The 57,671-nt window shown below is 39.1% G+C and carries 47 protein-coding genes and 1 tRNA gene (2 of these 48 cut by a window edge); 28 read left to right on the forward strand and 20 right to left on the reverse strand.

What is annotated here, in order from left to right; translation table 11 throughout:
* On the forward strand, positions 1–349 hold the 3' portion of the coding sequence (locus tag NZD88_RS16420) for a DUF1801 domain-containing protein (RefSeq protein ID WP_259830559.1). Its footprint begins 89 nt before the window's first position; only the last 349 of its 438 coding nucleotides appear in the window; its start codon lies beyond the left edge, outside the window; it ends in the stop codon at positions 347–349.
* A gap of 95 nt (positions 350–444) precedes the next feature.
* Here NZD88_RS16420 and NZD88_RS16425 read toward each other — a convergent pair whose 3' ends face one another.
* The 3 genes from NZD88_RS16425 to NZD88_RS16435 form a co-directional block, all read right to left on the reverse strand.
* Complete coding sequence (locus tag NZD88_RS16425; protein ID WP_259830560.1) at positions 445–1,518, reverse strand: hypothetical protein; 1,074 nt, start codon at positions 1,516–1,518, stop codon at positions 445–447.
* Positions 1,519–1,841: 323 nt separating this feature from the next.
* Positions 1,842–2,834, reverse strand: coding sequence for a UDP-3-O-(3-hydroxymyristoyl)glucosamine N-acyltransferase (gene lpxD, locus NZD88_RS16430; RefSeq protein WP_259830562.1), 993 nt, complete (start codon positions 2,832–2,834; stop codon positions 1,842–1,844).
* Between the two features lie 310 nt (positions 2,835–3,144).
* A tRNA-Ala gene (locus NZD88_RS16435) sits at positions 3,145–3,218 on the reverse strand.
* A gap of 467 nt (positions 3,219–3,685) precedes the next feature.
* Between NZD88_RS16435 and NZD88_RS16440 the strand changes: the two genes are divergently transcribed.
* Together NZD88_RS16440 and NZD88_RS16445 are read left to right on the forward strand one after the other, a co-directional pair.
* The gene (locus NZD88_RS16440) at positions 3,686–4,174 is read left to right on the forward strand and encodes a GNAT family N-acetyltransferase (protein ID WP_259830564.1); all 489 of its coding nucleotides are present in this window, start codon (positions 3,686–3,688) and stop codon (positions 4,172–4,174) included.
* Between the two features lie 32 nt (positions 4,175–4,206).
* Positions 4,207–4,731, forward strand: coding sequence for an NADPH-dependent FMN reductase (locus NZD88_RS16445; protein ID WP_259830565.1), 525 nt, complete (start codon positions 4,207–4,209; stop codon positions 4,729–4,731).
* A gap of 44 nt (positions 4,732–4,775) precedes the next feature.
* Here NZD88_RS16445 and NZD88_RS16450 read toward each other — a convergent pair whose 3' ends face one another.
* The 7 genes from NZD88_RS16450 to NZD88_RS16480 all read right to left on the reverse strand — a co-directional run bounded on the left by NZD88_RS16450 (position 4,776) and on the right by NZD88_RS16480 (position 10,371).
* Complete coding sequence (locus tag NZD88_RS16450; RefSeq protein WP_259830566.1) at positions 4,776–5,132, reverse strand: helix-turn-helix domain-containing protein; 357 nt, start codon at positions 5,130–5,132, stop codon at positions 4,776–4,778.
* Positions 5,105–5,539 carry a transposase gene (locus NZD88_RS16455; RefSeq protein WP_259830567.1) on the reverse strand — a complete coding sequence of 145 codons (435 nt, stop codon included), beginning with the start codon at positions 5,537–5,539 and terminating at the stop codon, positions 5,105–5,107. Before NZD88_RS16455 ends, NZD88_RS16450 begins: the two co-directional genes overlap by 28 nt.
* A 495-nt stretch (positions 5,540–6,034) precedes the next feature.
* Positions 6,035–6,382 carry a helix-turn-helix domain-containing protein gene (locus tag NZD88_RS16460; protein WP_259830568.1) on the reverse strand — a complete coding sequence of 116 codons (348 nt, stop codon included), beginning with the start codon at positions 6,380–6,382 and terminating at the stop codon, positions 6,035–6,037.
* A 37-nt stretch (positions 6,383–6,419) separates the two neighbouring features.
* Entirely contained in the window at positions 6,420–6,854 is a 435-nt protein-coding gene (locus NZD88_RS16465; RefSeq protein WP_259830569.1) for a transposase, read from the reverse strand.
* Positions 6,855–7,035: 181 nt separating this feature from the next.
* A complete protein-coding gene (locus NZD88_RS16470; RefSeq protein ID WP_259830570.1) occupies positions 7,036–7,839 on the reverse strand; it encodes a hypothetical protein in 804 nt (267 codons plus the stop codon).
* A 61-nt stretch (positions 7,840–7,900) separates the two neighbouring features.
* Positions 7,901–8,740 carry a hypothetical protein gene (locus NZD88_RS16475; RefSeq protein WP_259830571.1) on the reverse strand — a complete coding sequence of 280 codons (840 nt, stop codon included), beginning with the start codon at positions 8,738–8,740 and terminating at the stop codon, positions 7,901–7,903.
* A 137-nt stretch (positions 8,741–8,877) separates the two neighbouring features.
* On the reverse strand, positions 8,878–10,371 hold the full coding sequence (locus NZD88_RS16480; protein WP_259830572.1) for a tetratricopeptide repeat protein: 1,494 nt from the start codon (positions 10,369–10,371) through the stop codon (positions 8,878–8,880).
* A 69-nt stretch (positions 10,372–10,440) separates the two neighbouring features.
* Between NZD88_RS16480 and NZD88_RS16485 the strand changes: the two genes are divergently transcribed.
* The 7 genes from NZD88_RS16485 (at position 10,441) to NZD88_RS16515 (ending at position 19,224) form a co-directional block, all read left to right on the forward strand.
* Positions 10,441–10,632, forward strand: coding sequence for a hypothetical protein (locus NZD88_RS16485; RefSeq protein ID WP_259830574.1), 192 nt, complete (start codon positions 10,441–10,443; stop codon positions 10,630–10,632).
* Between the two features lie 110 nt (positions 10,633–10,742).
* The gene (locus tag NZD88_RS16490; protein ID WP_259830576.1) at positions 10,743–11,738 is read left to right on the forward strand and encodes an alpha/beta hydrolase; all 996 of its coding nucleotides are present in this window, start codon (positions 10,743–10,745) and stop codon (positions 11,736–11,738) included.
* Between the two features lie 116 nt (positions 11,739–11,854).
* Positions 11,855–12,730, forward strand: coding sequence for a helix-turn-helix transcriptional regulator (locus NZD88_RS16495; protein ID WP_259830578.1), 876 nt, complete (start codon positions 11,855–11,857; stop codon positions 12,728–12,730).
* A 227-nt stretch (positions 12,731–12,957) separates the two neighbouring features.
* On the forward strand, positions 12,958–14,490 hold the full coding sequence (locus tag NZD88_RS16500) for a long-chain-fatty-acid--CoA ligase (protein WP_259830580.1): 1,533 nt from the start codon (positions 12,958–12,960) through the stop codon (positions 14,488–14,490).
* Positions 14,487–15,365 (forward strand): alpha/beta hydrolase family protein, encoded by an 879-nt coding sequence (locus tag NZD88_RS16505; RefSeq protein ID WP_259830581.1) that lies wholly within the window; start codon positions 14,487–14,489, stop codon positions 15,363–15,365. The genes NZD88_RS16500 and NZD88_RS16505 overlap by 4 nt, the downstream gene beginning before the upstream one ends.
* Positions 15,366–15,377: 12 nt before the next feature.
* Entirely contained in the window at positions 15,378–18,038 is a 2,661-nt protein-coding gene (locus NZD88_RS16510; RefSeq protein WP_259830583.1) for a TonB-dependent receptor domain-containing protein, read from the forward strand.
* Positions 18,039–18,042: 4 nt separating this feature from the next.
* Positions 18,043–19,224, forward strand: a complete 1,182-nt coding sequence (locus NZD88_RS16515; protein ID WP_259830584.1) for an alpha/beta hydrolase — start codon at positions 18,043–18,045, stop codon at positions 19,222–19,224.
* Between the two features lie 255 nt (positions 19,225–19,479).
* Here the strand turns inward: NZD88_RS16515 and NZD88_RS16520 are convergent, their stop codons facing one another.
* The 6 genes from NZD88_RS16520 to NZD88_RS16545 all read right to left on the reverse strand — a co-directional run bounded on the left by NZD88_RS16520 (position 19,480) and on the right by NZD88_RS16545 (position 36,697).
* The gene (locus tag NZD88_RS16520; RefSeq protein ID WP_259830585.1) at positions 19,480–19,650 is read right to left on the reverse strand and encodes a hypothetical protein; all 171 of its coding nucleotides are present in this window, start codon (positions 19,648–19,650) and stop codon (positions 19,480–19,482) included.
* A 316-nt stretch (positions 19,651–19,966) separates the two neighbouring features.
* Entirely contained in the window at positions 19,967–30,865 is a 10,899-nt protein-coding gene (locus tag NZD88_RS16525) for a hypothetical protein (RefSeq protein WP_259830586.1), read from the reverse strand.
* Positions 30,866–30,883: 18 nt separating this feature from the next.
* Positions 30,884–32,251, reverse strand: a complete 1,368-nt coding sequence (locus NZD88_RS16530; RefSeq protein ID WP_259830587.1) for a hypothetical protein — start codon at positions 32,249–32,251, stop codon at positions 30,884–30,886.
* Positions 32,252–32,284: 33 nt separating this feature from the next.
* Positions 32,285–35,938 (reverse strand): hypothetical protein, encoded by a 3,654-nt coding sequence (locus NZD88_RS16535; protein ID WP_259830588.1) that lies wholly within the window; start codon positions 35,936–35,938, stop codon positions 32,285–32,287.
* Between the two features lie 26 nt (positions 35,939–35,964).
* The gene (locus NZD88_RS16540; protein WP_259830589.1) at positions 35,965–36,381 is read right to left on the reverse strand and encodes a hypothetical protein; all 417 of its coding nucleotides are present in this window, start codon (positions 36,379–36,381) and stop codon (positions 35,965–35,967) included.
* On the reverse strand, positions 36,347–36,697 hold the full coding sequence (locus NZD88_RS16545) for a hypothetical protein (protein WP_169233265.1): 351 nt from the start codon (positions 36,695–36,697) through the stop codon (positions 36,347–36,349). Before NZD88_RS16545 ends, NZD88_RS16540 begins: the two co-directional genes overlap by 35 nt.
* Before the next feature lie 666 nt (positions 36,698–37,363).
* On the opposite strand from NZD88_RS16545, the gene NZD88_RS16550 reads away from it, so the two are divergent.
* The 4 genes from NZD88_RS16550 to NZD88_RS16565 all read left to right on the forward strand — a co-directional run bounded on the left by NZD88_RS16550 (position 37,364) and on the right by NZD88_RS16565 (position 41,964).
* Positions 37,364–39,109: a CocE/NonD family hydrolase gene (locus NZD88_RS16550; protein ID WP_259830591.1), complete on the forward strand. Its 1,746-nt coding sequence runs from the start codon at positions 37,364–37,366 to the stop codon at positions 39,107–39,109.
* 189 nt (positions 39,110–39,298) lie between these two features.
* Positions 39,299–39,889: a bifunctional nicotinamidase/pyrazinamidase gene (gene pncA / locus NZD88_RS16555; protein ID WP_259830592.1), complete on the forward strand. Its 591-nt coding sequence runs from the start codon at positions 39,299–39,301 to the stop codon at positions 39,887–39,889.
* Positions 39,890–40,076: 187 nt separating this feature from the next.
* The gene (locus NZD88_RS16560; protein ID WP_169233261.1) at positions 40,077–41,102 is read left to right on the forward strand and encodes a rod shape-determining protein; all 1,026 of its coding nucleotides are present in this window, start codon (positions 40,077–40,079) and stop codon (positions 41,100–41,102) included.
* 670 nt (positions 41,103–41,772) lie between these two features.
* A complete protein-coding gene (locus tag NZD88_RS16565) occupies positions 41,773–41,964 on the forward strand; it encodes a cold-shock protein (RefSeq protein WP_259830593.1) in 192 nt (63 codons plus the stop codon).
* A gap of 92 nt (positions 41,965–42,056) precedes the next feature.
* Here NZD88_RS16565 and NZD88_RS16570 read toward each other — a convergent pair whose 3' ends face one another.
* Positions 42,057–42,740, reverse strand: a complete 684-nt coding sequence (locus tag NZD88_RS16570) for a hypothetical protein (RefSeq protein WP_259830594.1) — start codon at positions 42,738–42,740, stop codon at positions 42,057–42,059.
* A gap of 428 nt (positions 42,741–43,168) precedes the next feature.
* Here NZD88_RS16570 and NZD88_RS16575 point away from each other — a divergent pair, with 428 nt between their 5' ends.
* A complete protein-coding gene (locus NZD88_RS16575; RefSeq protein WP_169233258.1) occupies positions 43,169–43,537 on the forward strand; it encodes a hypothetical protein in 369 nt (122 codons plus the stop codon).
* Positions 43,538–43,575: 38 nt separating this feature from the next.
* Here the strand turns inward: NZD88_RS16575 and NZD88_RS16580 are convergent, their stop codons facing one another.
* Positions 43,576–44,223 carry a hypothetical protein gene (locus tag NZD88_RS16580; protein ID WP_259830595.1) on the reverse strand — a complete coding sequence of 216 codons (648 nt, stop codon included), beginning with the start codon at positions 44,221–44,223 and terminating at the stop codon, positions 43,576–43,578.
* Between the two features lie 152 nt (positions 44,224–44,375).
* Between NZD88_RS16580 and NZD88_RS16585 the strand changes: the two genes are divergently transcribed.
* From NZD88_RS16585 to hisIE, 13 genes are all read left to right on the forward strand, one after another.
* Positions 44,376–44,948: a C40 family peptidase gene (locus NZD88_RS16585; protein WP_259830596.1), complete on the forward strand. Its 573-nt coding sequence runs from the start codon at positions 44,376–44,378 to the stop codon at positions 44,946–44,948.
* A gap of 24 nt (positions 44,949–44,972) precedes the next feature.
* Positions 44,973–45,299, forward strand: a complete 327-nt coding sequence (locus NZD88_RS16590) for a LytR/AlgR family response regulator transcription factor (protein WP_259830598.1) — start codon at positions 44,973–44,975, stop codon at positions 45,297–45,299.
* Between the two features lie 191 nt (positions 45,300–45,490).
* Positions 45,491–45,862 carry a DUF2255 family protein gene (locus tag NZD88_RS16595; RefSeq protein ID WP_259830599.1) on the forward strand — a complete coding sequence of 124 codons (372 nt, stop codon included), beginning with the start codon at positions 45,491–45,493 and terminating at the stop codon, positions 45,860–45,862.
* Between the two features lie 139 nt (positions 45,863–46,001).
* Entirely contained in the window at positions 46,002–46,814 is an 813-nt protein-coding gene (locus tag NZD88_RS16600; RefSeq protein ID WP_259830600.1) for a 2,3,4,5-tetrahydropyridine-2,6-dicarboxylate N-succinyltransferase, read from the forward strand.
* A 125-nt stretch (positions 46,815–46,939) separates the two neighbouring features.
* A complete protein-coding gene (locus NZD88_RS16605) occupies positions 46,940–48,037 on the forward strand; it encodes a glycosyltransferase family 4 protein (RefSeq protein WP_259830601.1) in 1,098 nt (365 codons plus the stop codon).
* A 250-nt stretch (positions 48,038–48,287) separates the two neighbouring features.
* Positions 48,288–49,145 (forward strand): ATP phosphoribosyltransferase, encoded by an 858-nt coding sequence (hisG, locus tag NZD88_RS16610; RefSeq protein WP_259830602.1) that lies wholly within the window; start codon positions 48,288–48,290, stop codon positions 49,143–49,145.
* Positions 49,146–49,147: 2 nt separating this feature from the next.
* Positions 49,148–50,422, forward strand: coding sequence for a histidinol dehydrogenase (gene hisD / locus NZD88_RS16615; RefSeq protein ID WP_259830603.1), 1,275 nt, complete (start codon positions 49,148–49,150; stop codon positions 50,420–50,422).
* A gap of 4 nt (positions 50,423–50,426) precedes the next feature.
* Positions 50,427–51,458, forward strand: coding sequence for a histidinol-phosphate transaminase (hisC, locus tag NZD88_RS16620; protein ID WP_259830604.1), 1,032 nt, complete (start codon positions 50,427–50,429; stop codon positions 51,456–51,458).
* The gene (gene hisB, locus NZD88_RS16625) at positions 51,455–52,549 is read left to right on the forward strand and encodes a bifunctional histidinol-phosphatase/imidazoleglycerol-phosphate dehydratase HisB (RefSeq protein WP_259830605.1); all 1,095 of its coding nucleotides are present in this window, start codon (positions 51,455–51,457) and stop codon (positions 52,547–52,549) included. The genes hisC and hisB overlap by 4 nt, the downstream gene beginning before the upstream one ends.
* Before the next feature lies 1 nt (position 52,550).
* The gene (gene hisH, locus NZD88_RS16630) at positions 52,551–53,129 is read left to right on the forward strand and encodes an imidazole glycerol phosphate synthase subunit HisH (RefSeq protein WP_259830606.1); all 579 of its coding nucleotides are present in this window, start codon (positions 52,551–52,553) and stop codon (positions 53,127–53,129) included.
* Between the two features lie 3 nt (positions 53,130–53,132).
* Positions 53,133–53,855 carry a 1-(5-phosphoribosyl)-5-[(5-phosphoribosylamino)methylideneamino]imidazole-4-carboxamide isomerase gene (gene hisA / locus NZD88_RS16635; protein ID WP_259830691.1) on the forward strand — a complete coding sequence of 241 codons (723 nt, stop codon included), beginning with the start codon at positions 53,133–53,135 and terminating at the stop codon, positions 53,853–53,855.
* Positions 53,848–54,600: an imidazole glycerol phosphate synthase subunit HisF gene (hisF, locus tag NZD88_RS16640; RefSeq protein ID WP_259830608.1), complete on the forward strand. Its 753-nt coding sequence runs from the start codon at positions 53,848–53,850 to the stop codon at positions 54,598–54,600. The genes hisA and hisF overlap by 8 nt, the downstream gene beginning before the upstream one ends.
* On the forward strand, positions 54,597–55,184 hold the full coding sequence (gene hisIE / locus NZD88_RS16645) for a bifunctional phosphoribosyl-AMP cyclohydrolase/phosphoribosyl-ATP diphosphatase HisIE (RefSeq protein ID WP_259830610.1): 588 nt from the start codon (positions 54,597–54,599) through the stop codon (positions 55,182–55,184). The genes hisF and hisIE overlap by 4 nt, the downstream gene beginning before the upstream one ends.
* Positions 55,185–55,273: 89 nt before the next feature.
* On the opposite strand, the gene NZD88_RS16650 is transcribed toward hisIE, so the two are convergent.
* Together NZD88_RS16650 and NZD88_RS16655 are read right to left on the reverse strand one after the other, a co-directional pair.
* Positions 55,274–56,461 (reverse strand): M28 family peptidase, encoded by a 1,188-nt coding sequence (locus NZD88_RS16650; protein ID WP_259830612.1) that lies wholly within the window; start codon positions 56,459–56,461, stop codon positions 55,274–55,276.
* Positions 56,462–56,549: 88 nt separating this feature from the next.
* A protein-coding gene (locus NZD88_RS16655) for a M28 family peptidase (protein ID WP_259830614.1) crosses the window boundary here: on the reverse strand, positions 56,550–57,671 show its 3' portion. It continues 63 nt past the right edge of the window; the window shows 1,122 of its 1,185 coding nt (coding positions 64–1,185); the start codon falls outside the window, past its right edge; it ends in the stop codon at positions 56,550–56,552.

A 57,671-nucleotide genomic window follows, 5' to 3' on the forward strand; every position in this document is an offset into this window, starting at 1 on the left:
TTTCCGGCTTATAGAGCTTATACAGGAATGGTCCGGCTTTGAACCGAAAATGTGGGGACCAACGATTATTGGGTTCGGTAATTATCATTACAAATATGCAAGCGGGCATGAAGGTGATGCTCCCATTCTTGGATTTTCGCCAAGAAAAGCGGCATTCTCACTCTATGTTTATTCCGGGACCGAAAAAAGCGAAAAATTATTAGCCAATCTGGGAAAATTCAAAATGGGCAAAGCTTGTATCTATATAAAAAAGCTTTCCGATATCGATACATCTGTATTACAGGAACTCTGCCTGGAATCGATCGTATATCTCAACGAGCATTACGAATGCGCATGTAGAAAAAATTGAACTCCTAGAAGCGAGATCTTATGCAGGCAAGGATATAGCGGAAAATTTAAGTCTGTTTAGGTAGAAGATGAAACACAACAGGAAGCAGTTCAGATCTAGTAAAAGGTATAGGTTAACCACAGTGTGCGGTCTTGAAAATACTGAACCATATCCATTGTATCGGATTTCCGTTGTATGGAAGTTAGAAACCCTTTTTTATCATAAATCATCTCCAGCTCGCTTACTTTTTGCCCGTTCCATAGATCCTCCATCAGGACCAGATTCTTGTTTTTGTCATAAGTATACCTTTCGGTTTTGGGCTCAAGGCTGGCAGGAGCATCGGTTATTTCCGACAAAAGACCGTCTTTGAATCGATATTGTTCGGAAGGTATTTTCTTGGCGGCACAGCCATTGTGGAGAAATAAACCTACCGGAAGGCCGCTCAGATAATAATACGTTTTCTTTTGATGACAGGGATCCGGATTGTCATTATTCTTCTTAAAATTGAAATATTCGGTGCGCTCTTCTGCCTCAAATTTCTGGTCTGTATAATAGCGATATTGCCAGGAAGAAAACTGATTTTCGGAGGTCATTTTCTTCAAAAGGCTTTCATCCGGTAAAGAGCCCCGGAGAATAATTTTGTCTGCACCGGGAACAGGCTCTCCAAGCCAATCGCTGCTTTGTAATCTATTTGGCATTTGAGAATTTAATGAAAAGATGCGAATCCTATCAATCCTGTTGTTCTTATCATATTGATAGCTGCTGATTTTTACGATACCATCCCGATAATCGATTCTTGCTTTTTTATCAATTAATCCCTGTGCATTGTAATAATACCTGGTATAAAAAGCAGTGTCTGTTTCTTCTTTATGGTAGCGTATGGTGGTCATACTTTCCATGGAGCCGTTGGGATTAAAATTATACAGATACTTCGTCCCGGTTTTTTCATTATTCTCAAGCGCAATACTTTTTACTTTAGTCTTCTTTATAAAAGCAGGGTTGAAGGGGAAAACCGTTTTTGTAAAATAATCTTCTTCCTCAAATGGATACACGGTGTAGAATGATATTTCCTGTGCTTTGACAGCAATCATCATAGAGCAGATCAAAATGCAGGTTAAAAAAGAAATAAGTTTATGCTTTGAATGCATCATACATTTTGCCATATTAATATCTTGTTCTTTCTGGATCATTTCACAAAATTATTTTATGTAAGATAAGATATTTTGTGTCTAAATTTATACATCATCAGGATTTAACAGCCAGTTAACTTTCAATAGAGTTTTTAGGCAAATCGAAGGAGTAATCCCAACAGAATATATTTATAATATCCAAAAAAATATAAATTAGGCGTTCTCAAGGCCTTATTAAATGGAAGATTTATTCAAAAAATATAAACATTATTTTAAAGTAAATTAGATATACTTAAGATCGAAAATTTTGTGTTTTCGATCTTTTTATAGAATATAAATAAAATTTAGTCATTGAATTTAAATCTGGAAATCCAAATTTACAATTAACCGTTTGCCGCAAGCTTTTTAAGGGCAGCCCATTGTTTTAGAGTAGTACGGGCTTCAGCTGCAGGGTAGCCCAGATAGGTTTTACCTGCGGGTACATCGCCAGCAACACCAGATCCTGCACCTATAATCGCACCATCGCCAATAGTAGTATGATCTTTAATAGAAGCACTTCCGCCAATAATAACACCATTACCCAGGGTAACACTACCTGCAAGGCCACTATTGCCTGCCATAATACAATATTTGCCCAATACGCTATTGTGGCCTATTTGTACAAGGTTATCAATCTTACAGCCATCACCAATAATAGTAGAACTAAATTTACCACGGTCTACACAAGAACCTGCACCAATTTCTACCCAGTCTCCAATGATGACATTCCCAATTTGCGGAATTTTTGCCAATCCTCTTTCAGGACAAGGCCTAAATCCAAAACCATCGGCGCCGATAATCGCATTGGGATGCAATATCGTATTTTTTCCAATGTGGCAGTTTTCTCTAATCACAACACCGCTCCATACCGTACTGCTTTTACCTACCGTACTATTGTCTAAAATGGTCGCATTGGGGTAGATGATTACGTTGTCACCTAGCTGTACATTAGGACCAATGTAGGTGCCTGCGCCAATACGAACACCTTCGCCAACAATCGCGGTAGGATGTACCGATGCAGAAGGATGGATATCGGTATCAAATTGGGGATGAAGGGGGGCAAATAATTCCAGTATTTGAGACATGGCAAGATCGGCATTATTAACTTTAATAAATGCTCTGTTTTCGCCAGGATGAATAGAGATGTCATGATTTACCACAGCTACGGATGCTTTGCTGCAAGCCCATAGTTTCTCGTATTTTTTATTGCCTATAAAGGTAATTTGATGATTACCTGCAAGTTCTATTTGCTCCGGAGAGGAAATAAAATGTGAAGTACTGCCTACTATATAACCCTTTAGTAATGTATTGATTTCTAATACTGAAAATAATTTCATAAGTAATTGTTTTTTTTAATCCGTGCAGTAATCAAGTTTTTATGCAGGAAATTACCGTAAGGGAAACAGAAAAGTGATTGAGATTTTAATTATTGGTCAAGATGGGGAAAATATGTTAATAAAACGCTGAAACAACAATAATATTTCAATAATAATCATTTTAATTGTTTTTTTTTTAAAAGATAATAACTGCTATGAAATTGGGGGTATTATATGTATTAAAAAAAAAAGGATGCTTCCTTATAAAAATAAAAAATCCTGTATTTCCGAAGAATTACAGGATTAATAGGCTTTTCAAACATTTTTGATGTGGAGAATACGGGATTCGAACCCGTGACCTTTTGACTGCCAGTCAAACGCGCTAGCCAACTGCGCCAATCCCCCTTATTTAAAGGTTTGTCCGATAAAAAGTACTTTCTAAAAGACTTTGGCAAAGATAGAAAATATCTCCATACCTGAAAATTTTATTTGCGGAAAATCGATGTTTTTTAGAATTATTTCTTTGTTTCTATCTTCAGCAGCTCTGTATCAAACATTTCAGTCAGTTTTTATGCTCCAGATTACTGAACAAAAAGGTTTTAGTCTATTAATCCAATAATTATTTTCAGATTACGTTGTAGCAACAACAGGCAACCTGATTATAATAGAAACAATATGGGTTTTAATACGGTTGGTTATTACATTCATCATCTCAATTTATAGACAATAACTATTTAGTTTTATAAATTTTAGAAAATGATTTAACTAAATTTAGGGCATGGTTAATGATTTTAGCTAAAAATAGGAAGCAGTCGTTTTAGCAAGCAACATGACTATTTAAAAATTCCCGAATAATAAAATACAATAATTTAATGATTAGGAAAGCTACTCAAAGAGATATAATTCAAGCATCAGAAGTATTAGAGGAAGTAAAAATGCATATGCTGAGTGAAGGTATTGATCAGTGGGATCAGGAATATCCAAATAAAATTGTTTTAATGCAAGATGTTGAGAAAGAAGAAGCATTTATTTATGAAGAGCAAAATGAACTATTGGCTTATATGGCGCTAAATGAAAAATGCGACGAAGAATACAATGATTTAAACTGGAAAACAGCTGTTCCATTTGTAGTGATTCATCGTTTATATGTAAAACCTACTGCGCAAGGAAAAGGAATTTCAAGCAAAATGATTAGATACGCGGAAAAATATGCTCTTGACTCTCAATATCGATCTATCCGGTTTGACGCTTTCTCATTAAATGAAACCGCCAATATGGTTTATCTGAAAAAAGGATACGAACTTGTAGGAACTGTCAGTTTTCGAAAAGGAGTTTTCAACTGTTATGAAAAAGCAATATAAAATACAATAAGAGGAGTGATTAAATATAATGTATGAAGGATATTTTTGTAATAAACGGGAGTGCAAGCAGCCATTCGTCAAATCAAAAACTCATCGATATATTCGCTGACCTGACAAAGGATATTTTTAACTTGAGCGTTTTTAACGAGCTTAAATTACTACCTCATTTTGATCCTGAACTTTCTGTTACCGAACCTCCAAAAGCAATTGTAGACTTTAGACAATCAATAGAAGATGCAGATGGTATTTTAATCTGTACCCCTGAATATGTTTTCAGTATTCCCAGTGGACTTAAAAATGCAATTGAGTGGTGTGTTTCCACAACCGTATTTTCAGAAAAACCCTTAGGAATTATTACAGCGTCAGCGAATGGGGAAAAAGGACATTTGGAATTACAGTTGATCATGGAAACATTAATGGCCCATTTCACTGCTGATACAAAGCTTTTAATTCCAGGGATAAAAGGAAAAATCAATGATGAGGGTATTTTAATGGATACCCAATCAAAAAAAGCATTAATCAATTTTATACATGCATATGAAAAACTGGTTTTATAGTGAAAATCTGCTTCCACTGCTTCTCTCATAGTTTTATAATCTAATCATTCACCTTTCAAATATTTTAAACCGTAAATTTTTTTCCATTTTGTAACCGTATTTCTGCTGAGTTTAAAATGTTTAGCTACCTGGTTGTTACTTAGTTTGTTGTTCTTTTGATAATCCAGGATCTTTTGTACAGTTTCATCATCATACGAACGGTGTCTCTGGTTGAGGGAAATATTTTCCGTATTATTCCCGAAAATAATAGCATTAATTCTAATAATGTCGATGCTGGATAACTGTTCTTTAGATAATATTTTTTTGCATTTTTCCTTCTTTTCAGGATGCTTTAATTCTATTAGATCTGAGTATATTCTTTTATAATCCGGTTTTAGTCTTTCCTGTACTTTTCTATCCATCTATATAATGTGGTTTTAGGAATTTTGTACTCATTTATTACTTGATATTTACTTTTTTTCCCGGTTTCAACGAGTTCCAGAATGAAGTCAATAATTTCTTTAGTGTAAATATTTTTCCGAAATTCAGGCAGTAATGATTTCTCTTTACCAGATTCATTACTATACTTCACTGCTGAAGACTGAGAAGAGTATAACATTAAATGATGAGAGTAGATTCTAAAGAAATCGTAGTCTAATAATTTGCACCATTTTAATACGACATCCGTTGAAAGATTTTCCTGTATCAACATTTCTTCAATATCGGCTTCAGTACATTTAAAAAAGTTACAGATACGAAGCATTTCTATCTTACATTCTGCGATGCGCTGACTGATAAGAGTTCCTATATGTATTTCCTTGAAGTTCATGGCTTATTTTTAATACCATAATAGACTTGATTATTTAGCATTTTAATCATCATTTATGTTTGTTATACAAAATTTGTGTTTTTACTTATATATTTATTAACGTATTATATGGCAAATCAGCATTTCTATTCAAGACCCTAAAGGTCTCTAAAAACGAGCCGGAGAATTATTTCCAATACCTAAAATTGTTTAGTATATACAAGATTACAAAGGTATCTTTTCTTCTAGAAAAAAAATAGAGCAGCAAACGTAATCATGCATAATCGGTTGATAAGCAATGGGTAAACGGATGTCGAAATTCGGAATTTTATTAATTTCAATTATAAAAAAGCAATGGGATCAGTGTTGTAATAGTTTTTAATTCTACTCAACTGAACATCACATTGTATACCGTGACGAGTGACTGGTATTTGATCTCAAAATGCTTAATTACAAAGGCTATTAATATTCAGAATGGTTGGTTGGCACTTGATCTGAATATTCAAAATACAGAATTTAAGTCCGGGCTACGGAATCATGTTCTGAAAACTTTTTCCATTTAGCGATTGTATTTCTGCTGATTTTAAAGTGAGTGGCCAGTTGAGAATTGTTTAGCTTGTTCCTCTTCTGATACTTTAAAATATCTATTATTGTAGATTCATCATAAGCTCTATATTTCTGGTTATTTATCGATGTTGTTTTATCACCGGTTCCAAAAACGAGGTCATTAAGTTTAATCACGTCTAAAACGGAAATCACATCCTTTTTCAGTATCGTTCTGCAGCTTAGCTCTTTTGCTGGATGTTTTTTTAAAATGATATCGGTGAAGATCAATTTGTAATCGGGGAGCATGTTTTTTTTCATTACCTCTATTGTTTATTGATTGGCAATATGGTTGTGATTATTCTTCAGTTTCAGGATCATTGTTCTCATGACTATATTTAGCAATCCATTTGTATAATGTTGTTTTGGGAATTCTGTAATATTCACTGATTTGTGCTTTGGTCCTCGCACCGTCATTGATTTCAGATAAAATAAAATCAATAATATCTTTGGTATAAATACTTTTACGGAATTTTGGCAGGGATGTATCTATTTTGATTTTGCTTTTATGTTGGGGAGAATAGAGGATCAGATGTTGAGAATACAAACGGAAGAAATCATAGTCCAATAGTTTACACCACTTAAGAATATCATGAGAATTCATATTTTCAAGCCGAAACATCTCATATATTTCTTCTTCACATAGTTTAAAGAATCTGCAGGTCCTTTCTATCGGGATATTCAATTCTCTCCATCTTGTTTCGATAAGTTTTCCTATGTGTATATTTTTCAAAACAGTTTTATTTTAAATATTTATCCATAGATCCTAAGCAGTCTCAACAAGGATTTGTTACTCAGGTAGTTTTAATATAATCATTATACTTCCGTTTACATAATATCAGCTGGAGAATAAGCACTTACAGATAGCTTAGCTGCCCCAATGAGTTTTTTCATTTTGTAGATATTATTTTTTGTTACTGTAGAGGTGTTGCTATTACATCTAATCTGTCATAAGCAGAGCCTCCAAAGGTTGCTCTGATGCCCTGAACATTATCATAGGCATAAACATATCCTTTCAGTTCAATAGAATAAGTACCTGGTGACAGAGTAACAGAGACACTTCCTCTAGGATAAAAAAATTGTTTTGTGTAATTGACTGATGAATTCATAAATGATATGGCATCGGTATATAGTACATCGTTTACTGTAAATGGGGTTGAGGAAGGTAAGCTTTTCCAGGTTAAACGAGCTCCTATCTGTTTTGATGTCCCATCAGTTAAATTACTTCCGGATGCATTAACAATATTTCCTACCCCTAACTGATAAGATAAAACAACCAGTGAAGTTTGAGAAATAGTAAAAGTTCTGACAAGCAATCCATTGGTGTAGCTTGCATTTCCATTGATAGAAGATAAAGTCTGGCTTACAGATATGGCATCTGCACCATTTGTTCCTGCAAGAACCTGCGGTAATAAGAGTGTAGTGGACCGGGTTGTTATACTTCCGGAGGTGTCAGTTGTTAATGCTTTAGAATTAATAGTGTTTATTCCCAGGCCGGTCATACGTACACTTCCCGAAGTATGCATCTGTGAGGTCGGATTTGAAACGTTGATGCCGGTATTGCCATTATCGAGTACGGTAAGGATCTCTTTGGTATTTGAGTTACTGACTTTTAATGCTTTGGTGGTACCCGTATTTCCTAAGCTCACAATATCCACCATTGCGGAAGGATTTGTTGTGTTTATTCCTATTTGAGAATAAAATAAACTGCTGTTCATCAGGCAAATGATGAATAATCTCCGGTTAAAATTGACCATAGTTGTAATTATAAATATTAGATTATTGTACGGCTGTTGCTGTAATATCGAATCTGTCGTAGATGTTGCTTCCAAAAGTGGCGCGGATTCCCTGTGTATTATCAACGGCATTTACAAAGCCTTGTAGTTCAATAGAATAAGTTCCGGGGATTAAGGTTATTGGGCAGCTGTTTGATGGATAAAAAGTACCGCTTACATAATAGTCACCGGTATTTGAAAAGGGTAGAGCACTGGTACATATTAATCCATTTGTTGAGAAAGGGCTTCCTGCAGGTACGGTCTTCCATACTATATTGGCACCTATCTGTTTAGAGGCTCCATCATTAAAGACAGGACTTCCCGATGCGGTTAGCAGATTCAAAACACCTATACTGTACGAAAAAGTAACGACAGAAGTTTGTGAAATTGTAAAACTTTTAACGAAAAGTCCATTGGTGTACCCTGGTACATTATTGATGGAAGATATAGTCTGGGCTGTAAGAACCGCATCCTGACCGTTCGCCCCTGAAAGGATTTGAGGCAGTAGAGTACTGGTTGCCCTTGTTGTAATATTTCCTGCCGCATCTGCGGTCATTACTTTTATATTATTAACATTAGTTCCCAATCCTTCCATCCGTACAGTACCTGTGGTATGTAATTGGGCAGATGGATTTGCAATGCCAATACCCACATTGCCATTATCCACGACTGTAAGCATTTCTAATGCACTGGAATTATTTACTTCTAATGCTTTTGTAGCGTAAGAGCTCCCTTTACTTACAATGTCTAAAGCTGCAGATGGGTTGTCGGTATGAATACCTATTTGTGAAAACATAAAAGTGCTGCTGATCACGAAAATAAAGACTGCTGTTTTTTTTCTCATAATAAAGTGTTTTTCTTTGGGAGACAAAACTATTGTATTGGAATACAGAACGGGTAAAAAGCAGACTTACATTTTATTACAAGATATTACATGATTACTTTATATTATGTAAATAATTGATTTTCAGCGTTTTATTTTTATTGTAGTTTTATTAGCCAGGTGTAGATACTTTCGGAATTACTAAGATTAAGTTTTTTTCTTATTCTGGATTTCCTTGTTTCTACAGAGCCCACTGAAGCTCTTTTGAATGTAGCTATCTGTTTGGTGTCAAAATTCAATTTCATTAAGGCACAATATTCTAAATCCGAAGGGGTAAGCTGTGGATGTATTTCTAGAAGTTTTTGATTAAAAGTTGGGAACAGCTCTGAAAATTTCAGATAAAAAGTGTGGTTGTTATTTTTAGCCAATTCTATAACATAATTTAAATCCTCTGAATTTGCTTTTGTATTTTGGATTATTTCAAGAGAATTAATTGCTGTATCCGGATTATTGACTTTTTGAGATTCGCTTTGCTGAGGGGAGATCGTTTGGTCTACTGTGTTTTTTCTTCTTCTAATCAAAATAAATAATAATGCCGTTATAATAACAAGACCGATTATAAATGGAGCTGTAAGATGAGCATTATTTTCTTCCTTTTTTTCTGATTGGCCAACATTTTCTACAATTCTGCTTTCCATAGCAGATAGACTGTCACTTATTCTTTTTGCCTTATCTAAATTATCAGCCTGATTTTTATAATCCTGCAGGCCCTTGTAAGATTCTGCAATTCCAGAATAGCTTGCCATTAATTCTGCCGGCAGTAGCTTGTATTCTTGTGACAAGTGTATGGATTGACTAAAATATTCAATAGCGCTTTTGTAGTTTCTTTTTTTATTTTCAATATGTCCTTTCAGAACATAATAAGAAATATATTCAGGATTTTTTGTTTCATTTTTTGTTAATTCTGCATACCAATTCAGATATTTTTCTGCTTCGGGAATTTTATTCTGATCATAGAATACTGAAGCTAAGTTTTTAATGTTTTTCGCGATAATGATATCCCGTTTGGGGAATTTGGTGCTCACCTTTTTAGATTCTTCATAGGCTTTATTAAAATAAATCTGAATAGAATCATATTTGTTTTTTAATATATTTTCGCGATCTATATTCTCAGCTATTTTTCGGTAAGCATTTGATTTTGCAAGATATCTTCTGTCATCTTCTTCGATTTTATCTGCAACATATAATGCTTTACGGCTGTTTTTATCCGCTTTATTGTAATATCCTAATTCAGTATAGATGGTACTCTGTAATCTAAGAAGATCTGCCCAGATGACATAATTTTTGTTTTTTCCGGCCAATACAAGACCTTCAGAAATTTTATTCAGACCTTCCCCATAATTTTGTTCATTGATGTAGATCTCAGACATTTTTACAAGAGCTCTTAATTCTCCTTTTTCGTAATTGATCTTTTGAGATTGATAGTATATTTCTGTACATAAACGAAGCATTTCTTTCGATCCTTTATTAACATAGGCATCTTTACTGGTCGTTATTGTCCATAAGCTATCAATTGAGTGCTGATCTGGTTTTTGTCCGTTTATAATATTAAAAAAAAGTAAGGCGAAAAAATAAAAAGTTTTATTCATCATTATAATGCTCTTAGGGCAAAAGTACATTTTTATATAAAAAAATTAAAATGTATTAATATATTTAATATAATGAGCATAGTAATCAGAACTTTAATCAATCGTCTGATAAATAGAGTTGAAGCCTCTGCTAATGATATCCGGAAGCTTAGCTGGCGAAAATACATGGCCGATAAATTATTCCTTAAAGCAGACAGTGCAAAAAGAAAAAGTGAGGCTATTCTATTCAAATTATTTCCAATGCCTGTACATCACTCTATTTAATATTTACTATAAAAATTTCCTTTTTCGTATCATAAAATTTCTTTTTCGTATCATCCGGTGATAAGCATAGTATTACTTTTGAAAGAATACAATTTTATACCCCTGTTATTATGAAAAAATATATTTTATGCTTAATAATTTTCCTGATCTCTGGTTGGTCAGCTGCACAGCAATATCATCCGCTTACCCTTCAGGAAGTAGAAAAGAGATTACTGCCCCAGTTTGGTCCTATGGTTAATACTCCGATTCAGGATATTACACTGGAAGAAATCAAAAAACAGCGTAAAATTGATTCAGAAATGCCCTGGCCTGAACTGAAAAACAAAGATAGCATTGAGGTGGTTCATTCTAAAATTCCTGGATTTACTACAAAAGATCCTGAAATTCCCGTAACAATTTACAAACCTAAAAACGCGAAAAATCTCCCCATATTTCTATGGTTCCATGGGGGCGGTTTTATCTATGGAACACCAAAATGGGATCATCAGAAATGTGCAGACTATGCACAGAAAGGAAATATTGTTGTTATTAATGTTGATTACCGTTTTGCTCCGGAAAACCCTTTTCCGGCAGCACTTCACGATGCCTATGCTTCTTTATTGTGGGCGAATAAAAATGCAGAAAATATTGGGGGTAATCCAAAACTGCTTGCCGTTGGAGGAGCGAGTGCAGGAGCTGGTATATCAGGAGGTTTGGCACAATATGCAAGAGATCAGAAAGGCCCTAAAATCAGTTTGCAGGTTCTGGAAATTCCTCCGGGTGATTTCGAAATGAAATATCCATCTGTCATTGAATTAAAAAGAATTCCCGGTCTCAAAAGTGATGATTTCCCCATTATAAAAAAGTTTTACATAGGGAAAAACGGAAATTCAAAAGAAAAATACATCCTGCCAGGAAATATTGAAGATGTTTCAAATCTTCCGCCAACAGTGATTTTTGTAGCCGGAGCAGATCCTTTGCGGGATAGCGGGCTGGCTTACGCAGACCGGCTGATAAAGGCAGGTAATTTTACCGAACTTCATTTTTTTGCAGGATATGCCCATGGAATGCCGCTTCCCGGCAGCACGGAAATCACATTGAGAGCAATGAAGCAATTTCTTAAATAAATAATTTACCACCTGTAAGAGACTTTAGATCAGTTTACACTTCATACTCTTGTAAAAACATGATATTTGTCATGTATTTAATTTTTATTAACTTGCCTTACAAATAAATACCCCTTATGGAATTAATTCTTCCTTATCTTGAAGCAGACGGTTTTAAACAAGGTCTGGTTCAGGATTACAGATTTGGTGAGAAAAATTTCTTGAATTCTACTATTCTGGAAATGCCATCAGATTTGGGAAGTGGGAAGCTGATTCTTTTCAATAATAAAAATTTTCATTTTTTCCGTGGAAAATGGAACTTCCATGAGGAAACCATTTTTCATTCCCCGCATAAAGTTGGAGATAACGGAATGATGGATTTCCGAATCAATAAAGAAGGAAAGATCAGCAGTAATTTTATATATGATGAAAAAGAATTCGAACACAATACCACTGATATTGATGGAATAAGGATTTTTGTGCCGGAAAGCATTTTCCCAAAAGATAATGGGCTGTTGAAAGAGAAGCTGGAAAATGCCCAGCGTAATTATCTGAGCCAGGAAAAACTCAAAACTATTTTTGATACTCCTTTTGATGATGCTTCATGCAGTATCATTCTTGAAAGCAAAATTCTTGAATTTCTAAGTTACTGGATACATTATCTGCTTTCAGAAGAAAAAACGTTCGAACACAAAAAAGCATTGGAAGATAAAATAAAACTGGCCAAAGATTTTGTTGATACTAATGCATTCCAGAGCCTGGCTATCAAGGAAATCAGCCGTTATTGCGGGCTCAACAGCTGTGATCTGAAAAAAGGATTTAAAGATTATACACAGCTACCTATACATCAATACATCATTAAAGCAAGAATGGAAATGGCCAGATCTATGCTTTTGAAAACTGAAAAATCAGTTGGCGAGATCAGCGACTTTATTGGGTATAATAACCGAGGTCATTTTTCACAACTCTATCTCCGCTATTTCGGGAAACTTCCTTCTGAAGAACGTCTATAAAATTAAACACTTTTATATATTGCCTTATAAATGATAGATATACTGTCATTTATGGGCGATTTTGTTTTTATACACGTTGAAAAAATTCCCTTTTCGTATCACGGAATTCCTTTTTCGTGTCAGCACCTATTCAGCATATCATTAATTTGGAGTTAAGATTAGTTGATGTGAAAACTACCTTGGTTAAAGGGATTTCATATCAATATTAACTTAATATGAACGAAACTATGCTGAATTTATCAATTTTAGTAGAACAAATTGCAAAAAGAAATCCTGAAAAACCTGCCTTAAGTCTTGGTGAAGTTACTTTAAGTTATAAAACTCTCCATGAGAAAATTTGTCAGACCGCCAATGCCCTTACAAAGAAAGGCATCGGTTATGGTAACAATGTCGCTTTGCTTTGTCCTAATAATCTTCAATTTCCGATTATTTTTTTCGGGATATTAAAAACCGGAGCAGCTGTTGTTCCGCTGAGTATTTTTCTTAAACCTGAAGAAGTGGCTTATCACCTTTCTGATTCCGACAGTACCCTGTTTTTATGTTTCGAAGGGACTCCGGAACTGCCGACAGGAAAATTTGGAAAAGAAGGATTTGATAAAACCGAATCATGCAAAGATTTTATCAGCATCGGCAATATAGCAGAAGATATTCAGAATTTTGATGATTTAATAAAAGATGAAGAAACAGATTTTGAATCTTACACAACTTCATCAGAAGATACAGCCGTTATCATTTATACTTCCGGAACTACTGGAAAACCTAAAGGTGCAGAGCTTTCACACATTAATCTTTTTACCAATGCAGAAGCCAGCACAGCAATCGTGGCGTCTTCTGAATTTGAAGGGCAACTTGTTGTTTTACCATTATTTCACATTTTTGGGCTAACGGTCATGATGCTTGCCGGAATCCGAAAATCACTTCACCTTATTTTGCTGCCAAAATTTGAGGCAAAAACAGTTTACCGGATTATTGACCATTTTGAGGTCAAAATTTTTGCTGGTGTTCCATCCATGTACTGGGCCCTTCTCAATGAGGAAGATACTGAAGAAAGCAGAAATAGTATTAAAAAATTAAGGATATGCCTTTCCGGTGGAGCTTCTCTTCCTGTAAAAATAATTAATGAATTCGAAGACCGTTTCGGAGTTCCGATTTTCGAAGGGTATGGAATGTCTGAAGGCTCTCCTGTGGTAACGTTCAATCAGTTGGAAGTTGGTAGAAAACCAGGTTCTATAGGAACTCCCATTTGGGGAGTTGATGTAAAGATTGTAGATAATCACTGCAATGAACTCCCCGTTGGCGAAAAAGGGGAACTCATCTATCGCGGTCCCAATGTAATGAAAGCCTATTACAAAAAACATACAGAAACACAAGAAGTTCTGAAAAATGGCTGGCTGTTTTCCGGAGATATTGCTGTAAAAGATGAAGACGGTTTTTTCTTCATTGTAGACCGGAAAAAAGAAATGATTATCCGAGGCGGAATGAATGTTTATCCGCGCGAAGTAGAAGAAGTGATGATGAGAAATCCTCATATTTCTATGGTTGCCATTATTGGCATCGATGATGAAAAACTAGGGGAAGAAATTAAAGCATTTGTGGTGAGGAAAAAAGAAAGCAAGGCGTCCGAAGAAGATATCAGGCTATGGACAAAAGAAAGAATTGCCCAGTACAAATATCCGAGAATCATAGAATTTATAGATGAGATGCCCTTAAGCGCCACAGGAAAAATACTTAAAAAGAATTTAAAAAAACAACTGAAATGAATTATTGTAAAATCGCAGTGCTGTCCATTGGATTATTGACAGTTAGCTGCTCAACACAACATGTTGAAAGCGCCAAAACGGTTTCTCTAAGCCAAAAGGCAGAAAAGCTTACCGACATAAAATACGGTTCACACGAAAGGAACGTGATGGATATTTATCTTCCTGCTGACAGAAGTCCTAAAACGGCATTTCTTATTAATATCCATGGAGGAGCCTGGGTACAGGGTGATAAAAAAGACGATGGAAAACTTTCCGAATACCTTCTTTCAAAGGGGATTGCTGTTGCCAATCTCGATTACCGTTATGCCAATCTTACAGATACACATCTTCCGGAGCTTCTGGATGATATTGACCATGTTGCAAAATATCTTTCTTCACATGCCCGGGAATGGAATACCAGGAAAAACGGTTTTTCAATTTCCGGAGGAAGTTCCGGTGCCCATGTTTCGCTGATGTATGCCTACACGAAAAATCCTCAGATCAAAACCATCATAGAAATGTGTGGTCCTGTAGATTTTACAGATGTTCAGACATTACAATATGTGAAAGCAGCTAACCTTTTGGATGTCCTGAATAAAATGTCAGGAAACAAAGTCGTCTGGAATCCCGGTGATGCTATCCCCGAAGCTTATGTTAAAACCAGTCCTGCCAAATTTGTGAATCAGATTCCCACGATGATTATTCATGGTGATCAAGATGAGGTGGTTCCCATCCAGCAGGCTTATATTCTGGAAAAAGCCCTTAAGGCAAAAGGAGTTCAGTATAAATTGGTCATAGTTCCCGGAGCCGGGCATCTTATTACAAAACTACCGGAAAATGAACAGACGGTATTCACCAACGTGGTAGAATGGCTTAAAAAATATGGCACAAATTAACGATTAAAGGATATGAATACTAAATTTTTAAATACAAAAATAACTATAGCAATACTTTTCCTGACAGCATCTGCAAGTGTACTGGCTCAGAAAAAAGAAGCTGATACGACGAAAACAAAAGATATCGATGAAGTGATCATGACCGGGGTATTTGATAAAAGGACAAGAATGAATGCACCCATTGCTATTTCTGTCCTGAAAAGCGATGTCATTGAGAAGCAGGTTCCAATTAGTGCTGCAGATCTGCTGAAAAATGTTCCCGGGGTGTATGTCAATTCTTCACTGGGAGAGATCAGGAATAATGTCAGCTCAAGAGGGATCAGTGCAGGTTCTTCAGATGGTACGTTTGCTTACGAATATATATCTATGCAGGAAGATGGTTTGCCGGTAACCAATACCACCTATTATAATTATGGCCCTGACTTTTTTCTACGAGCAGACGCCACAATTTCTCAGATTGATGCTGTGAGAGGAGGCCCTGCTTCTATTACTGCGGCTAATGCGCCAGGTGGAATTTTCAATTATATTTCCAAAACGGGCGGAAATAAATTCGGAGGAGAAATCCGGGCCAAATATGGTGTCCAGGGAGCAAATAATTCCGGGTATCACAGACTTGATGCTAATTTTGGAGGACCTTTGGGAAACAACTGGTTTTTTAATGTTGGAGGATTTTACAGGTATGATTTAGGAGCCAGATATGCCGGATATCCGTTTAATAATGGGGGACAGGTAAAAGCAAACATCGTAAAAAAATACAATAAAGGAAGTCTGAAAGTATTTCTAAAGTATCTTGACGACAAAAATGGCTATGCACAATTGGTTCCTACAAGAAATTATACAAGTCCTGAGCCGGCAGAAGGGTTCAGCAGCAGTTCATCTTTACTGATTCCGAAATTACAGTATAATTCTCCGGATTTTATTCATGGAGGAGATATAGATTATAATTCAGGTCGTCTGGTGAGTAACAAATACCGGTCTGTAGGATTAAACTGGGAGCACAACCTGGGAAATGACTGGAAGTTGTTTTTTGCAAGTAAGTATTCTGATAATGACGTAGTACAGAACAGCGTAGGAAATTCTTTTCTTACATCCCTGGATGATATGACCTCTTATTTTTTGGTCGGCGGGCTGGGAGTGGGGACCTATTCCTTTAAGGATGCCCTCACAGGACAGGAGCTTGCAAGCGTGAATGCTGCCCTGGGAGCCGGAGGATTACCGGTTTACCAGATCACCAAGAATCAATTGCCGGGTCAGTCTATTCAGAATAATTCATTTTTAATGTCAGCGCTTAATTTTTATGAAAATAAGGTAAAGGAATCAATGAACCAGCTGACCATCAATAAAAAATGGAACAAGATGAATTTCTCATTTGGCGGTTATTATGGCTATTCGGATGTATGGCGTTTTTCCGGAATCAATGGAATAGGGCTTACGACTTTAGAGAACCGGCCAAGAATGATGACTTTAAGTTTAACGGGAGTTACCACTTTAGATTTTACAAAACCCGGTGTTTATCAATTAACAAACGGTGATGGGTTTGCCCAGGCGGCCGGCAGCACGGGAGATTTAATGGAATTCAAAGCTAAACAACAGCAGGGAGCTGTATTTTTCGGGCATACCTGGGATATTACGGACCACCTGACGCTGGATTGGGGAATACGGTATGAAAAAGTATGGATCAAAGGAGATAATACGCGAACCTATCTGTTTTCTGATAAAAACGGAGGTACAGATGGCAGCATTTATACCTTGTACAATAACAACGCCCTGATAAAATTGACGAACGTTGCCTACAACAGACAGCTGGAAAATTTTTCCTATTCAGCAGCGCTGAACTATAAATTTAATAATAATGTTGCCGTATATGCCAGATACTCTAAAGGCAGCAAGTCTCCGGACCTTGATATGTTCTTTGCAGCCAACCGACCGGAAACGATAGATTTACTGGATCCGCAATCGAGAAAAACGCAACAGGTGGAAATGGGGTTTAAGACGAAGACAACCTATTTTGATGCTTTTATAACTCCATTTTACAGCTTGCTGAGCAATGTACCTTACAGCTTTATGGCAGATGACGGAAAAGGCGGGTTCTACACAACTCCTTCATTATATAATAAAAATGAAACATTTGGAATTGAATTGGAAACCAATATCAGACCGACCGATAATTTCAATATCAGAGCTGTGCTTACATTGCAGAATCCGAAAGTGAAGGAAGGTTACTTATGGAACTTGGGAAGTGCACCCGGTCCCGCAGATGATACCGTATTTTCATATTCAGGAACTACTATTGCCTATACGCCAAAAATTATGGCTAATGTAACTCCTAATTTGAAAATTGGTAAAGCATTTGGATTTGTAACCTGGAATTATATGGGAAAAAGAGAGGGGAGCAATACCAATGTCTATAAATTGCCGGGATTTTCACAGTTTGATTTGGGAATAGGGTATAATTTAAATGAGAATCTCAGCATGCTCATCAATGTGAACAATGTATTTAATAAATATGGAGTGATGAGCTATCAAAGACCGGGAACCCTCCAGCAACAGCTTGCCGGTTTCGAAAACTTTACCCAGGCCGAATATGCTTCTGCAGTTGCTAACAATACTCCTTATTTCACGATTGCGATTCCACCAACTTCCGGATATCTTACGGTAACCTATAAATTTTAATCCAATGAAAAAGTTTTTAAATATATTTTTTGCAGTTTTGCTCTTCATTATCCTGGTGTTGTTAGTTATTCCCATGGCTTCAGTGTATCTGAAAGCACCCATGCTTCTGAGCGGATACAGCAGCTCGTTTACCATGCAGTTCAATTCCCAGTTTGTTCTTTTGAGTCTGGTATCACTATTGATTTGTTTTCTTTTTTATAGATATGGAAAATACTGGCGTAAATTATTGAAAGCTAATCTAATCCTTTCGGTTTTGTTTTTTCTTGCCCAGATGTATTTCACTATAGTTATGTTTTCTACGGCTAAAAAATACAATACCCAAGTTTCATTTTCTCAGGGATTAAAAACTTCTGAAGAACCTATAAAACCTACAGAGACCTATTCTTATCTTACAATTTACAACGAAGAACAGCATATAGATGTTTTCCGGCCGGAAACAAAATCTTCAGTACCTGCAATTCCTGTTATTCTTGTGCACGGCGGTGCTTTTATTGAGGGGAACAGAACTCAGGTCGGTAATGCTGCCAATTGGTTCAAAGATCATGGATACACCGTTTTCTCTATCGATTATCCTTTAGGAAGGGAAGACCGGCACAATTGGGAATCTGCTGTTAATGCAGTAGTGACTTCGATGGGGTTTATTGTGAAAAATTCAAAAAAATTCAACATTGATCCGAATAAAATAGTTTTGGTAGGTGGCTCTGCTGGAGCCGCTTTGGTGATGCAGGCAGATTTAGGATTAAGGAAAGGTTTTGCAAAATCTTACGATTCCCCGCAGCCTCCGGTTCCTGCCGGCGTTATTGCTATTTATCCGCCCGTCAGCTTATCCGAACTCTGGCAGAAAATAGATGAGAAAAAAAATATCGATTTGAAATATGCAGCCAGAAGATATCTTGGGGGATCACCCACCGAAGTTCCACAGCGCTATGCACAGCTGAATTTAATAGATCAGCTTTCCGAAGGAATTTCCCCAACGTTAATTGTTGCCGGTGAAATAGATCACGTTGTAAATATAGAAGCGACAAGAAAATTTGTGAAAAAAGCGGAAAATCTGAAACTTCCTGTTTCTTATGTTGAAATTCCTTATGGAGAACATGTTTTTGATGCTAATCCCAATGCTATTGCGGGACAGATTGAATGGAATAAAATAGGGGAGTTTTTAAAGGCTAATCACCTGGAAAACTGATGGACTTCAGCTGTTTTATGATAAACAAATTTAAAGCCACTGCTTTTGCAGTGGCTTATTTTTATTAATGCAAAATTACAGATTTCGCTTAGCGATGAAGTTGAAAGGAGATCAAGATCTATTTTAATATATTAAAAAAATGTTACTTGAAATAATGTTTAGACTCGCAAGCTGAAAAATGAAATGTCATCACAGATATATAAATTTTTTTATAAAATAAAACCTAGCCTTAATTAGAAAGCTATAAATACGGTGTTATTTTTTATAATGACCTGGTGCGTATTGTTTTGCTGATTTTGCACCGGTTACTTTTTTCACTTGCCCTGGCGGAAGACCATGGTTTCCGTTAGATTTTAATATGGGAGCACAGGAAAATACAAATGATCCCATAAGAAGAATTGCTCCAATAATTTTTAATGTATTCATTATGTTTTTTAGATCTACTAAGGAAATAATCATGCCAAGTCAATTTAAAAATAAAATTTTGTAAATACTCAAAATTTGAAAGTTTATTCAAAACAATACCTAAGATCTTTATGGAATATAAATTTCTTTGAAAGGGAGTTATAATTGTTTTTTTCTTTTTATTAAAAAAGGGAATGAATAGCTGTAAAAAGTTTTTGATGATTATTGCCATATAGTTTTTCCAGTTCTTACAAAAATTTTTATAAGAACTGAATTTACTTGACTCGTACACTTTACAAGATTCAATAACCATAATTTCTGTCTGTTATATATATTGTCACGCATTTATATCTGTAATATTCTTATAATATAGTACGATATTTTTAAGCTCTATCAACGGCAGTTTGCTTTCGCTGAGAGATGAGAAGACCGCTATATCAATCTGGAACCAGGCCTCGTTGTTGACAGGCTTGTGCTGGCTGTACCATGTTTTAAGCGTATTGGCCAGACGGCAAACAAACGGGTCGGAGTCGCTGAAGGATGGTTGGCATCCTCCCGCAGGAATCTCATAATCTGTCGGTATTTCAAAAGTGAATGGTGCTGCAAGCAGTACGGGTAATTCTATAGCAGGCAATAGGTCTCCTGAAGCTGCCAGTAAAGGATAATTCCATGATATGCTGAGCTTCACCAATTGCTCTGCCAATTCATCATACGTAAAGAATGTGCTGAAGAAGTTGGCTAATTGCTGGGCAAGCGGAAGGTTCAGTCCCGTATCATTATTAATTCGGGCAATGTCAAAGGTATCATCATTGCTGAGTAATGGGATCAGTTTATTAGAAAACCTTACTAACGGTGTGCGGTATATAAAGTCGCTCACTGTCGGATTATAAGGAACGAGGTCTTCATTACGTATAATAGACAAGCCTGCCCACGCATATTGGAACTGTAGCACATTCAGTGAATCTACGTTGACATTGCGGGATGGAATGTTGAAGGATTCTTCCCATGACAGATAGGTTTTATCTTCCGCCTGATACCAATACGCATTAGGAATAGGCACGCCTTTCTTATCGGTGGCATTCACTTTCGTATAATGATCAATCGTCACGTAAGGGGTTTGTGGCACATCTGCTTCCAACACAGCTTTAGTACCACGGTACAGCAACAGATCATCAGAAGACATATCAACCGCAGGCACGATAGTTACCAGTAAGCGGTTGCCGAAATCAGTATCATCAGTCTGGCGGATGATGAAATCGTAGGCTCGGGCAGTACCATTGCTGTTAGGGTTCCCGAAAAGCAGACTGTTGAATTCGCTCCAGGCAATAGCAAGGTTATTGGACAAAGTGACCATTGTTTGTAATGCATAATAAGCATTGGCCAGATTAGTATCACTGCTGTCTGATTGAGCATTAATCAATTTCAGATAACGGTTGAAATCGTCCAATACCTGCGGCCATACGGTTACAAACTGAGCCAGGTCACTGAAGAGGTCGCGGGAAGGTGCTCCGAACATTTTTACGGAAGGATTCGGAATCATATTGAACTCAATATCAGAAAATATCTTATCCTGCGCAGCCTGATCTTCGGTATACGAATACGAAAAGTCCCATTCGGATGCTTTGGCCAGACGCGTTTTGGTGGTATCGCCTTCCACAGACACGCCTTTGCCTGTTTGTGTGGTCAATGTAGGTGGTGTAGGGTAGTTGCGCAGCACTACAGGTATATCTACGTTACCTAAGCTTTGCTGCAGAGATGAGGCAACAGAGGCTGCCTTAAGCGTGCTGCCGGTATTACTGCTTACATCAGCAGGTATAATAAAGGTAAGCCAGTTAGAACCCTTGTAACCGTTGATGCCTGCTACTTCACTGATGTCGCATTCCACATGGGTGACTACATAAGTGATATCCAGGTCTACGCTGGTAAATTCCTTCGCATTTTTAGTGGTAAAGCTGAAAGTAAGGAAGGAATCCTTATCGATGGCATCTTTTTCATTCAACTGTATCTTGGAGGTGGAGATGCTGTATTCTTTTGCTTCGCCATCTGTTTTGTTACCGATCACCGGCGTACCATACAGGCGCGGCGGTGTTTGATAGTTGCCGGATGCCACAAAGTCTGATTCGGCCGTTACTTCAAATTGTACCAGAGCATTGACGGTGTAGGCATTACCAAGCTGGTTGAGCAGTTGCTGCTCGAATTTATCTTTCGCATTGTCAAGACTGGTATTGTCACCCGGGACGGATGAAACATAAGGTGCTGTAAGTATTGGTTCCACTTCCGAAGAAATGGCTCCGGCTAGTTTAGTCTTAGCATTGGTGATGGCCTGCAGGTAAGTAGTGGCATCTATGCCCTGTGTTTCCAGCCAGGCTTTTTCCTCATCCGATTTCAACTGATCCACAAGGAAAGCAGGTATAGCGTAGTCTGCACTCAGGAATACATCGATGGCATTCAGGGACTGTGCGCCCCAATTATCCATATCTATGCTGGTAAAAGTCTGTACTTCGCCTTTGCTGCAATCCAGACCCTGGCCTGTTAGATAATCACATATGGGTACACCACCTTTAGAAACAAGGCTTGTGGCCAATGGCTTAGGTGCATAGAATACAGCATTCAGTAAGCTGTACGTATAGATGTTGATGCGGTACTGATTAAACTGTTCAGCTGTCAGTTGTTGCTGCAAAGCAGTGTCAAACAGATCTCTACTGTCATACAGGGTGCCTACCAAAGTATGGATGGCACTGGTAACATCGGCTGGTACGCCATCTGTTGTCAGCTGTGCAATAGAGTCAGCCGTCAACTGATAAGTACCCGCCTGGTTGACATGCCAGTAAATACCCTGGCCGGATTTTAAGCCCATGCGGACTACAAACACAGCCTGGTTATTGACACCGCCTGCTGTTGCTGCATTCGTACCTATGGCGATCTTCAGTTCGTAATTGTCAACACTTAAGAAGGTAGCTTCAAACAAGGCAGCAAACTCATTCAGGCTGTACTGCGGATCAGTGCCGTCCTGTGCTGTTGTGGACATCGTTTTCGGCTTCACCTGCGTAAGAGCGCAGGTGACCAAATTGCTGTCTTTAAAGTCCGTGTTCACATACTGCAGGTCTCGGTAAAAATCAAGATTGACAGTGAGCTGCAAAATGGAATGGGTATCAATATCAGCTACATTAACCGGACTGGTGAGCGGGTTCATGACCGGAGCCGTACCCTGATTTCCCTGGCTGCGAGCCGATAAATAAGTGTAAATATCTTTTACAAACTGCAGTAACTGGTTGAATTGGTCTCCGGAAAGATCGGTGGCCTTGCCAGGTGTAAGCGAAGTACTGAGTGTAACAGTTAATGTATTCTTACCATCTACCGGATTTAACTGGGTCAGTTGATAATATACATTGGTGTAGGTCAGTAAATCATTGGCGGCATTCTGTTTCCAGTCCTGTTGCTGATCTGCCAGTACATCCGGCAATTCGTTATAGCGTTGTGTATTGAAGTTGAATCCCAGCTTCAGTTCCGGTTGATTATCGGTACCGAGGTCAAATAAATAACTCAGTTCCACACTTGGCCATTTACCTAATCCTTTCAATTCATCCACATAACCTGTCTGGATAGGAGGATTATTAACCGGTGTAGCAGGATCCAGCTGCGGATCACTGAATGGGGTCACTGTTACGTTGCCATAATAATCTACCCAATCAAAATGTACCTGCACCGGATGACCGATACCACGGTAAGGGTTATCATCTTCCTGCGGATAGCCGGCCGGATAGCTCATAAAAGCATTAGGTTTAGCGAACTTGGCAATAGGTACCACCTGGTTGTAATACCATATCAGATCGTCGTCACCGTTGCTGTCGTCTGTTTTACCCAGCACATCGTCCTGTGTCTGTGGCTTGGCAGGTCCTGCAGGTAAACCTACAATACTTTCTGTAAACCAGCTGTTCTCTACTACCTGATAGCTGAGCAGATTGTACATATTGTTGAGGTATACTTCGGCATAATCCGGATCCGTTACTTTAGGTTGTTTATCCGGATCAGGGTTAGGATTCGTACGGTTCAGATCGAAACCGGCAGTACCTTGCTGTACAGCGGTTACCTTATGCAGGATCTGATCGTTGATGCTAAGCGTGGTAGGATTCACAAAGATGTTCACGACATCCCTTGCAGCCCAGGCCATAGCAGCCATGTCTATAAAGTAATAGGCAGCAATGGTTTCGAAGGTTGCACCTGCCTTACCGCCGATGGTATATTGTACTTGAGGTAATAGGATGAGCTGCCAAAGCGGAAGGTTGTTCCAATCGCTGATACCAGGGTTAAGTTGCTGTATGGCTGTTGCATCCACTTCATAGTAGGCTGAAATAGAGTTCAATGAATTACCGGGACCGTTGGTTCCAACTTCACATATCAATCCGTTAAAGGTGATAACAGGTACAGGATATTGTGCAGGATTTGTTACATCTACTTTAGTGTTGAGGGTTACTTTTTTATTCAGCTCTACCAGTTCGGCAGGCAGTATATTGAAGCGGGCCGTAATGCTATCAATGGTATCATCAGGAGTGTTAACATGGTATGACAATCCTTCCTGCATTTCGCTTTGTGCATAGACCACGCAGGAGTTCGCATCGATCTTATCACCTGTTACGGCGCAGGTCATATAATCGGTTGGCTTGTTGTTGTACTGGCTGCTGTAAGTTACCAGCAGACGGACATTGGCTGTATCCCCCTTACCGAATACACTGGAAGGGAAACCTGTATTGCCTTCAGTTTCGTTGTACATCAGGTAATAACCTCCTGAACGGGTAATGCTGCATTCCCATAGCAGGCGGATGAAATCGTAGATACTGTTCAGTACACCTGTGGTCGGTGCTACTTCAGCTTCCTCTCTTGCCGCCATTTTCAGGGAGGTATCAGGATTGGTTTCAGTAGACAAGTTGGCTTGTACGATAAATGTTTTCATATGCTCCATGCCAACGGACAATAATCCGTCTGAGCCTTCATACAGCCATTGTATATCAACGATTTTATCGGTGTTATTGTTGACTGATTTTGGATCTAATGCCAGCAACAGTCTTTGTAGAATAGTTGCATCAGCCTCGCTGGCCCCCAGAAGTTCATAGCTGTAAGCATTTACAGAAGCTGTAGAATCGGTATTAAGAAGTTTAAGCTCTATATCTACCATCGTACTCCATCCGTAGTAAGAGGATGGCCAGTAATCCATCACACCTTTGGCGGCATCGTACTGTCCTATCTGAACACTGAACGCTGAGCCTTGCTCTTTAGGCAGGGCCAGTTGGTTGAGCAGACCGGAAGGGAACTGCCAGATCAGAGGCGATATATTACTTTGGTCTCCCGGAGATCCGTAAGGTAAATTCAACGTTCCTGATGTCTGCCATTTTGTAGTAGTCTGGAAGGTATATTGTACCGCCTGCAGATTGAAAGGCTGCATAGGAGCCAGTTCCAGTACATCCGGTTGTATACCTGTTTCCTGTGCATAGGTAAGCAGGGTACTGATCTGGTTAAGATCTTCAGATGTTAATGTTATATCGAGTGTATTGCCATCTTCTTCCTTCATTGTTTTTCCGTTGAACTGCAGCCAGCTTAAAGAATTGTTGATGAGCTGTATCGAGAAGTCGGCAGGTATTGTAGCAGGCAGGGCAAATTCCTGACCGGTCAGTGCATACAGGGCGCAATTGGAACCGGTACAAGGTGAACCTTCAGAAAGCGTAAGCCCCGGAAGGGTAGTAGGCAGACGCATACCATGTAATTGATACCGCGATACCATACCTGACAGTTGTCCATAAGAATTATTATCAGTAAAGTATTCCAGAATACTGCCTACAGTAAGGTATTGCAGACCCGGAATATTGGCATTGGTATATCCTTCGCCGTCATAGAAGAATTTGTCTTGCTGCTGGTTGGCATAATTGGTAGCCAGCAGGGCTGCTGTGGTATTATATTGCTGTGCTAATGTATCTAGCGTGTCGGCTTCAGCTGCATCGGTGAAGGTAACGGTAGTATGGATAAACGGTTGCACCAATACCTGACCCAGCGGTTGGACTTGCAGGGCTTGTACCTGTAAGTTACCCGCGAGATCCTGAGGGGTAACCGTAGCATTTGCTGATATTGAAATAGCGGCTGCCATGCTGGTAAGCGTATCGCCCGGTACAATGGTATATAGGGTAGTGTTGTATTCAAAGCCGTTACCTGCAATGAATAATCCTGGTGTTATCTGGTTTTGCATCAACAAGGCACTTACGTCGAGGTTTTTGTATACGTCCGTGCAGATACCTTTAAAGGTGTCTTCGTTCTTAGCAGTATAGATAGCAGCTCCAATGATCAGCCAGCTGCCCATCATGAGTACTGTCGTATTCTGGAAGTTGGTATCAGCGGCAAGATCGCTTACCGTTGTTTTTAATCCAGTAGCTACTGAATTGATGGTATCGGTAGCCTGTACATTATAGGAATTGCCTTTATAGGTAAGCGTTTGAGGAACCAATAATCCTGGTACAGCTGCGTTCTCCGTGATCAGCATGGTTGCTGTAATGGCATAAATGGCAGCCACAGACGTGAAGGTATCGCCATCTGCAATATCATACATGATACCTGTTATTACTACCGGATTATTGCCGGTAAGCGGATGAGTCTGATTAGCCGTAGCAATGTCCTGTACATTGACCTGATTGCTTGTTCCGTCTACACTAATACCATTAGCCCAGTTCACCATAGCAGATAAGCTGTTGCCATTGCTGAGGCGATAGGTAAAGTTATCCATCGCATCAGATGCATAGCCTGCCAGCTGCTTGCCTAACAGTACGAAATAATCTTCGAAAACAAAAGTAGACATACTCCATTGCTGCGGATCGGATACTGCAAATCGAGCAGTGGTCGCTGTTTCTTCCTGTACTTTTACAGCCAGCTCATTGAACCATTCTTTCACTACGGAAAGATATTCCTGCGTAGCCATATTATAATTATTAAACTGGATATCCAATGAGATATCAGGCACCTTTAGTTCAAGATCAAAGAACATAGGGAAGATGGCTGCTGCGGTCAGATTGTCTTCCAGCAGTTGAACGTTTACTGCCTGGAAGCTGTTTTGCAGGAAGCTGAGCAGATCATTGGTTGGTATAGGGAAAGGATTGCTTTCGCTGGACAGGAAGGCGATCAAAGCATCCAGATCCGCTTTTGAAATACCTTCCGTATCTACTTCTGCACGGGCAGATTGTGATGGGGTATGATCAATATAGTTCAGTACCAACCAACGGAAGAAGTCAGCGCATAAATATTCAAAAGAAGTCGTAGTTCCACTGCCGTCACCTGATGGATCAGGTGCATCGGTGAACAGGGTCGCTACATATTGTGCGGTCTGGTCTTTCAGGTTACCATTTTCAGGTCCTGATATAGTTAAATGAGGCACAAAATACAGATTCAATGTAGGCAGGCTGTCCGCAGAAGTTGCTGTCAATACAGAACTGTAGTTGATAGGCATATGCGGAGAACGGCGTATCACCATTTGATCAGGCCAGATTTCCTCTGTTGCTTCAAATGCATCAATGGTTGCAAATTCAACGGGCAAAGCACCATCAATCGGTGTTGCCTTGCGGACAGGTGCAATACGTACAGTAGCCGCAGGTGCAGATAATCGGGCAGCAGCATGTGGCGCTCCAAGATTGTTGTTCCAAGGTGCTTTGGCGGTCTGGTCTGTACCAATGGTAAGGTCAAAGCGGATTTTGGCGGTAAAGGTAAAGTGAATGGTAATGGAAAAAATACCAAGATTCAGCTTAGCAGAAACCCTGACATCCACTGAAGCTACAATAGCCAGTGGTATTTTGTTATAGGCTTCAAAAGTAGCCTGTGCATACACCATAACCGTAATATTGACACTGGCCGATATGATCCCGAAGTCTATGGAACCGTATAATTTACCAATAATTCCGATGGTGCCCTGCAGATAATAATAATAGGAGGTTTCTACCTGTTCTTTATTGCTTTCCTGTAGAGCTCCGCTGTAAGGATAGTAAGCGGCTATCACCCCTTCAATGATACCAAACATGGTGATGCTGAAACCGGCATTGAGTATACCGTAATTTACGCTATAGCCCACACCTACCTGCAAACCGATCCCAAATACGATCACCGGATTAAAGTTTCCGTAATTGGTTTTAGGAACTTTATTGGTCGTGGCGCTGCTGAGTTTGCCGAAATATAGACCTCCTGATCCCATAGCAGGGATACCCGGTGGCACAATGGCCTGCAGGGTGAACGAGCGGGAGAAGTCCATATTATGAGGGAATCCGATATCCACCATGAAATCACCATTGGTGTAAATTTCAATACCGATGGAAGGCAGCGTGATATTAACCGCACCAAACTGCAGATAACGCAAGGCATTAGGCAGCGTCAGATCTATTTGATAGACCCCGATAGAGTCTGAGATCTTTTTATACATGATCTCAAAATCGAGACCTTCGAATATCTTGGCTTTTCCGCCTGCCATTGCGATGCGTAGTCCGTACAGGTTAGGATCATTAAACACGACCTGCATATCCAGCGTCCATACTGGTTTATCCTTGGTGCCTGCATTCAGTATACCAAAATTGGTGGCGATCAGCCAGTTGCTGTCCTCATTGAACTGCAGCAGGGTGTTGCCTGAACCCGGTCCTATAGGCACAGTGCCCGGTTTAGGCTCGGTAAAGGCTTCCTGCATGGCCTTGGTTACATCTTTTATTGAATTGTATTGGGCTGGATTGACCAATTCTACGTGCTGACCCATGGCCAGTAGACGCAGATCGAAATACTGGTTGCCTTGTCCCGGTACTTCCGGCATTTTCTGAATGTCCTGTCCGCCGGTGGAAGGTTTGAACAGGTTACTGTCGTTGATAGAAGGCACCACGGAACTACCGTCGAAGGTAATGAATACCCCTTTCTCGGTTTTGGTAAGGTTGATGCCGTTAATATTGATGAATACAAGGTTAAGCGTTTTAGGCAGTTTGTAGGTAACCTTAATATCTTTGGTGTCGAGATTGTAAGTCACCGAGAATCCGTCCAGACTTATTTTGTTCAGTATATCCCATGGAGCATCGAGTTCAAATGTCGGGTTGAACAGCATCTTCATGAAAGAAGTGATCAATCCACCCAAAGTCCAGTTTTTAATCGAGAAAACAATGGTTCGGCTTTGTCCGCTTATATCATACATGGCGGTAAAACCTTCCCAGGTAATCGCGAGTTGCTGGTTGTTCTCGGAGAAATTATAGCTGATGCCAACGGTGGCATTGAAGTAGTCCAGAGTGACACTGCCCAATACACCGCCGGAGTATTTTCCGGTGGCAGAATCATTGCTTGCCGCTTCATATTTCAGCCAGAGATTGGCGATGATATTGATTTTCTGATCGATAATCGGGAAATTAAAGATCCATTGCAGACCTCCTTTTACTTCATAGCTGCTTTTTCCTGTTCCGCTTGGAATGGTGGCATTCAGCGAGAATTGTGTAATATTTAAGCTGTCGGGAAGGAAGCTGGTAGGCAGACTGATGGTCTGGAATAATTGCTTAATGAGTTCACCCAGATTTAAATTACTGCCTTCAGGCATAGCCAGACTTAAGTCCCATCCGTCAGATGAATTGTAATTCACATCCGTATTGAGCTGCAGGCTGCCAATGGCAAATAATCCTGATACGTGGGCTGTAAATATACTTGGACCGGTGCCGCTTGCGGGTGAGGAAGAAGTCAGTCTTAGGGTGCCATCAGTTACCGAAACATTCGTGATGAAATTAATGTCAATATTGGCATTGGCATAAAACTCGTAATACTTGCTGTTGATATCCATATTGATACCGAAAGCGGTAAATTCAACCAGCAATAAATTTTCAGGAATGTTAATAGTTCCTCCCGTAATGGCCGATAATAAATTGTTAAATGTAACCGATCCCGTAAAGGCAGCAGAAAGCGTCAGATCTGAAGTAATTTCTACATCGAAACCTCCCACAAATATAGTAGGGAAGAAGTTGACTCTGGCGCTGAAATATAAACTTTGTGCATTAGTCGTGCCCGGACCGATGATGACCCAGTTCACATCGAATTGCTCAATAACAAAATTGTCGAAAAGCGTCCATGCGCCGTTCGATCCTATATAGGCTGATACGCTGGTTATACTCAGTCCATTGCTGAAATCCAGAGAGGTATTAAATCCTTTGAAAGCAATACTGTTGAGGTACTGTTGTAAAGTAGGTGGTATGGTCTGAAACCAGTTCTGCCCGGCCATCAGTCCAAATAAACTGAGCGGGGTAAGTGGTTTGTCCGGTTCGGAAGCTACATTGAGCATAAACGAGGATGATCCCGATTCAACAGCCGCACTGAAATTCAATACAATAGCATCGCCAGCCGCCAGTAATAAGCGGAAGTAGAGTATAGGCGTCTGTACTTTTTCCGTCTCACCTGCTGCTGGCATCAACCCATCATCCGTTTCGTATTCAAGACGCAATGCATTTCCTTCATCTTCCGGTTCTGTGGGAATTATTTCTTCTTCGGTTTTAATCTGAAACCCAATGCCAGGGTTGCTTACTTTCAGAAATCCCAATGATATTAGAGTGGCATCTACATTGACAAAAAGATCCAGATCAGGATAAACGATATCTTCGTTGTTGACCTGCGACGGATCTATACTTCCCACAAGAGCCAGTTGTGTGGATGAGGTCCAGGAAGTAAAGAAATTCACGACAGGCTGCAGCCATTTGGTCAGTGTAATAAGCGCTGCAAAGTTCTGTCCTTCTGTTAAAGAAATATTTTTTTGTAGCCATTTGAAAGCAGGTAATTCCTGCGTACTGAAAACAAAGGAAGGCGAGGTGTAGGGAAGATTGTCAAATACACCTCCTGTCATATATTCCCAGCTTGTGGCAAATACCCAGTTGGAGAGATTGATCTGTATGGTAAACTGAACTTCATCCGCATCATTCGTTGTAACGGTCAGGGTGACGGAAGTATTAGTCTTTTCTACATTAAGTATGGCCGCCGTTGCGTTGCTAATCGTCAGTGTGTTTCCCACAGGCTCAGGTATAGAAGTACCGGAGGTGTCGATTAACAGAAACGAATCAGCAGGCAGCTTGTAGCTTTTGGACAAAAGATCGTCCAGCCCAGCCTGAGGGATCAGGTCCGAATCGGTAAAAGATGCTGCATTAATAGTAATGTTGTTATTATTGGCAGCGGCCTGGCTCCTGAAGGTAGCAGCTAATTTGGATAAGCTCATAATAAAAATAATATTCGGTTAAACGTCTACAATTAATCCCATATGGTCACTTGTACTTCTGACCCTTCGGTAATTGTTCCAGCCAACAAAAGTGGTCATAGCCCCTATATTGCCTCTAACATAACCGCCATGTCCTCCGGGACCTGCCGGTGGAAGTGCTAAAGCGGAAGGTAATCCTGCTGCAGGCATTCCTGCATTCAAAGCCATAGCAGAATTGTATACCAGGCTTCCCGGTGGTGCGCCCACTATCGGCGGTGCATCCCGGTTATACGTCGTGCCAGTCACCCGGTTCACAATGGTGATATTCGTAGCGGGTCCAACAGCTGTTCCTCCGCCATATCGGGTCAGTATATTATCCACACTCGAGAAAGTATCCTGGATCACATACTCATAACCGGGATATCCGTTGGTCTGCCACGGTCTTGCACTGTTGTGTGATCTGATCATGGTGCATACATAGCCTTTGTCCGGCCATACATTGGGTGTGGGGTTGATCTGGCGCGTATAGCCGACACCTCCAGGAAGGTTATTAAGTAACCGATCATAAGCAATAGGCTCGAAATGGGTGTTAAAAATATCCACATTAAAGTCCCCGACGATCACGCCCACTTCATTGACAGCAAGGTTGGTCGTCATTTCCTGGATATAGGAAAGCTGGGTGGTACCGTCTGCCGACTGTTGTTTTTTGGGAGAGGCATGAAAGGAAAGCAATTTGATTGTCCTTCCTCCATTTGCAGGTTCCCAGAATGTCGTTAAAAAAGGAGTTCTGTTAAAAGCATTGGGAAAATCCAGTACCGGTGCTACACCGCCTACCACAGGTCCGCGGAACTGCCATTGGCCCGCCAGATGGCGATAGGGTATTCCAGGATTAATCAGGTTTCCTCCGCCGGGTGCATTACCCAAAGGAAGAGCACCTGCCCAGTTAATTCCGTAATTAACAAGATTTCCCGCTCCGATATTAGCCACTGAATCAGAGGGATTAGCTCCGCCCTGCCAGCCCCATGGACCTGTGAACTGTACATTGGCATGGTTATAAAATACGGAAATACCTTCCTGTACATTGCCTTGTCCTAACCTGAGTGGAGGAACAAGTCGCCAGTCATTCGGTGCGGGAAACCAGATCCTTAACTGTTGTAGCAAAAACAGGCTGCCTGTTTCTCCGCCTGCTGTGATCAGCGTGCCAGGAGTGCCTGTGCCCGTAGATGTTTCTACCACCACAAAAATATCGGGTGTATTCTGGATAAGTGTTGTACGAATCACCTCTCTCCTGTAACCGGCTTGCGGCGGCGGAATCGTAAGAGTTCCGTCCCGTTTCCGCTTGGCTCTGGGTTCATTTATTTTGTTGATTCCGAACTTTTCAATGTTCCAATATAAGATACGGGCCATAAGACATAGGTTTTTAGGTTTATAACAACAGGTTTATACATTTTTGTTATAGGCGGCATACCAGCCCAGACTTTTGGCTGTAGCTCCGGGATTAGGATTACCAAACAACAGAAAGTCGGTATTTCCGCCCGGTGGTAGTTTCAGGATACCCAGCAATTTCAAAGCAATATTGGACAGGGTGAGCAGGTAAGATTGCTGGTCAACAACATATTGCAGGCTCAGCTTATCGATAGCCAGCTTCAATACACCTTGTATGCTCAGCAGCTTGGCGTTGCTTGCAGTACCAGGCAGCTTGATCCCCACAAAGGCGTTATAGCCGGGAGAAGCACTTTTGGAGCCGGGACTCCATGCTATGAGCAAGCTGGCATTAAAACCTACACTGCTGGCTAACTCACCCGGTGATCCCATATTAAGGGTCATCTGCAAGCCATACCAATCACCTGTAATTCCTGTGGCATTGATGCCGGGTAAGGAGAGCTTTAAATAGCCCTGACCTGATGGTGTTGAATCGTCATTGCCACTCAGCAGCTTATTGATCTGTAAAGCAAAATTGGGATAAAGACTGTTGGCCCTGGCGTTGCTTTGTGATGAGTTGAACGCAATCTGCGAGGCATCAAAAGCATAGGTGGTCACTGTTGGCGTATTGAGATTAAAAGCCATGTTCACATACAGATTACTGTAATTGAGCCCGTGTTGCAGGGTACCATCATTCAATGCAATACCAAAGGAAAAGGCATCCAACGGATAGGCTGGATCACCTTCATTAACCGGTGGAGCTGTCATTGTATCGAAATTGAGATAACCCCACATGGTAAACCTCGATTGTATGTCGAGTGCTGCAGGATCTGTTGTGAGTGTATTGAACTGTATTTTGGTGATCTCTACATTGGTCAGCAGGTTACTGTCAAAGTAGAACAGATTATCGTCTTTGTTGTCGAAAACATATACCGGTGTACCATTATGATCCTGATAAGTACCATTCAGTACTACAGTATTCAAACTATTCGAACCGTATGGGTTGTTGGTGCTGGTCACTTTATCGGAGAACAAATTGTTCATGGTGAGCTGTAACTTACTGGCAAAGTCCTTGATAGCGGTATTTTCAAACAATACCTGGAGGAATAATACTTTGAAATCGTAAGTAGCTCCGGCGGCAGGCTGTACCGGCTTATTGGGGTTCAGTCCCTGTGATATCTGCTGGGCATAAGCGGGATCAACATAATTGATCAGTCCAAACAGCGAACTGACGGGATCCATGGTGATCACGCCACCGGCATCCACTCTGTTCACTTCTATTCCGAAATGATGTGCGTAGAAGTTCTTAAGATTGATACCGCTGATCAATCCTTTTAACTGCTGCGGGAATTCCTGTAAATCGATCGTTGCTTTCAAAGCCAGAATACCATTCCAATTGGGATCATTGATGATGGTGTGAAACTTCTGATAATATTCCAGCTGACCGGAAGCAGGATCGGCCAGTGCCGCATTGTAAGAATCTTCGGCTGCTTCAAGATAAGTCTGGAGCCAGGATGACACTGCAACCAACTGGTTATAAGCAGCGGCGGCATCGGTGTTGTTTTTATCTATGTTAAATGCATTCGCCTGGGTCCATTCTTTGGGATTTTTTACCCGGTCGATGATGGAGCCTTTGCAGAATTTAAAGATCAATACATTATTGTAATCGGCGTAGGTATTGCTGGTGCCTACGTTCAGATCAAACGGCCAGTCTTCAATGGACATTTTATTGTTGAACACAGGCTGACTGCTTGAGCCACCACCAGGTGTATTCATGGTTGAAAACAAATCACCCAGATACTGATTATTAGTCACCACCAGAAATTGCTGGTTGGTAAGGAAGGCGCTTTGCATTTCCGGCATCAGGTTAATGAGGCTGAGCTGGTATTGTGGAGGTGTTGCCGGAGTTTGTCCTTCAGGGTTGAGGTATTCAGGTAAACCGCTGTTGACAGTATTCTGTGCCAGGTTCAGTAAACTCCAGTTTCCGTTGTTGTTCACATTGGCCACCAGGCCCTGTGGAGTGGTCGAGGCTGTATAGTCTGTAGCTGCAGTTTTGGCCATGGCTCTTTTGGCCTTACTTTTACTGCTGTGTGGTGTAGTGAAAGCAGCAGATATCAATGTTTTTCTTTCCGCGCTGAGTACTTTGGATTCAAATGTGCCGATACCATCAGCACTGGGTGGAGGTACAGGGTTTACACCTAGATAAGGCGCCATGGGTACCGCAAAACCAGTGGTTTGAGGCATATCTACTGAAGGTTCGTAAAAGCCGAGGAATCCGGTGATATTATTGCCGGGCGATGCCACCCCATGATCTTTAGCGTACAAAGAAGCACCCTGAGGCTGTGAGGCATATTGCACATTGCCGGGTGTGGCGGCAACGATATTGGCCCATGCTGTCAGATAAGTGCTGTCGAGTACGGGTTTGTCAGTGCCGGGGTTGGCCAGGGATACTTCCTGACCGGGAAAGTTGGCCGCAAAGGCAGCCTGTTTTGAGGTAAAACGTATGGTGTCGCCGGTTATAGTGCCGGCGTTGTTTTTATAGGGAGTAAATGAAACCACTTCTGTACCAGAAAGGCCGGGGAGTAAGCTGTACTGTCCGTTTTCATCGGCAAAGGCAGCTTGCGATGCGCCGGGATCGAGGTAAAAATCACCCTCCGGCGAAAGATAATATGATTTGATCCCTGCAGCATCCTGCGGGGAGATGACAAAGCGTGCACTGTTGTCTGCCGGAAAAAGATTATTGACCGGTGCTCCTGAATCCACCATGTCCACTGCGGGCCATAAAGTAAGAGGGTAGCCGGTATTGATGGCATAATAACTGGGCAGGCTGGCTGCTCTTGTTTTACCAGTATTCGCATTATAGATTTGGCCTGTAATGGCGAAATAGGTATTCAGTCCTCCATTATTGGCTACGTCAAGGAGATCGATTTCAGTCTGGGTAAGGAGATAATCATTGGTACTGCCTGTCTGCAGTATGGGATAGGCAAAGTAAGAAGGTGCTGTGCTGTCACCATAGTAATAGTTGTTTTGCAGACCGTATCCCTTAAAGTCCAGGTTCATATTCAGACCAAGCAAAAAACGGAAGGAGCCCGTACCCGGGCCGCTGAAAGGAATCGTAATGTCGCTTCTGAACATAGAGCTGGTACCTAATACTTTATTGGCAAAGGTCATATTGGGGTTGCCAGGTGTCCATGTGAGGCGTAAGGCATTAGGATTTTCATCCGGTTGTAGCTGCATTACGGTATTGTTCTGGATGGAGAGCGTCCCGAAGCCACTGCCGATAGTTACGTTAAATGGTTGTCCCACGACAAAAGGCGCGCTGGTGCCAAATTTTGCGAAGTTGAGGACCGTTGTATTCTGAGTGGAGGGTTTTTGTTCCGGGCTGCTTAACCATGCTGTCGTGAGGTTGGCCGTCACATTCTGCCGGAAGGTCAACAGGTAAGGCCTGTAGTTATCGATAAAGTTCTTTATATCGGAGGGGGCTGTTTGTGTAAACAGGAAATAGACCTGTTGTTGTGTTGCCGCCTGCAGGCTGATGGTAGGGTCAGTATAAGAAGATCCCTCAGGAAGCAATAAAGCGGTCCAATGTTGTCCTACCTGATTAGAAATATAGAGTGCAGGATTTCCTGAGTTTTCATTGCTGAATATGATCTCTGTTTCGGATGGTGCCATAAGAATAATTATAGGTTGTGAATACTTTAACCAGGGCAGAAGAGCATAACAAGAATCACAACATCCATCAGTGACAGATTTAATACCGTGATTTGCTTGCCTGCAAAGTTGCCTACAGCAATTACTTGTTGGCCGGGCTTTAAAGAATGTATACCATTGAAAATTTCCGCGCTGTCCAGCTGGATAGCATCAGGGGCACCGGTCAAAACGGTCATAGCTATATTAGCCTGACTGGTATTGGTGATCGAACAGATACAATCGCTTCCGTTATTGGTCATTTTTTGTGCATATTCAAAACGGGAAAGCGATACGGTATCAGCTTTAGACCTGATCACACCCTGACCCATTGCCAGGGTATGACCAAGAATAATTAATAAAAGGATCTGAAAGTGAAGTTTAAAGCTGCACTTAGCTGGTTTGACACTGAATAGTTGCCTCAGCATCATTTTGAGCATTAGTGATGTTGGTGATAGTGACTGTTGAGCCTCCAAAATCACCAAAAGCAGTAACTACAACGTTAGGAGAATTAGGTTTTAAAGAGTAAACTCCATCGAAAACTGATCTTGGCTGACTAGGATCGTCTACAATAATACCGCTTGCGGGTGCTCCTGAAATAGCGAATTTCAGTACGTTGCTTCTGCTGGAGTTAGCAATAGTAATAGTCGCGTTTGTGCCGTTTGCTGTGTTCCAGGTGCAAAATTGACCTGATTTAATGCTGGCCGTTCCGTTTTGGTTGATTACCGGGTTTTGTGATGCCATAATTATTGGTTTTTAAGGTTATAAAAATATTTTTGAAAAAATGTAATGTTACTACAGGATAAAGGATTTCATTTTTAACCTCAATTCTATCTTATCTGAAATCTATCTGGTCTTCTCTCTTTTTCTATTCCGTTTTATAATCAGACTTTTCAAATTCGCCTTTTATAGTATGAGAAGCTTCATTAAAGAACAATTCAAAGTAAATAAAATAAAATAATACCCTGTTAAGTGAAAATACCTGAATTATGAATTACGTATTTATACGTAGGTGGTTATCTGTTTAGAATCAAGACATTATTTTAGATAGGTTTAGCAGGTATGGTTGTATGATCTCAAATTATTCAAAGTTCTCCGTGTAAAAATTTGTAAATTGTAATGATGTAAAGTCTTCATTGGTGTAAACCTCACAGAATATTTTTGATAGAAATCGACAAATTCTCCTTAGCTGCTTATAAAATATCTGAGGATAAATATCAGAACTACTTGTTTTCAGGATGTTTTGTATAGTTTAAAATATCAAAATAATGAATTAAATTATAATGTAAAATAACTCATTATGCTTAGTGAATAAGCATTATATTAGCCGGTGAAATTAAGCTGGTTATTCAGCGTAAAGGCATAAGATACCGGATAGCTCAACCAACCGAAATAAACTAAAATTAACCCATGAAAATATTGTTGAATTTCATCATTCTATTTCTGGCATTTTTCTATTGTCCAGCCCAACAAACAAAAAAAGCAAAAGCGGAAGATCTAAAAAGTATTTACAATATTCAGGATAGTGTTTCTGTAAAAACCAGAGATGGGGCCACTTTATCTTTAATCGTAGTCCGTAAAAAAGGAGATGAAAAACCTGCACCAGTTATACTTCAATCAACAATTTATGTTAGAGATAAAGGCCGCGATATGGTATCATTAAAGCGATCTGTAGATAATGGTTATATAGGAGTTATTGCCTATGCTAGAGGAAAAAGATTCAGTCAGGACGAAATACTTCCCTATGAGAATGATGCAAATGATACGTATGATGTCATTGATTGGATCAGTAAACAGAAATGGTCTAATGGAAGTGTTGGGATGTATGGAGGAAGTTATAATGGATTTACACAGTGGGCAGCCTGCAAAACCCTGCATCCGGCTCTTAAAACAATTGTACCTTATGTAGCGGCCAGACCGGGCCAGGGCTTACCTGTAGAAAATAATATTTTTGTTAACCCCAATTATGAATGGGCATTTTACGTTGGAAATAATAAATCTCTGGATACCATAGCCGGAAATGACAGACAGCGTTTTAGAAAAATGCAGAATACATGGTGGGAAACAGGAGTCGCATATAAGAAATTAGACAGTATAGACGGTGTCCCAAACAAATGGTTTCAACGATGGATCAGCCATCCTTCTTTTGATCATTATTGGCAAAAAATGACACCCTATAAAAAAGATTTCGCCCAAATAAAAATACCCGTTTTGGCGTTTGACGGTTACTATAATGACGGGCAGAGTTCAGGTTTATATTATTTGAGAGAACTTCAAAAGTATAGCCCTGAAACACCTGCTTATTTAATTATAGGACCCTATGGGCATTTTGGAACCCAAAGTGGGGGAGAAGCCACTCTGTACGAGTATAAAGTAGATCCTGTTGCGTTGTTTGATATCAATAAAATTACGTATCAGTGGTTTGATTATATTTTAAAGAATGGGACTAAACCCGACATTTTAAAAGATAAAATTAACTATCAGGTAATGGGCACCAATGAATGGCGAAGTGCTCCATCTCTTGATAAAATGAATAATGGTTTTTTAACCCTGTACCTCACAGATAATAAATCAGGGAAATTCTACTCTCTAAATTCACAAAAGCCCCTTAAAAGAAGCTATTTAACACAAGAGGTAGATTTTGCAAACAGAGAAATAACAAATAATGATTATTATCCGGAACCTATTATTCGAAAGGAAATTGATACTGCTAACGGATTTAATTTCATCAGTGAACCTTTAAAAGAACCCATGCTAATCAATGGATCGTTTTTAGGAGAAATCAAAGCCAGCATCAATAAAAAGGATATGGATATCGGCGTGACATTGTATGAGTTAATGCCAAATGGAGAATATTTTCATCTGTCTTATTTTATTGGGCGCGCAAGTTACTCCACGGATATTACCAAAAGGAAATTGCTGAGACCCAATGAAATCGAAACAATTCCATTCTCCAATACCCATTTGGTAAGCAAACAGTTAAGTAAGGGCAGCCGACTGGTGATCTACCTAAATGTAAATAAAAATCCGTTTTCTGAACTTAACTACGGAACAGGAAAAACAGTAAGCGAAGAAACCATTAAAGATGCCAAAGAACCATTAAAAGTGAAATGGTACAACGATAGCTTTGTTAAGATTCCGATTGTTAGAAACTGATTGATCTGGAAATGTGAATAGGTTGATACGCGTATAATTTCTTGATTGTACTGGCAATAATAATCAGATAAATTGAATTTAAATGTTTCATTAGTAAAAAATTCACATTATGTGGAAAAATAGTTAAATTTGAATACTTTAAATCACGTATTGTAGATTTATTAAACTAATAACATTTAATTTTTATTTATGAATGCTCTAATTATCATCGATGTACAGTATGATTTTTTACCGGGAGGCGCTTTAGCCGTTAACCAGGGTAATGAAATTGTTCAAATTATTAACGAATTACAGTCAGAATATGATCTCGTAGTAGCCACACAAGATTGGCATCCTGCAGGCCACAAAAGTTTCTTTACTTCCCATCCGGGTAAAAAACCGTTTGAAGAAATATCATTAAATGGATTAAATCAGGTGCTATGGCCGGAACATTGCTTACAAGGAACACAGGGAGCTGAATTGGTTCCGGAACTTTTAACCAATCATATTGAGGCTATTTTCAGAAAAGGAATGGATAAAGAAATTGATAGCTACAGTGGTTTCTTTGATAATGGTAGAAAAAAATCTACAGGCATGGCCGATTATCTTAAGGGGAGAGGGGTTACAGAAGTAGCCGTTTGCGGAGTGGCCGCTGATTATTGTGTCTATTATACAGCTAATGATGCATTAGACTTAGGTTTTAAATCAAGTATTATAGAACGCGCTTCTAAACCCATAGATGCAGAAAGATATAAGCGTGTGACAGCAGACTTTAAATTAAAAGGAGGGACTGTTATTTAGTGTCTCTTCATAATAGTTTGGTCAGGATCATAAGATTGTATTCGTCTCCAGAACATAACTGCCTGTCTGTAAGCAATAATTTTTCTTTGGCCAATACTTTAACGTAAGTTTAACTCTAATTACAATTTCTACTTTCACCGATATCATTAGTAATAGCGTATTTTTGCGGTCAATAAAATAATGGAATATGGGATTGTTCGATATGTTTACACAGGAAATAGCTATTGATTTAGGAACGGCCAATACCCTTATCATACATAATAATAAGATTGTTATCGATCAGCCCTCTATAGTGGCTATTGACCGAACTACGGGAAAACCTATTGCTGTAGGACTACAGGCTAAGCTTATGCAGGGAAAAACCCATGAAAACATTAGGACAATACGTCCTTTGAAAGATGGGGTCATCGCAGATTTTCATGCGTCTGAGCATATGATTAAGGAATTTATCAAACTGATTCCGGAGATCGGAGGGAAATTTATGCAACCTGCCCTTAGAATAGTAATATGCATTCCATCAGGAATTACTGAAGTTGAAAAAAGAGCTGTAAAAGATTCAGCACTGAAAGTAAATGCTAAGGAAGTGAAACTGATTTACGAGCCAATGGCAGCAGCTATTGGTGCCGGAATTGATGTTGAAAGTCCTGAAGGAAATATGATTGTTGATATAGGTGGTGGGACTACTGAAATAGCCGTAATTGCGCTGGGCGGTATTGTCTGCGACAAATCTCTTAAGATTGCAGGGGATGTCTTTACCAATGATATTGCCTATTTCATCAGATCTCAGTACAATTTAGATATTGGGGAGAGAACTGCTGAAAGAGTCAAAATTGAGATAGGCTCTGCACTGGAGGAGCTGGACTTTGTCCTGGAAGATATTCCGGTACAGGGACGAGATCTGATTACAGGTAAGCCAAAAGAAATTATGGTGAGCTATAAAGAAGTTTTCAAAGCTCTTGATAAATCGATTATGAGAATTGAGGATGCTATTATGGAAACGCTTTCTATTACCCCGCCGGAACTGGCATCGGATATTTACAAAACAGGTATTTTTCTTGCCGGAGGAGGAGCGTTGCTGAACGGGTTGGCAGATAGAATCCATCTAAAAACGGGATTGCCGGTGTGCGTAGCAGAAGACCCATTAAGAGCTGTTGTTCGTGGAACAGGTATTGCTCTTAAAAACATCAATAAGTTTAGATTTCTTATCAAATAGAATAGTCTACATTGTATTGTAAGTTATAGCATCAGTAAGTAAATTTTACTAATACAATTCTGCATATATAAAGGTTATCTGAATTAAAAAGATAGATTTGCAAAGGATTTATAAAAATAATAAAGCCTGCAATGATGAAAATTGCGGGCTTTACTTATTGTATTTAAGAAATATTGCTTCCAATTACCTAATTTTACTATTATGCTAAAAATGATCAGGTTGTTGATTTAATATTTTCTTGGTTAGTGATCAAAAAAACAGTGTACAAGCATAGATTTGCTGAGTGTAGGACTCATAGTAGAACCGTAATTTTTGCATCTGAGACATGATAAATTGAGAAAAAAATAAATAAATTTGTAAAATAGTTTGTTTTTTAATAAATTTTACATACATTTGTAAAATAATCGGGCTCCTGCCAACGCTTTTTCTGAAGCTTTTGAGTTTACTCTTTTCTATCAGTTTTCGCTTTTTCAGCCGCTAAGTTTTGTTATCAATATACGGGTGAAGTACCTTTTTTCCAACTTGAATATTTTCAGGTCTTTAAAAAATACCAACATCAATTTTTGCTCACAAACCGATTTATTATTGCTTTGATGGTTTCATCATTTCAGTAATGGTGATAGCCAAAAACAGTTTATCAATGAATACAATAATTTTATAATACAATACAATGCAACAAGGAACAGTAAAATTCTTTAATGATGCCAAAGGTTTTGGTTTTATTACACCATCAAACGGCGGTCAGGATATTTTCGTACACTCATCAGGTTTAAAGGATAATATCCGTGAAAACGACACTGTAACATTCGATTTAGAAAACGGTAAAAAGGGCGTTAACGCAGTTAACGTGCGCGTAGCATAAATTAAGAGGAAAGGTTAAATCTTTCTCTGTACTAAAAAAATCCGGCTCAATTTTATATTGAGCCGGATTTTTAATTTTATAAAGATGTATTTCTAGTTACTTTTTGAGCGGGATATTGATAAAAGATACACAAGGTGTGCAAACATACTTCTTTTCACAGATTCTACTTTGATATCACCGGTCGTCTGGTTAATGGTGGTCACAATATCTGCGTTGCACTGTCCCGAAAAACTACCGGTTCCTAAATAGTTGGCTGAATTAGCAGTAGGGTAGGAGATTCTGGGATAATCCGGAGCCACCTGTTCCGCAGCTGTTGCACCCCCTACATACCCTTTGTTATCGATAAATCGGGAAGCCCAGGTTCCTAAAAATTGTCCGTTACCTGTATTAATCGTTTGTCCTACTACAATCTGAGTGTCTACAGCACGGGTGAAACCTGCACAAGAACTGTAATGGTTGACCTTAACCGTACAGGAAGAAGCGTTATCTGTAGGTTGGAAACATTGTCCTTCATAAATAGTCAGCCTTTGTTCTGCTGCTGATGTAGAAGTATTCAATAATGCCTTGGGAGAGAAGATTTCTTCAGGGGAGATCAGGGTTAAAACTCCCTGTTGGTCTGCTGATACAATTTTTCTCTCAGCATTGGCTAAAGCTCTTACTCTAACCAATCCGTTAACATCTAAAGTATGGGATGGAGTGTCAGTATTAATCCCTACCTGGGATTTCAAGCTACTGAAAAAAGCGACGGCAACAAAAAATATTATTCTTGTTTTCATGGTATTAATTAGGGTTTTAGTGATTTTTATATTTTTCACTAAATTAAGAAATATTTATAACCTTGAAAATAAATTTCAATTAAATTGTAAATTATAGAATGAAAATAATTTATATTGAAAAAATTCAACATAATAAACGTAATATTTTAATATAACCCCAATGTTGTTATTTGTGGAATTTTTTGATAAGTTACCATCTTATCAGTTGTTTCCATTTGGGAAATAATTGTATTTTAGCCAAAATATACAGCTAATTCATAAAAATATAAACAGCTGATTAAAATTCAGATAATCTGAATAAAAAAATTAGTAGATTTGCACGGAACAAGCCGTAAAAACAATAAACATTAATTCAATTTTCTATTTTCAGAGTAGAAAATGAATACATAACAATAAAATTTGATTAGGTTATAAAACTATTAGAAACTATGAAGAAACTTTTTTTACTTCTTTTAACAGCTTTTTTATTTATCGGATGTAGCTCTGATGATGACACTATTTATGATTATATAGGAACATGGTCAGGAAAGTATACAGGAAGCGATGACGGAACCTGGAACCTTGTGGTAGCCAGCGACGGAAAAGTAACCGGTACGATGCATTCTACAGTTAATGACGAAAATTATAACATTTCCGGAAACTTAACGGATACTGGTGATCTTACTGCTGTAATCGGGCTTCCTGACGACGGAGAATTCAAAGGAACCCTTTCAAGAGAGAAAAAAGGAAACGGAAACTGGTCAAACGCTGTTCCCACACCCGCAAGATACGGGACCTGGACAGGAGACAAAAAATAAACAGAAAGCCTGCAGATCAATCTGCAGGCTTTTTTTATCTAAATAAATCCCATATGGGTAATTTCTTCCTTATGCTTCAGTACTAAAAAGTAGAGTAGGAACATGTCCTCTGAAAAATGCTTTTTAAAAGGGATGCCTGTTTTCTGTTCCACAGAAATTCTTTCTTCAAAATATTCCGCGGAGTATACTTCAAGATCAGGTTGTATTGTGACGATTACTATGTCATCCCCGGATAGTAGCCTTCCTAAGTTGAGCGTCTTGTTATCATTTTCTTCCAGAACAGATACTTCCGGATAGATATTTCCTTTTTTTCCAAATCTGAATTCTTTAAGTAACTTTAATCCTTCCGGGGTTATGAGACCGTTTTGGACCGTTCTTTTTCCTCTTTCCGAAACAATATCAAGATCCTTTATGGCAGTCATCAGTTTTGCAAATTTCTGATAGAGCAATGGATCGCCAGCTTCCTTAATATAGCCTTCAATACAGCTCCGTATTGTTTTTCCGGCTTTGGAACAATGTCCGAATTCTGAACTGTTCTGCCTTACTTTCTCATAAGAAGGGCTTTTTTTGAACGCTGTTTTATTAAATCCGCTTTTTTTTCGCACCACATTTTTCCCGTTCAGGCTGTAAAAAACCAGATCGCCTACGCTTCCGTTGATTTTTATTAAACTTTCATAGGTTGCCATATCGTAAAATTGAATTCAAATATACTAATAAATATAGGAAATCAATATTTTAACATATATTTATTATATAGTTGTAGTATACTTATAATATAATTTAAATATAAAATGTATATTTGTGGATAATTAGTTACTTCATTTAAAATCAGATGACTATGAGACCGGGATTATTTGAAAAAAACTTAAGAATAAAACAGTTTTCCATTCTGCTGATTGCTTCGGCTCTGGCAGTTTCCTGTGGATCCTCTAAAAATGCATCCTCTAAAAAGAATATGGGAACGAAAACTATCGTAAAAGCTGAAAACCTTAGAAAACTGGATTCTAAATTTGACGGGAAGATTTCCAGATCCGTCAGCGATATCCTAAAAGATGCTGAAAAATATATCGGAGCACCATATAAATTCGGTGGAAATACCTCTTCAGGTTTTGACTGTTCCGGATTCACTGTAAAAGTTTTTGAAGAAAATGATTTTTCATTGCCCCGCAGATCTACAGATCAGGCTGATGCCGGTCAAAAGATCGATATCAAAGAAGTAAAGCCAGGTGATCTTCTGTTTTTTGCCACAGCTGGGGGAAGCAGAGTTTCTCATGTAGGGATCGTTCATGATATCGGAGCGGATGGCGAAGTGAAATTTATCCATGCATCTACTTCAAAAGGAGTAATGATTTCTTCATTAAACGAAAAATACTGGAATAAAGCTTATCTTCACGCTCAGAGAGTTTTATAATTGCTTATTTAAACTGATCATTGAATGGAGAACCGGACCTTTGCTTTTATTAAAACAGATAAAAAACTGGTAAAATTGTTCTTTAAAGACATTACCATCATCAAAGGTTTGGGCAATTATGTGGAAATCCATACCACCTCAAATAAAAAATACATCTACTACAAAACCCTTAAAGACCTCATAGAAAGTCTTCCTGACGAATTCATGAGAGTTCACAATTCTTATATTGTCAATTTAACGAATATTGAATATTTCGAGGATAACCAGCTTGTGTGCCAAGACCATAAAATTGCCGTAGCCAAAAGTTATAAAGAATGCCTTATCGCAGCACTCAATACAATGATGCTCTGAAAAAAGTAAGCCTCTAAAACTACTCTTAAATAACCTGTTAAGGTTTTAAACATTGACAGGGCTCTGCATGCTCGAATAAATGATACCCTAACAAACATCAGAAAATCAACAATCCAAATAATATTTTATTCAGGCTAAATAATAAATTAGCTAAATTGTTCTTTTCATTTTAGATTCGTAAAAAATTAACAATGAATAAAGACTTAGCATTAGATTACATCAACAGTCACAATATTATTGAAATAAAGGCAGGACAACAGAGAAACACCTTCCTGGAAATCTGGATGGTTACCGTTAATGACCGAATTTTTGCCAGATCATGGGGACTTGCAGAGCGAAGCTGGTACCATACTTTTTTAGAAGAGTCTCAAGGGCAGATCAAATGTGGAGAGGAGATATTCAATATAAAAGCTCTCGTTCCTGATGATCTCAAAGAGCTTACACCTGATATTAATACTGCTTATTTAACAAAATATAATACAGGTTTCAATCTTCATTATTCAAAAGGAATTATTCAGCAAAAACACGTTGAAAAGACAATGGAATTCATTATTTGTGAATAATATTTAAAAAGCGAACAGAGAATAACTCCCATTGAGGGCTCTCAGCAGAACTTGTATACTAAAACAATCTTTTGTACTTTTGACCTTCAAAACTGCGGGAAGCTGCAGGAATAATGTATACTAAAATCAAACAAGAAACATGTCGTTACAACAAACTATCGAAAACATTTGGGATAATAGAGATTTATTACAGAACGAAGACAGCAAGAAGACCATAAGAGAGGTTATTTCTTTATTGGATTCAGGAGAACTTCGTGTAGCTGAGCCTACAGAAAACGGATGGCAGGTGAATGAATGGGTGAAGAAAGCTGTAGTAATGTATTTCCCGATCCAGAAGATGGAAACTATTGAAGTAGGTCCGTTTGAATTTCATGACAAAATTCCTTTGAAGAAAAACTATGCTGAAAAAGGAGTAAGAGTTGTACCGCATGCCATTGCAAGAGAAGGATCTTTCGTAGCATCGGGCGTTATCTTGATGCCTTCTTATGTCAATATCGGAGCTTATGTAGATTCCGGAACGATGGTGGATACTTGGGCTACCGTAGGAAGCTGTGCACAGATCGGTAAAAACGTTCACTTGAGTGGTGGTGTTGGTATCGGTGGGGTATTAGAGCCATTACAGGCAGCTCCGGTGATCATTGAGGACGATTGTTTCATCGGATCAAGATGTATCGTAGTAGAAGGTGTTCACGTAGAAAGAGAAGCTGTATTGGGTGCGAATGTAGTATTAACTGCTTCCACAAAAATTATTGATGTTACAGGTGACCAGCCTATTGAAATCAAAGGGAGAGTGCCTGCCCGTTCAGTAGTAATCCCGGGAAGCTATACCAAACAGTATCCGGCTGGAGAATACCAGGTTCCATGTGCATTGATTATCGGTCAGAGAAAAGAATCAACAGATAAAAAAACATCTCTTAATGAGGCTTTAAGAGAGAATAATGTAGCTGTATAAGCTGTATATTCTCTAAATTTTAAAGATTGATTTTTAAAATTTATACAATAAACCCTGAATAGTCATTTAGGGTTTATTTTATTTATACCTTTAAACCGTTAATAAAGCTTATTAAAAACATTCATATGAAGATTGCCTTCGACGCAAAACGTTTTTTTCATAATACGTCCGGATTGGGCAATTATTCAAGAGACCTGGTCAGGATCCTTTCTCAGTATTATCCCGAAAATGAATACCTGCTGCTGAACAAAAACAGTTCAGAACGTGGAAAAGAAATTCTTGAAAGACCGGATGTCCGCTTTGTAGAAACCTCGAAAGGAAACCTTTCCCGACAGCTTAAAATGGGTAAAGACGCCCAAAAAGAAGGCGCCGACATATTCCATGGACTCTCCGGCGAATTGCCCTTGAAATGGGGCAAAGAACCCATCAAAAAAATAGTGACGATCCATGATCTGATCTTTATGAGATACCCGCAATACTATTCTTTTTTTGACCGGAAAATACACCTGTGGAAATTTAAAAAAGCAGCCGCTTCCGCAGATAAAATTATCGCTATTTCGGAACAAACCAAAAGAGATATTATTACCTATCTAAAAGTTCCTGAAACCAAAATTGAAGTCATTTATCAGGGCTGTCACAAAGCTTTTAAAGAACAGCAGTCGGACGAATATATTCAGACGGTAAAAGATAAATTCAACCTCCCGGAACGTTATATTCTGAACGTAGGAACCATTGAAGAGCGTAAAAATCTTTTAAGTATTGTTAAAGGAATCAACGGAAGCGAAATTCCATTAGTCGTAGTTGGAAGAAAGACGAATTATTATAAAAAAGTAGAAGCGTTCATCAGAAAAAATAAGATGGATAAACAAGTGATCTTCCTGGAAGGAGTTTCCATGGATGAGCTGGCAGTGATCTATAAACTGGCAGATATTTTTGTCTATCCCAGTTTTTTTGAAGGCTTTGGAATCCCTATTATAGAAGCGCTTTTCTCAAGAACGGCAACCATTACCAGCAATACAAGCTGCCTGCCGGAAGCAGGAGGAGAAGACTCTGTTTACATCAATCCCGGAAATGATCAGGACATTGGAGCCAAGATAAAATTTCTCTGGGAAAATGAATCCGAGAGAAAACGCCGTGCAGAAAAGAGTTTCAGGTTTGTTCAGAGATTTAATGATGAGCCTATAGCAGCTCAGTTGATGGATCTCTACAAAAAAATTCTGTAAAAAAACTTTGCAGTTTAAAAATAAATCCTACATTTGTACCACAATTCAAAACAATGAAACCGAATTTTTTAACACTTCATCATTATTATCATCATCTCTGCTAAGACGGAATTGGTTGATATAAACATGTGTTAAAATCAAAATAATTAAAACCGTCTGAGTAAACAGACGGTTTTTTTGTTTTCCAAATTCTTCCCGGAAAATATCCAACAGATCAGTTTTTATTTACTCAGACCCCAAAAACAATACAATGAGTAAATTAAAAATTGCGATCCAGAAAAGCGGCAGGCTTTACGAAGAATCCCTACAGCTCCTCAAAGACTGCGGTATTTTCGTCAACAACGGAAAAGACCAGCTGAAAGTCTCCGTAGACAACTTTCCAATGGAGATCATGTATCTCAGAAATTCAGACATTCCTCAATACCTCGAAGATGGAGTGGTAGACGTTGCCATCGTTGGCGAAAATCTTTTAGCCGAAAAACAGAAAAATATCCAGATTGTTGAGAAACTGGGATTCTCAAAATGCAGGGTTTCCTTAGCCGTTCCCAAAGAAGTGGAAACTGATGATCTTTCCTACTTTCAGGGCAGAAAAATTGCCACTTCTTATCCCAATACCCTTAAGGATTTTCTCGAACAAAAAGGAATCAAGTCCGATATCCACATCATTTCCGGTTCAGTTGAAATAGCCCCGAATATCGGACTTGCAGATGGTATTTGTGATATAGTAAGCTCCGGAAGTACTTTATTTAAAAACGGATTGAGGGAGACGATCACCATTCTGAAATCAGAAGCGGTTCTGGCAAAAACGTCTGTACTTAATACTGAGAAAGAGGTAATTCTCGATAAATTTCTGTTTCGCATCCAGTCTGTTTTAAGAGCAAAAAATACAAAGTATATCCTGATGAATGTTCCGAATGAAAAGATCAAAGACATTGCTTCTGTCCTTCCTGTTTTGAAAAGTCCTACCGTAATTCCTTTGGCAGAAAAAGGCTGGAGCAGTATTCATTCAGTGATTGATGAAGAAAGATTTTGGGACGTCATTGATGAGCTGAAAGAAAACGGAGCACAGGACATTCTTATTATTCCAATCGATAAAATGGTTATTTAATTATGAAAATATACAGATATCCAGAAAGAGAAACTTGGCCAGATCTTGTAAAAAGACCGGTTTTTAAACGTGAAGAAATCTCCGGACTGATTGAGGAAATATTTGCAGCCGTAGAAAAAGACGGTGACCATGCACTGATTCAGTTGAATAAGAAATTTGACAAGGCAGTAACTCCAGAAATTGCGGTTTCAGAAGTTGAATGGCAAAATGTCGAAAATGAAATTCCTGAAGCGTTAAAAAAAGCCATCAGACAGGCAAAAGAGAATATTTCAAAATTTCATGCTGCCCAAATAACAGAGACTGAAAAAATTGAAACTACAAAAGGAGTAATCTGCTGGCGGGAAAACAGAGCGGTAGAAAAAGTAGGAATCTATATTCCGGGGGGAACTGCGCCCTTGTTTTCAACAGTTCTCATGCTTGCTGTACCTGCAAATCTGGCAGGATGCAAGGAGATTATCCTTTGTACACCACCCGATAGCAATGGGAATATCAATCCTGCTATTCTGTTCACTGCCAAACTTTGTGGTATTACTAAAATATTCAAAACGGGTGGAGCACAGGCTATTGCAGCAATGACTTTAGGGACAGTAAGCATTCCAAAGGTTTATAAAATTTTCGGACCAGGAAACCAGTTTGTTGTTGCTGCTAAGGAATATGCGCAGCGTTATGGTGTAGCTATTGACATGCCAGCGGGACCAAGCGAAGTTCTTGTGATTGCAGACAGTCAGGCAGTTCCGGATTTTTGTGCCGCAGACCTTCTGTCACAGGCGGAACACGGAAGCGATAGCCAGGTGGTTTTTATCACTACAGATCTCAAAATTTTCACCGAAACCATTGAAGCTGTCGAAAAACAGGTGGCAAAGCTTCCAAGAAATGAAATGGCCCGTCAGGCTCTGGATCATAGTCTTTTTATTCTGATCAATTCTGTTGAAGAAGCTTTGCAATTCAGTAACCTCTATGCTCCGGAACACCTTATTCTGGCTTTGGAAGATTTTGAGAAGTCTATTCCGGTTATTGTGAATGCAGGATCTGTCTTCCTGGGAAATTATTCCTGTGAAAGTGCAGGAGATTATGCAAGCGGAACCAATCATACCTTACCTACGAATGCTTATGCAAAGAACTACAGCGGGGTTTCTCTCGACAGTTTTGTTAAGAAAATTACATTCCAGCACCTTTCCCGGGAAGGTCTTAAAAACATAGGAAAGACAATAGAAATAATGGCCGAGGCCGAAGGTCTTATCGCCCACAAAAATGCAGTATCTATTAGATTAAAATAATACAATGAAAAAATTCAATATCAACAGTTTAGTAAGAGAGAATATACTAAAGTTACAGCCTTATATCAGTTTCAGGGATCACAATGAGTTTAATGCTCCGGTATTGCTGGACGCTAATGAATGTCCGTTCGGGGAATTCAACAGGTATCCGGATTCGTCTCAGAAAAAGCTTAAAAATAAATTAGCAAGCCTTAAAAATCTTTCTCCGGCGCAGATCGCCATAGGAAATGGAAGTGATGAATTGATCGATTTAACCATTAAAATCTTCTGTGAGCCTAAAAAAGATGCCATTCTGATGATGAATCCTTCTTTTGCGATGTACGGTTTTTATGCCGCAGTCAATGAAAATGAAGTGATAAAATTGGATCTGGATGAAAATTTTGAAATTGTAAAAGATGATTTTCTAAAGGTCACTCAGGAACGTCAGATTAAAATTTTCTTTCTGTGTTCGCCCAATAATCCAACGGGAAACAGTGTAGAGGATATTGAGTTTTTCATTCAGAATTTTGAAGGTATTGTTGTCATCGATGAAGCTTATATCGAATTTTCAGGAAAGAAATCAGGAATTGAGTGGCTTGCCCAATATCCTAATGTAATTGTCCTTCAGACTTTTTCAAAAGCCTGGGGAACAGCGGGAGCAAGGGTAGGAACAGCCTATGCTTCTGAGGAAATCATCCGTTTTATTAATACCGTAAAAGCACCTTATAACGTCAATTCCCTTAGTCAGGAGCTTATTCTAAACCTATTGGAAGATGAAAACAAACTCAAAGAAAACGTTGAAAATGTCTTAAAGGAAAGAGAATGGTTAAAAGAAGAGTTTAAAAAGATAGATTGTATTGAAAAGGTATTTCCGACAGATGCCAATTTCTTTCTGATTAAAATGAAGGACGGTCAAAAAGTGTATGAGAAGATGCTTGAAGAAGAAGTTTTAACCAGTCAAAGAGCACCTGCAATTCCAAACTGCATCAGGATCAATGTAGGAACCCGTGAAGAAAATGAAAAATTAGTCAATGTTTTAAAAGGAATAGAATCATGAAAAAAGTATTGTTCATAGACCGTGACGGAACACTTATCGTAGAACCGCCGGTAGATTTCCAGGTAGATTCGTTGGAAAAGCTTGAGTTTTATCCCGGAGTTTTTCAGAACCTTTCCAAAATCGTCAGAGAAATGGATTACGAACTGGTGATGGTGACTAATCAGGATGGTTTGGGAACTGAAAGTTTTCCCTTTGAAGATTTTATAAAACCTCAGGAAAAAATGTTGAAAACATTCGAAAATGAAGGCATTATTTTCAGCGATATTCTGATCGATAAAAGCTTCGAACATGAAAATCTCCCGACCAGAAAACCGGGAATCGGGATGCTTTCAAAATATATGTATGGAAGTTATGATCTTGAAAACTCCTATGTAATTGGTGATCGAAGTACAGATGTTCAACTAGCTAAAAACATGGGAACTCAATCTATTTTCCTCAATGAAAGCTTTAATGAGAATGCGACGCTCAGTACAGACAGCTGGAACGGTATTTATTCGTTTTTAAAACAGGAATCCAGAAAGGCAAAAGTCTATAGAAAAACCAATGAAACCGAAATCGATATTGAAATAGATCTTAACGGAAACGGAACTTCTGAAATTTCAACGGGACTTCATTTTTTTGATCACATGTTGGAACAGATTTCAAAACATGGAAATTTGGATTTAAAAATAAAAGTCAATGGAGATCTTCAGGTTGATGAGCACCACACGATTGAAGATACGGGAATTGCTTTGGGAGAAGCCTTTTTAAAAGCATTGGGAAATAAAAAAGGAATTGAAAGATATGGATTTCTGCTTCCTATGGATGATTGTCTGGCCCAGGCGGCAATCGATTTCGGAGGCAGGCCGTGGCTGGTTTGGGATGTGGATTTCAAAAGAGAAAAAATAGGGGATGTTCCTACAGAAATGTTTATTCACTTTTTCAAGTCATTTACAGATTCTTCCAGATCCAATCTGAATATCAAAGCGGAAGGCGGTAATGAACACCACAAAATAGAAGCTGTATTCAAAGCATTTGCGAAAGCTGTTAAAATAGCGGTAAACCAGTCAGATAGCAATTATAATTTACCATCAACCAAAGGAAGCTTATAAGATGATTGCATTAATAAAATATAACGGAGGAAATGTGAGTTCAGTTCAAAATGCACTGGCACGATTGAATATTGAATCCATAGTTACCGATGATCCCGAACTGATTCTGAAAGCGGATAAAGTTATTTTTCCGGGAGTAGGAGAAGCTTCATCAACAATGAAAGTATTGAAAGAAAAAGGCCTTGATCTGCTTATTCCTGCCTTGAAACAACCTGTTCTGGGCATTTGTCTGGGAATGCAGCTGATGTGTGGAGATAATGAAGAAGGAAATGTAAGAGGAATGGGAATTTTTGATGTTGATGTTAAAAGATTTCCACCCGAAGATCTGGTTCCCCATATGGGCTGGAATACCATTTCTAATCTTAAAAGTCCTCTTTTTTCAGGAGTTGAGGAAAACAGCGATGTGTATTTTGTTCACAGTTATTATTGCGGTCTGGCAGATGCTACAGTGGCGGGATGTGGGTATATTTTGCCGTTCAGTGCTTCGCTGCAGAGAGATAATTTTTTTGCCGTACAGTTTCACCCGGAAAAATCGGGGACGGTGGGCAGTAAGATATTAAACAACTTTATTAAATTATAAATGATGAAAATTATTCCAGCCATTGATATTATTGACGGAAAGTGTGTGCGCCTTTCAAAAGGAGATTATGCCACAAAAAAAATATACAGTGAAGATCCGGTAGAAATTGCTAAGGAATTTGAAAGTTACGGAATTCAGTTTCTTCACCTTGTAGACCTGGACGGAGCCAGATCTAAACATATTGTGAACCAGAAAGTCTTGGAGAATATTTCCAGGGAAACATCACTTCATATCGATTTTGGAGGCGGGTTAAAAACGGGAAACGATATAGAAACTGCTTTTAATTCTGGGGCAAAGCAGATCACGCTTGGGAGTATTGCTGTTCAGGATCAGGAATTCTGCCTGGAAATGATTAAAAAGTATGGGAGCGAAAAGATTATTCTTGGAGCCGATTGCGAAAACAGAAAAATAAAAACGTCCGGATGGCAGGAAGAAAGCAGCTTGGATATTATCGATTTTCTTTTGAATTATCAGGAAAAAGGAATACTTCAGACCATATGCACGGATATTTCAAAGGACGGAATGCTGGAAGGCCCTTCAACAGATCTGTACAAAGAGATTTTGAATAAAACAACGGTGAAACTTACAGCCAGTGGTGGTATTTCATGCATAGAAGATGTTGAAAGAATGAAGGAAATCGGATGTTCGGGAACCATTATAGGAAAGGCTATTTACGAGGGAAAAATACAATTACAACAACTTCAGGAATTTATTGAAAATGCTTAAAAAAAGAATTATTCCGTGTCTGGATATCAAAGACGGAACGACGGTAAAAGGCGTCAATTTTGAAGGTTTACGCAATGCCGGAGACCCCATAGAACTTGCCGTAAAATATGAGCAGGAAGGTGCTGATGAACTGGTTTTCCTGGATATTACAGCTACATTGGAAGACCGAAAAACATTTGTTGGTTTGGTGAAAGATATTGCACGAAACCTGAGTATTCCTTTTACAGTTGGAGGAGGGATTTCCTCTGCAGAAGATGTCAGGAAACTTCTGGAAGCCGGAGCAGACAAGATCAGCATTAATTCTTCGGCTGTTAAAAATCCACAACTGATTCATAAACTTTCAAAAGAATTTGGAAGCCAGTGCATCGTTGTAGCCATAGACACGAGGTTGACCCATGGATCAGACCTTGTCTATGTAAGAGGAGGAAAAGTAGCCACCAACCTGAACACAATAGAGTGGGCGAAAGAAGTGGTATCTTTAGGTGCAGGGGAGATTCTTTTGACCTCCATGGATGGTGACGGAACAAAAAATGGATTCGATATCCGTATTACGAAGCTGGTTTCTGAGGCCGTAAGCATTCCTGTAATTGCTTCCGGAGGAGCGGGAAGTGCCAATGACTTTGTTCAAGTATTTAATGAGACAAAAGCCACAGGTGCATTGGCAGCCAGTATTTTCCACTTTAATGAGGTGCCTGTTCAAGAATTAAAAAAACAATTAAGAACTCAAAAAATTTCCGTACGATGAAAATAGATTTTGAAAAAAGTAATGGCCTTGTTCCGGTAATTATTCAGGACAGCAGAACACAGCAGGTACTGATGCTTGGCTACATGAATGAAGAGGCTTTTGAAAAAACAGAAAAAGAAGGCATTGTCACCTTTTTCAGCCGTTCCAAAAACCGCCTTTGGACCAAAGGAGAAGAATCAGGTAATTTTTTAACGGTAAAAAACATAAATATAGACTGTGATCAGGATACGATCTTAATCCAGGCAGTGCCTAAAAATACAGTCTGCCACACCGGAAGTTTCAGCTGTTTTGGTGAAAAAGATAACAAAGGTTTCCTGTATGAGTTGGAAGCGAAAATAGCCAATAGAATTGATCGCAAGACCGAAGGCTCTTATACTTATTCCCTTTATCAGAGAGGAATCAATAAAATGGCTCAGAAAGTAGGCGAGGAGGCCGTAGAACTGGTTATTGAAGCGAAAGATAGCAATGATGATCTTTTCAAAAATGAAGCCGCCGATTTGATGTATCACTTTTTGATTTTGCTGAAAGCGAAAGGATTTTCTATGGAGGATATAGAGGAAGTTCTTCGGAGTAGGGATCAATAAGCAGAAAAGATGATCACATACGGAAGTCATTCAATAAAAAAGCAGGAAGTCATCCTTCCTGCCATATAATTTAGATATAAATATTCAGATTATCTCTCAATCAGAATTTTTCGTACCGCCGTCTGCCCATCAGCTTTGATAACACCGATATAGGCTCCTTCAGGCAGCCCTGAAACATTAATTTTTGTTTCATTATCCTTTTTTAAAAGTACTTTTCCGGAAAGCGCTGTAATTTCAAAGCTGAACTCTTTGATATGCGTATCCAGAAGTTCGATATTAACGGTATCTTTCGACGGATTAGGGTAGATAGATACTGCTTCAAGAGCATGAGAGGAAACAGTTTCTTTTGTATTCATCACAAGTGAATTGACAGAAGTAGCAACGGCAAAATGTTGTAAAGCGCCTACGGTTGCTTTTCCTATTTTGAAAATATACACAGGATCTGTATTGGCAAAGGTATCATTGGAAGTGTGCGGATAGCTGCTTCTTATTCTTTCAAAAAAGCCCGTGATGATTTCACCTTTTCTTTCAAAAGGAATGTAATCTGTATCTTCTGCCGGATCTACAGCCGTCTGAAGTGGAGAGTACAGGGTTGTACAGTTTCTAAGCTGTTGGGTTACTGCTGCTGCGGCCGCATTATTACTTGTAGGTCCCGCCTGATCCTGGTCGCAGTAAACCGTATTATTGTTATTGCCCATAACGCCTCCTACCTGATCAAGATTAAATACCAACTTGATATCCAATATCCTTGTTCCATTCTGGTAGGCCACATTATTCACATAATGGGTGCTTCCCCTCAATCCCTGCTCCTCACCGGAGAAATGGATGAATTTAATTGAATACTCTGTAGGAACATTTCTTAAGATCCTTGCGGCCTCTAAGATGATAGAAGTCCCACTGCCGTTGTCATTCACTCCAGGACCGTTAATGCTGTCAAAATGCCCGCAGATGATTACGTATTTATTAGGATAAACCGTTCCTGTCTTGGTAATCACCAGATTTTTAGAACTGGTACTTCCAAAGGTGAAAGGATCCTCTACGATCTGGCTGGCAGAATATCCATAGGAAATGTATTTATTTTTTATCCATGTTAATGCACTGGCATTATTGGTAGAACCGGTTGTTTTGATTCCAAGATTAGAGAACTGCTGTAAGTTCGTGGTAATATTGGTCTGTGAAACCAGATTGGCCCTGTCCTGATAAGCCTGAATAAAACTCTGGGCTTTACTGCTGGATACTGCCAGAATAACCGACAGAAGAGTGATTGTTTTTTTCATGTTAATTATATTTTATGATGAAGTGGTTGGTGATAAAACTGAATTGTAAAAAGTCCTGGTTTAAAAGCCAGGACCTAATAATGATGATTTATTTCTCTATAATGATCTTTCTTGTAACGCTGGAACCTTCCGTCTTTACAGTACATAGATAAACGCCATTTTCTAAGCGTGAAATGTTAATCAGAGTCTGATTTTCTTCTTTCAACATAGGAAGTCCCGCCAAATCAGTGATTTCAACACTAAAGTTTTTTGTTCTTAAATCCGGCAGTTCAATATTTAAAACATCTTTCGCTGGATTTGGATATACTTTTACTGATTCCAATGTCTGTAGTGGCTTTTCCTTAGACGCAGAAATAGCAGAAACCGTTGAAGATGCCGTTGCAAAGTGCTGCATTGCCCCTACGGCAGCTTTGGCTACTTTAAATACATAGACAGGATCTACATTGGCAAATGTGTCATTGGCTGTATGCTCATTATAACTTCTGGTATATTCATAAAAACCTGTGATTACATCTCCCTTTTGTTCAAAAGGCATATAATCAGATGAATAGGCGTTAGAAATGCTGGTCTGAAGAGGGGAGTACAGCGTAGTGCATGTTGCCAGCTGCTGTGTTATGGTATTGGAAGCAGCATTATTTCCTGATTGCCCGGCGGTATCTCTTTCGCAGATAATCTTATTGTTAACATTTCCGATCTTACCACCTACCTGGTCAAGATTAAATACCAATTTAATATCCAGCTTGCGTACGCCGCTTTGGAACTCAACGTTATTGGCATAATGAGAACTTCCATACAGCCCCTGTTCTTCTCCGGAGAAATGAATAAACTTGATAGAGTATTCTGTAGGAACATCCTTTAAAATTCTGGCCACTTCTAAAATAACAGAAGTCCCGCTACCGTTATCACTTGTGCCTGGACCAGTAACGGTATCATAATGCCCGCAAATGATTACATACTTATTAGGATAAACGGTTCCTGTTTTGGTAATTACCAGATTCTTGGAACTGGTACTCCCAAAAGTGAAAGGATCTTCCACGACCTGACTGGCAGAATATCCAAAGGAAGTGTACTTGTTTTTGATCCAGGTCAGGGTGTTGGCATTATTTACAGATCCGGTAGTTTTAATTCCTAAATTGGAAAATTGCTGCAGATTGTTGGTAATGTTGGTTTGAGTAACCTGGTCTGCCCTGTTCTTATAAGCTTGAATGAG

Origin of the sequence: Chryseobacterium pyrolae (assembly GCF_025153485.1) — a bacterium.
Lineage (GTDB): Bacteria > Bacteroidota > Bacteroidia > Flavobacteriales > Weeksellaceae > Chryseobacterium > Chryseobacterium antibioticum.

Bases quoted from the DNA above. Each gene is read 5' to 3' on its own strand.
- NZD88_RS16440 (WP_259830564.1), top strand. From the start codon at position 3,686: ATGATTAGGAAAGCTACTCAAAGAGATATAATTCAAGCATCAGAAGTA.
- NZD88_RS16515 (WP_259830584.1), top strand. From the start codon at position 18,043: ATGAAAAAGTTTTTAAATATATTTTTTGCAGTTTTGCTCTTCATTATC.
- NZD88_RS16590 (WP_259830598.1), top strand. From the start codon at position 44,973: ATGGAGAACCGGACCTTTGCTTTTATTAAAACAGATAAAAAACTGGTA.
- hisC (WP_259830604.1), top strand. From the start codon at position 50,427: ATGAAAAAATTCAATATCAACAGTTTAGTAAGAGAGAATATACTAAAG.
- NZD88_RS16495 (WP_259830578.1), top strand. From the start codon at position 11,855: ATGGAATTAATTCTTCCTTATCTTGAAGCAGACGGTTTTAAACAAGGT.
- NZD88_RS16455 (WP_259830567.1), bottom strand. From the start codon at position 5,539: ATGAACTTCAAGGAAATACATATAGGAACTCTTATCAGTCAGCGCATC.
- NZD88_RS16490 (WP_259830576.1), top strand. From the start codon at position 10,743: ATGAAAAAATATATTTTATGCTTAATAATTTTCCTGATCTCTGGTTGG.
- NZD88_RS16605 (WP_259830601.1), top strand. From the start codon at position 46,940: ATGAAGATTGCCTTCGACGCAAAACGTTTTTTTCATAATACGTCCGGA.
- hisD (WP_259830603.1), top strand. From the start codon at position 49,148: ATGAAAATATACAGATATCCAGAAAGAGAAACTTGGCCAGATCTTGTA.
- NZD88_RS16545 (WP_169233265.1), bottom strand. From the start codon at position 36,697: ATGGCATCACAAAACCCGGTAATCAACCAAAACGGAACGGCCAGCATT.
- NZD88_RS16510 (WP_259830583.1), top strand. From the start codon at position 15,378: ATGAATACTAAATTTTTAAATACAAAAATAACTATAGCAATACTTTTC.
- NZD88_RS16600 (WP_259830600.1), top strand. From the start codon at position 46,002: ATGTCGTTACAACAAACTATCGAAAACATTTGGGATAATAGAGATTTA.
- NZD88_RS16595 (WP_259830599.1), top strand. From the start codon at position 45,491: ATGAATAAAGACTTAGCATTAGATTACATCAACAGTCACAATATTATT.
- hisIE (WP_259830610.1), top strand. From the start codon at position 54,597: ATGAAAATAGATTTTGAAAAAAGTAATGGCCTTGTTCCGGTAATTATT.
- NZD88_RS16560 (WP_169233261.1), top strand. From the start codon at position 40,077: ATGGGATTGTTCGATATGTTTACACAGGAAATAGCTATTGATTTAGGA.
- hisA (WP_259830691.1), top strand. From the start codon at position 53,133: ATGAAAATTATTCCAGCCATTGATATTATTGACGGAAAGTGTGTGCGC.
- NZD88_RS16565 (WP_259830593.1), top strand. From the start codon at position 41,773: ATGCAACAAGGAACAGTAAAATTCTTTAATGATGCCAAAGGTTTTGGT.
- NZD88_RS16575 (WP_169233258.1), top strand. From the start codon at position 43,169: ATGAAGAAACTTTTTTTACTTCTTTTAACAGCTTTTTTATTTATCGGA.
- NZD88_RS16580 (WP_259830595.1), bottom strand. From the start codon at position 44,223: ATGGCAACCTATGAAAGTTTAATAAAAATCAACGGAAGCGTAGGCGAT.
- pncA (WP_259830592.1), top strand. From the start codon at position 39,299: ATGAATGCTCTAATTATCATCGATGTACAGTATGATTTTTTACCGGGA.
- hisF (WP_259830608.1), top strand. From the start codon at position 53,848: ATGCTTAAAAAAAGAATTATTCCGTGTCTGGATATCAAAGACGGAACG.
- NZD88_RS16475 (WP_259830571.1), bottom strand. From the start codon at position 8,740: ATGAGAAAAAAAACAGCAGTCTTTATTTTCGTGATCAGCAGCACTTTT.
- hisH (WP_259830606.1), top strand. From the start codon at position 52,551: ATGATTGCATTAATAAAATATAACGGAGGAAATGTGAGTTCAGTTCAA.
- NZD88_RS16570 (WP_259830594.1), bottom strand. From the start codon at position 42,740: ATGAAAACAAGAATAATATTTTTTGTTGCCGTCGCTTTTTTCAGTAGC.
- NZD88_RS16485 (WP_259830574.1), top strand. From the start codon at position 10,441: ATGAGCATAGTAATCAGAACTTTAATCAATCGTCTGATAAATAGAGTT.
- NZD88_RS16535 (WP_259830588.1), bottom strand. From the start codon at position 35,938: ATGGCACCATCCGAAACAGAGATCATATTCAGCAATGAAAACTCAGGA.
- NZD88_RS16650 (WP_259830612.1), bottom strand. From the start codon at position 56,461: ATGAAAAAAACAATCACTCTTCTGTCGGTTATTCTGGCAGTATCCAGC.
- NZD88_RS16540 (WP_259830589.1), bottom strand. From the start codon at position 36,381: ATGCTGAGGCAACTATTCAGTGTCAAACCAGCTAAGTGCAGCTTTAAA.
- NZD88_RS16425 (WP_259830560.1), bottom strand. From the start codon at position 1,518: ATGATCCAGAAAGAACAAGATATTAATATGGCAAAATGTATGATGCAT.
- NZD88_RS16480 (WP_259830572.1), bottom strand. From the start codon at position 10,371: ATGATGAATAAAACTTTTTATTTTTTCGCCTTACTTTTTTTTAATATT.
- NZD88_RS16445 (WP_259830565.1), top strand. From the start codon at position 4,207: ATGAAGGATATTTTTGTAATAAACGGGAGTGCAAGCAGCCATTCGTCA.
- NZD88_RS16460 (WP_259830568.1), bottom strand. From the start codon at position 6,382: ATGAAAAAAAACATGCTCCCCGATTACAAATTGATCTTCACCGATATC.
- hisB (WP_259830605.1), top strand. From the start codon at position 51,455: ATGAAAAAAGTATTGTTCATAGACCGTGACGGAACACTTATCGTAGAA.
- NZD88_RS16470 (WP_259830570.1), bottom strand. From the start codon at position 7,839: ATGAACAGCAGTTTATTTTATTCTCAAATAGGAATAAACACAACAAAT.
- NZD88_RS16550 (WP_259830591.1), top strand. From the start codon at position 37,364: ATGAAAATATTGTTGAATTTCATCATTCTATTTCTGGCATTTTTCTAT.
- NZD88_RS16500 (WP_259830580.1), top strand. From the start codon at position 12,958: ATGCTGAATTTATCAATTTTAGTAGAACAAATTGCAAAAAGAAATCCT.
- hisG (WP_259830602.1), top strand. From the start codon at position 48,288: ATGAGTAAATTAAAAATTGCGATCCAGAAAAGCGGCAGGCTTTACGAA.
- lpxD (WP_259830562.1), bottom strand. From the start codon at position 2,834: ATGAAATTATTTTCAGTATTAGAAATCAATACATTACTAAAGGGTTAT.
- NZD88_RS16585 (WP_259830596.1), top strand. From the start codon at position 44,376: ATGAGACCGGGATTATTTGAAAAAAACTTAAGAATAAAACAGTTTTCC.
- NZD88_RS16520 (WP_259830585.1), bottom strand. From the start codon at position 19,650: ATGAATACATTAAAAATTATTGGAGCAATTCTTCTTATGGGATCATTT.
- NZD88_RS16525 (WP_259830586.1), bottom strand. From the start codon at position 30,865: ATGAGCTTATCCAAATTAGCTGCTACCTTCAGGAGCCAGGCCGCTGCC.
- NZD88_RS16530 (WP_259830587.1), bottom strand. From the start codon at position 32,251: ATGGCCCGTATCTTATATTGGAACATTGAAAAGTTCGGAATCAACAAA.
- NZD88_RS16505 (WP_259830581.1), top strand. From the start codon at position 14,487: ATGAATTATTGTAAAATCGCAGTGCTGTCCATTGGATTATTGACAGTT.
- NZD88_RS16450 (WP_259830566.1), bottom strand. From the start codon at position 5,132: ATGGATAGAAAAGTACAGGAAAGACTAAAACCGGATTATAAAAGAATA.